The 57333-nt window shown below is 66.6% G+C and carries 54 protein-coding genes and 2 pseudogenes (1 of these 56 only partly in view); 18 read left to right on the top strand and 38 right to left on the bottom strand.

Features of this window, described 5'->3' with window-relative positions; genetic code table 11:
• A protein-coding gene (locus A5779_RS01070; RefSeq protein ID WP_236734609.1) for an adenylate/guanylate cyclase domain-containing protein crosses the window boundary here: on the bottom strand, positions 1–1053 show its 5' portion. 561 nt of this gene lie to the left of the window's left edge; 1053 of the gene's 1614 nt are visible here — the first part of the coding sequence; the start codon lies at positions 1051–1053; its stop codon lies beyond the left edge, outside the window.
• A 153-nt stretch (positions 1054–1206) separates the two neighbouring features.
• Between A5779_RS01070 and A5779_RS01065 the strand changes: the two genes are divergently transcribed.
• Entirely contained in the window at positions 1207–2034 is an 828-nt protein-coding gene (locus A5779_RS01065; protein WP_064878076.1) for a universal stress protein, read from the top strand.
• A gap of 13 nt (positions 2035–2047) precedes the next feature.
• On the opposite strand, the gene A5779_RS01060 is transcribed toward A5779_RS01065, so the two are convergent.
• The 6 genes from A5779_RS01060 to A5779_RS34755 all read right to left on the bottom strand — a co-directional run bounded on the left by A5779_RS01060 (position 2048) and on the right by A5779_RS34755 (position 7890).
• A complete protein-coding gene (locus tag A5779_RS01060) occupies positions 2048–2788 on the bottom strand; it encodes an SDR family NAD(P)-dependent oxidoreductase (RefSeq protein ID WP_064878074.1) in 741 nt (246 codons plus the stop codon).
• Positions 2789–2791: 3 nt separating this feature from the next.
• Complete coding sequence (locus tag A5779_RS01055) at positions 2792–4366, bottom strand: dipeptide ABC transporter ATP-binding protein (RefSeq protein ID WP_064878072.1); 1575 nt, start codon at positions 4364–4366, stop codon at positions 2792–2794.
• Entirely contained in the window at positions 4363–5244 is an 882-nt protein-coding gene (locus tag A5779_RS01050; protein WP_064878070.1) for an ABC transporter permease, read from the bottom strand. The genes A5779_RS01055 and A5779_RS01050 overlap by 4 nt, the downstream gene beginning before the upstream one ends.
• Complete coding sequence (locus A5779_RS01045) at positions 5241–6227, bottom strand: ABC transporter permease (RefSeq protein ID WP_236734608.1); 987 nt, start codon at positions 6225–6227, stop codon at positions 5241–5243. Before A5779_RS01045 ends, A5779_RS01050 begins: the two co-directional genes overlap by 4 nt.
• On the bottom strand, positions 6224–7699 hold the full coding sequence (locus A5779_RS01040) for an ABC transporter substrate-binding protein (RefSeq protein ID WP_064878109.1): 1476 nt from the start codon (positions 7697–7699) through the stop codon (positions 6224–6226). The genes A5779_RS01045 and A5779_RS01040 overlap by 4 nt, the downstream gene beginning before the upstream one ends.
• Positions 7700–7761: 62 nt before the next feature.
• A complete protein-coding gene (locus tag A5779_RS34755; protein WP_264010623.1) occupies positions 7762–7890 on the bottom strand; it encodes a hypothetical protein in 129 nt (42 codons plus the stop codon).
• A gap of 5 nt (positions 7891–7895) precedes the next feature.
• Here A5779_RS34755 and A5779_RS01035 point away from each other — a divergent pair, with 5 nt between their 5' ends.
• Positions 7896–8435, top strand: a complete 540-nt coding sequence (locus tag A5779_RS01035; RefSeq protein WP_082941463.1) for a hypothetical protein — start codon at positions 7896–7898, stop codon at positions 8433–8435.
• Entirely contained in the window at positions 8432–9511 is a 1080-nt protein-coding gene (locus A5779_RS01030; protein ID WP_064878068.1) for a glycoside hydrolase family 183 protein, read from the top strand. Before A5779_RS01035 ends, A5779_RS01030 begins: the two co-directional genes overlap by 4 nt.
• Before the next feature lie 4 nt (positions 9512–9515).
• On the opposite strand, the gene A5779_RS01025 is transcribed toward A5779_RS01030, so the two are convergent.
• Complete coding sequence (locus tag A5779_RS01025; RefSeq protein WP_064878104.1) at positions 9516–10262, bottom strand: SDR family NAD(P)-dependent oxidoreductase; 747 nt, start codon at positions 10260–10262, stop codon at positions 9516–9518.
• A 122-nt stretch (positions 10263–10384) separates the two neighbouring features.
• Between A5779_RS01025 and A5779_RS01020 the strand changes: the two genes are divergently transcribed.
• Entirely contained in the window at positions 10385–10933 is a 549-nt protein-coding gene (locus tag A5779_RS01020) for a TetR/AcrR family transcriptional regulator (RefSeq protein ID WP_064878066.1), read from the top strand.
• Here the strand turns inward: A5779_RS01020 and A5779_RS01015 are convergent.
• Positions 10923–11669, bottom strand: a complete 747-nt coding sequence (locus A5779_RS01015) for an SDR family oxidoreductase (RefSeq protein ID WP_064878064.1) — start codon at positions 11667–11669, stop codon at positions 10923–10925. The two genes, A5779_RS01020 and A5779_RS01015, sit on opposite strands and share 11 nt — an antisense overlap.
• Positions 11670–11830: 161 nt before the next feature.
• Here A5779_RS01015 and A5779_RS01010 point away from each other — a divergent pair, with 161 nt between their 5' ends.
• Both A5779_RS01010 and A5779_RS01005 read left to right on the top strand, forming a co-directional pair.
• Positions 11831–12913 (top strand): NAD(P)H-dependent amine dehydrogenase family protein, encoded by a 1083-nt coding sequence (locus tag A5779_RS01010; RefSeq protein ID WP_269085833.1) that lies wholly within the window; start codon positions 11831–11833, stop codon positions 12911–12913.
• Positions 12914–12976: 63 nt separating this feature from the next.
• Positions 12977–14809: an Hsp70 family protein gene (locus A5779_RS01005; protein WP_064878062.1), complete on the top strand. Its 1833-nt coding sequence runs from the start codon at positions 12977–12979 to the stop codon at positions 14807–14809.
• 43 nt (positions 14810–14852) lie between these two features.
• On the opposite strand, the gene A5779_RS01000 is transcribed toward A5779_RS01005, so the two are convergent.
• The 10 genes from A5779_RS01000 to A5779_RS00960 all read right to left on the bottom strand — a co-directional run bounded on the left by A5779_RS01000 (position 14853) and on the right by A5779_RS00960 (position 25311).
• Positions 14853–15854 (bottom strand): FAD binding domain-containing protein, encoded by a 1002-nt coding sequence (locus tag A5779_RS01000; RefSeq protein ID WP_054602651.1) that lies wholly within the window; start codon positions 15852–15854, stop codon positions 14853–14855.
• The gene (locus A5779_RS00995) at positions 15851–16390 is read right to left on the bottom strand and encodes a (2Fe-2S)-binding protein (protein WP_102133849.1); all 540 of its coding nucleotides are present in this window, start codon (positions 16388–16390) and stop codon (positions 15851–15853) included. Before A5779_RS00995 ends, A5779_RS01000 begins: the two co-directional genes overlap by 4 nt.
• 38 nt (positions 16391–16428) lie before the next feature.
• Entirely contained in the window at positions 16429–18009 is a 1581-nt protein-coding gene (locus A5779_RS00990; protein WP_236734607.1) for a xanthine dehydrogenase family protein molybdopterin-binding subunit, read from the bottom strand.
• A gap of 2 nt (positions 18010–18011) precedes the next feature.
• Positions 18012–18647, bottom strand: coding sequence for a xanthine dehydrogenase family protein molybdopterin-binding subunit (locus A5779_RS34350; protein ID WP_236734606.1), 636 nt, complete (start codon positions 18645–18647; stop codon positions 18012–18014).
• Positions 18648–18709: 62 nt separating this feature from the next.
• Complete coding sequence (locus tag A5779_RS00985) at positions 18710–19798, bottom strand: NADH:flavin oxidoreductase/NADH oxidase (RefSeq protein WP_038564638.1); 1089 nt, start codon at positions 19796–19798, stop codon at positions 18710–18712.
• A complete protein-coding gene (locus A5779_RS00980) occupies positions 19798–20775 on the bottom strand; it encodes an amidohydrolase family protein (protein ID WP_003885787.1) in 978 nt (325 codons plus the stop codon). Before A5779_RS00980 ends, A5779_RS00985 begins: the two co-directional genes overlap by 1 nt.
• Positions 20775–21209: a cupin domain-containing protein gene (locus tag A5779_RS00975; protein WP_003885786.1), complete on the bottom strand. Its 435-nt coding sequence runs from the start codon at positions 21207–21209 to the stop codon at positions 20775–20777. The genes A5779_RS00980 and A5779_RS00975 overlap by 1 nt, the downstream gene beginning before the upstream one ends.
• Before the next feature lie 28 nt (positions 21210–21237).
• Entirely contained in the window at positions 21238–22428 is a 1191-nt protein-coding gene (locus A5779_RS00970) for an FAD binding domain-containing protein (protein WP_064878060.1), read from the bottom strand.
• On the bottom strand, positions 22425–23780 hold the full coding sequence (locus A5779_RS00965) for an MFS transporter (RefSeq protein ID WP_064878058.1): 1356 nt from the start codon (positions 23778–23780) through the stop codon (positions 22425–22427). Before A5779_RS00965 ends, A5779_RS00970 begins: the two co-directional genes overlap by 4 nt.
• Positions 23781–23811: 31 nt before the next feature.
• Positions 23812–25311: an aldehyde dehydrogenase gene (locus tag A5779_RS00960; RefSeq protein ID WP_110776764.1), complete on the bottom strand. Its 1500-nt coding sequence runs from the start codon at positions 25309–25311 to the stop codon at positions 23812–23814.
• A 107-nt stretch (positions 25312–25418) separates the two neighbouring features.
• Between A5779_RS00960 and A5779_RS00955 the strand changes: the two genes are divergently transcribed.
• The gene (locus A5779_RS00955) at positions 25419–27230 is read left to right on the top strand and encodes a helix-turn-helix domain-containing protein (RefSeq protein WP_225592830.1); all 1812 of its coding nucleotides are present in this window, start codon (positions 25419–25421) and stop codon (positions 27228–27230) included.
• A gap of 62 nt (positions 27231–27292) precedes the next feature.
• On the opposite strand, the gene A5779_RS00950 is transcribed toward A5779_RS00955, so the two are convergent.
• Together A5779_RS00950 and A5779_RS00945 are read right to left on the bottom strand one after the other, a co-directional pair.
• Positions 27293–27937: a TetR/AcrR family transcriptional regulator gene (locus A5779_RS00950; RefSeq protein WP_064878056.1), complete on the bottom strand. Its 645-nt coding sequence runs from the start codon at positions 27935–27937 to the stop codon at positions 27293–27295.
• Positions 27934–28761: an SDR family NAD(P)-dependent oxidoreductase gene (locus tag A5779_RS00945; RefSeq protein ID WP_003885780.1), complete on the bottom strand. Its 828-nt coding sequence runs from the start codon at positions 28759–28761 to the stop codon at positions 27934–27936. Before A5779_RS00945 ends, A5779_RS00950 begins: the two co-directional genes overlap by 4 nt.
• Positions 28762–28938: 177 nt before the next feature.
• Here A5779_RS00945 and A5779_RS00940 point away from each other — a divergent pair, with 177 nt between their 5' ends.
• Positions 28939–30495 (top strand): acetolactate synthase large subunit, encoded by a 1557-nt coding sequence (locus A5779_RS00940; protein WP_064878054.1) that lies wholly within the window; start codon positions 28939–28941, stop codon positions 30493–30495.
• On the opposite strand, the gene A5779_RS00935 is transcribed toward A5779_RS00940, so the two are convergent.
• Positions 30496–31494 carry a class I SAM-dependent methyltransferase gene (locus A5779_RS00935; RefSeq protein ID WP_110776770.1) on the bottom strand — a complete coding sequence of 333 codons (999 nt, stop codon included), beginning with the start codon at positions 31492–31494 and terminating at the stop codon, positions 30496–30498.
• Between the two features lie 47 nt (positions 31495–31541).
• On the bottom strand, positions 31542–31784 hold the full coding sequence (locus tag A5779_RS00930) for an LPXTG cell wall anchor domain-containing protein (protein ID WP_064878050.1): 243 nt from the start codon (positions 31782–31784) through the stop codon (positions 31542–31544).
• A gap of 46 nt (positions 31785–31830) precedes the next feature.
• On the opposite strand from A5779_RS00930, the gene A5779_RS00925 reads away from it, so the two are divergent.
• Positions 31831–32562, top strand: a complete 732-nt coding sequence (locus tag A5779_RS00925) for an SHOCT domain-containing protein (protein WP_064878049.1) — start codon at positions 31831–31833, stop codon at positions 32560–32562.
• Positions 32563–32564: 2 nt separating this feature from the next.
• Here A5779_RS00925 and A5779_RS00920 read toward each other — a convergent pair whose 3' ends face one another.
• The 4 genes from A5779_RS00920 to A5779_RS00905 all read right to left on the bottom strand — a co-directional run bounded on the left by A5779_RS00920 (position 32565) and on the right by A5779_RS00905 (position 36903).
• A complete protein-coding gene (locus A5779_RS00920; RefSeq protein WP_064878047.1) occupies positions 32565–33938 on the bottom strand; it encodes a styrene monooxygenase/indole monooxygenase family protein in 1374 nt (457 codons plus the stop codon).
• 65 nt (positions 33939–34003) lie between these two features.
• Positions 34004–35146 carry a hypothetical protein gene (locus tag A5779_RS00915; RefSeq protein WP_082941462.1) on the bottom strand — a complete coding sequence of 381 codons (1143 nt, stop codon included), beginning with the start codon at positions 35144–35146 and terminating at the stop codon, positions 34004–34006.
• 36 nt (positions 35147–35182) lie between these two features.
• Complete coding sequence (locus A5779_RS00910) at positions 35183–35815, bottom strand: MBL fold metallo-hydrolase (protein ID WP_064878045.1); 633 nt, start codon at positions 35813–35815, stop codon at positions 35183–35185.
• The gene (locus A5779_RS00905) at positions 35812–36903 is read right to left on the bottom strand and encodes an S-(hydroxymethyl)mycothiol dehydrogenase (protein ID WP_064878044.1); all 1092 of its coding nucleotides are present in this window, start codon (positions 36901–36903) and stop codon (positions 35812–35814) included. Before A5779_RS00905 ends, A5779_RS00910 begins: the two co-directional genes overlap by 4 nt.
• A 102-nt stretch (positions 36904–37005) precedes the next feature.
• Between A5779_RS00905 and A5779_RS00900 the strand changes: the two genes are divergently transcribed.
• The 3 genes from A5779_RS00900 to A5779_RS00890 all read left to right on the top strand — a co-directional run bounded on the left by A5779_RS00900 (position 37006) and on the right by A5779_RS00890 (position 39361).
• Positions 37006–37890, top strand: coding sequence for a chemotaxis protein CheY (locus A5779_RS00900; protein ID WP_174554326.1), 885 nt, complete (start codon positions 37006–37008; stop codon positions 37888–37890).
• An 11-nt stretch (positions 37891–37901) separates the two neighbouring features.
• Positions 37902–38735 carry a serine hydrolase domain-containing protein gene (locus A5779_RS00895; protein ID WP_064878042.1) on the top strand — a complete coding sequence of 278 codons (834 nt, stop codon included), beginning with the start codon at positions 37902–37904 and terminating at the stop codon, positions 38733–38735.
• A 113-nt stretch (positions 38736–38848) separates the two neighbouring features.
• A complete protein-coding gene (locus A5779_RS00890) occupies positions 38849–39361 on the top strand; it encodes a DUF3145 domain-containing protein (protein WP_064878041.1) in 513 nt (170 codons plus the stop codon).
• A 4-nt stretch (positions 39362–39365) separates the two neighbouring features.
• Here A5779_RS00890 and A5779_RS00885 read toward each other — a convergent pair whose 3' ends face one another.
• From A5779_RS00885 to A5779_RS00865, 5 genes are all read right to left on the bottom strand, one after another.
• Positions 39366–39890, bottom strand: coding sequence for a hypothetical protein (locus A5779_RS00885; protein WP_064878040.1), 525 nt, complete (start codon positions 39888–39890; stop codon positions 39366–39368).
• Positions 39891–39894: 4 nt separating this feature from the next.
• Positions 39895–42162 carry a glycoside hydrolase family 183 protein gene (locus A5779_RS00880; RefSeq protein ID WP_064878037.1) on the bottom strand — a complete coding sequence of 756 codons (2268 nt, stop codon included), beginning with the start codon at positions 42160–42162 and terminating at the stop codon, positions 39895–39897.
• Positions 42163–42287: 125 nt separating this feature from the next.
• A complete protein-coding gene (locus tag A5779_RS00875; RefSeq protein ID WP_064878032.1) occupies positions 42288–43742 on the bottom strand; it encodes a flavin-containing monooxygenase in 1455 nt (484 codons plus the stop codon).
• The gene (locus A5779_RS00870; RefSeq protein ID WP_064878030.1) at positions 43739–44668 is read right to left on the bottom strand and encodes a patatin-like phospholipase family protein; all 930 of its coding nucleotides are present in this window, start codon (positions 44666–44668) and stop codon (positions 43739–43741) included. The genes A5779_RS00875 and A5779_RS00870 overlap by 4 nt, the downstream gene beginning before the upstream one ends.
• A complete protein-coding gene (locus tag A5779_RS00865) occupies positions 44665–45549 on the bottom strand; it encodes an SDR family oxidoreductase (protein WP_110776755.1) in 885 nt (294 codons plus the stop codon). The genes A5779_RS00870 and A5779_RS00865 overlap by 4 nt, the downstream gene beginning before the upstream one ends.
• Positions 45550–45655: 106 nt before the next feature.
• Here A5779_RS00865 and A5779_RS00860 point away from each other — a divergent pair, with 106 nt between their 5' ends.
• On the top strand, positions 45656–46291 hold the full coding sequence (locus A5779_RS00860; protein ID WP_064878028.1) for a TetR/AcrR family transcriptional regulator: 636 nt from the start codon (positions 45656–45658) through the stop codon (positions 46289–46291).
• A gap of 15 nt (positions 46292–46306) precedes the next feature.
• The gene (locus A5779_RS00855; RefSeq protein ID WP_064878026.1) at positions 46307–47341 is read left to right on the top strand and encodes an alpha/beta hydrolase; all 1035 of its coding nucleotides are present in this window, start codon (positions 46307–46309) and stop codon (positions 47339–47341) included.
• Here the strand turns inward: A5779_RS00855 and A5779_RS00850 are convergent.
• Complete coding sequence (locus tag A5779_RS00850) at positions 47266–48165, bottom strand: diacylglycerol kinase (protein WP_064878024.1); 900 nt, start codon at positions 48163–48165, stop codon at positions 47266–47268. The genes A5779_RS00855 and A5779_RS00850 overlap by 76 nt on opposite strands.
• Positions 48162–49742: an FAD-binding oxidoreductase gene (locus tag A5779_RS00845; protein WP_110776767.1), complete on the bottom strand. Its 1581-nt coding sequence runs from the start codon at positions 49740–49742 to the stop codon at positions 48162–48164. The genes A5779_RS00850 and A5779_RS00845 overlap by 4 nt, the downstream gene beginning before the upstream one ends.
• A 50-nt stretch (positions 49743–49792) precedes the next feature.
• On the opposite strand from A5779_RS00845, the gene A5779_RS00840 reads away from it, so the two are divergent.
• Together A5779_RS00840 and A5779_RS00835 are read left to right on the top strand one after the other, a co-directional pair.
• Positions 49793–50377, top strand: coding sequence for a TetR/AcrR family transcriptional regulator (locus A5779_RS00840; RefSeq protein ID WP_064878020.1), 585 nt, complete (start codon positions 49793–49795; stop codon positions 50375–50377).
• Complete coding sequence (locus A5779_RS00835; RefSeq protein WP_064878018.1) at positions 50377–51924, top strand: glycerol-3-phosphate dehydrogenase/oxidase; 1548 nt, start codon at positions 50377–50379, stop codon at positions 51922–51924. The genes A5779_RS00840 and A5779_RS00835 overlap by 1 nt, the downstream gene beginning before the upstream one ends.
• Positions 51925–51948: 24 nt before the next feature.
• Here A5779_RS00835 and A5779_RS00830 read toward each other — a convergent pair whose 3' ends face one another.
• Positions 51949–52827, bottom strand: coding sequence for a LysR family transcriptional regulator (locus A5779_RS00830; RefSeq protein WP_064878095.1), 879 nt, complete (start codon positions 52825–52827; stop codon positions 51949–51951).
• An 87-nt stretch (positions 52828–52914) separates the two neighbouring features.
• Between A5779_RS00830 and A5779_RS00825 the strand changes: the two genes are divergently transcribed.
• Positions 52915–53664 (top strand): SDR family oxidoreductase, encoded by a 750-nt coding sequence (locus A5779_RS00825; protein ID WP_064878016.1) that lies wholly within the window; start codon positions 52915–52917, stop codon positions 53662–53664.
• 75 nt (positions 53665–53739) lie between these two features.
• On the opposite strand, the gene A5779_RS00820 is transcribed toward A5779_RS00825, so the two are convergent.
• The 3 genes and pseudogenes from A5779_RS00820 to kasA all read right to left on the bottom strand — a co-directional run.
• Complete coding sequence (locus A5779_RS00820) at positions 53740–55164, bottom strand: acyl-CoA carboxylase subunit beta (protein ID WP_064878014.1); 1425 nt, start codon at positions 55162–55164, stop codon at positions 53740–53742.
• A 32-nt stretch (positions 55165–55196) separates the two neighbouring features.
• The gene (kasB, locus tag A5779_RS00815) at positions 55197–56450 is read right to left on the bottom strand and encodes a 3-oxoacyl-ACP synthase KasB (protein WP_064878012.1); all 1254 of its coding nucleotides are present in this window, start codon (positions 56448–56450) and stop codon (positions 55197–55199) included.
• Positions 56451–56524: 74 nt separating this feature from the next.
• Positions 56525–57109, bottom strand: a pseudogene (kasA, locus tag A5779_RS00810) (3-oxoacyl-ACP synthase KasA); the annotation flags it as partial.
• Here kasA and A5779_RS00805 point away from each other — a divergent pair.
• Positions 57105–57333: pseudogene (locus A5779_RS00805) on the top strand (beta-ketoacyl synthase N-terminal-like domain-containing protein); the annotation flags it as partial. The pseudogenes kasA and A5779_RS00805 sit on opposite strands and share 5 nt — an antisense overlap.

The following is a 57333-nucleotide window of genomic DNA, read 5'->3' as shown; positions in this document are numbered from 1 at the left end:
GACGAACATCAGCGTGACGTCCACCTCCTGGGCTTCCACCGATCCGGCAGCACACAGAATGTGTTCGGCCACATCGCGATCCACGTAGGTGCCGAAGGTATGACGGATGCGCTCGCGTTCGGCCAGGCCCGCCGTCATCGTGTTGAAACCGGCCTGCAGGCGCCCGATCTCGCTGGCGTCGTCGACCTCGACCCGCGCACCGAAATCGCCGGCCTGCACCCGGGCCAGAGCCCGGCGCAGCGCGGTGACCCGTTCGGTGACCGAGCGGATGGCGATCAGGATCGCGAACAGGCCGACCACGATCGCCACCGCCACCAGGATCAGGATCGCCGCGAAAGTGCGTTGGGCGCGGAAACCGACGTCGGCCAGATAGCCCACCGCCAAGACCGCCACACCGAACAACGGAACGCCGGTCGCCAACAGCCAGGCCATCATCAGCCTGCGCCCGATCGTCGGTCCGAACCGTCGGTCCGGGGTGGCGCCGTCGAGGGCACGAGCCGACACCGGCCGCATGACCCGCTCGACGATCAGATACCAAACCGCGCTCGTCGAGATACCGCCCAGCGCCACCACACTGAAGATGTACACCGCGGTGGACACCTGCTGACTGAGCGCCAGCGACCCGAAGATCACCGCGCCCACACCCCACACCGCAGCCGACAGTCGCACCGCCTCCCCGGAGGCGCCCAGCGTCATCCGCTGCTCCTTCGGGGTGGGCGCACGGCCCTCGCTGAGCCAGGCGGTGCCTGCGGCGAACCGGTGGCGCCGGACCCGCATCATCACCGGGACCGCGACGGCCAGGAACACGATCAGTACGGTGCCGCCGCGCATCAGCAGGCGTTGGGTGTCGGCCGGGCTCAACACGATGGGAGCAGCGAAGGCCAGGAAGGCGCCGACTATCCCGCCGCCACCGGCGCCGACCACGGCCGCACTGCGCACCCAGCGCTTGAAGGTCTGATCCCGAAGTTCGGCCCCGGCGTCGCGGTGGATGACGTCGGAGGCGACAGCGACGGGTGCCCTGAGGTGGGCCAGGCCGTTCACGGTGACGTCCATGAGCTGAGCTTGCGCGCGTAACCAGAACGGCCGATAGCGTAGTCGGCTACCTGCTTCCCGGTCGGCGTGCAAACCCGATGGGTACTCCCACAGCCCTCTAGTCTGGGATCGGAGGCACGAACCGGACCGCACGAACGGAGCAAGGGGACCCACATGAAGGTAGTGCTCGGGTATGACGGGTCGCTGGCGGCCAACGCGGCGATCAACAGCGGCGCTGCGCTGTTCCCGGCAGCCGATGCGGTGGTCGTCTATCTGTGCACGCCACCGTTCGGCAGCAAGGGACTGCGGGCCCGGCTGCGGCACTCGGCACGCAATGTCGACGAGCTGATCGATCTTGTCGACAGTGAAAGCGAAGGTGAGGCCGCGCGACTGGTCGACACCGGCGTGATCCTCGCCCGGGCCGCCGGCTGGAATCCGGAGGCGTTGGTCAAGCGGACCTGGGCGGGAGAGGGCCTCGGGCTGGCGCAGGTGGCCGAACAACTCGAACCCGACGTGCTGATCGTCGGCGCCCGCGGCGCAGGCGCGAGCGACTCGAAGCTGGGCAGCGTCTCGGATCTGGTGGTACACCACGCCCCCCGCGCGGTGCTCGTCGTGTCACAGAACATGATCTCGGCCGAATACGAGGCAGTGGCCGACGGGCCGGTCGTGGTCGGAGTCGACGGCTCAAAGGGATCCGACCGGGCGCTTGCCGTCGCCGGCGCGCTGTTCCCCGACCGCGAGGTGGTCTCGGTCGGGGTGGACGACGGTGGCGCGGTCGACGTGGCTGCCGCCCAACCTGGTCACCGCGTGCCCAGGTTCCGCGGATCAGGCGCCGGCGCCACGGCCGACGCGCTCGTGGCGTTTGCCGAGGACCAACGGGCCGGTGTCGTGGTCGTCGGCTCGCGCGGGCGATCGGCGCTGAAGAAGGTGCTGTTGGGCAGCGTGGCTGCGGCGACGCTGCAGCGCACGTACCGGCCGGTCCTCGTGGTGCCGGGCGGTTAGGAGTCTTACCTGCTCATCCGGCTGTCTTGCCCGCGTCGACGATGTAGACCGCACCGTGCACGGCGGCCGCGTCGTCACTGGCCAGGAACGCGATGGTCTTGGCGACATCGGCCACGTCCATCATTCCGCGGGGCGCAGCGATTCTCATGATGAGATTCCAGTCCGCGTCCTCCGGGGCGGCGAACTCGGTGGTCTGGGGAGTGAGCATGCCGCCCGGGCACACCGCGTTGACGCGGAGGCGCTCCGAGGTGAACTCAATGGCCAGGGCGCGGGTGAGTCCGACGAGTCCGTGCTTGGCGGCGCAATACCCCGCCGAGTAGACCTCACCTTCGATGCCCGCGATGGATGCGACATTGACGATGTTGCCGCCGGCCTCCAGCAGATGTGGCAGCGCCGCCCGGCACAGGAAGAACGGGCCGTTCAGGTTCACCGCGAGATCCTTGTCCCAGTCCTCGTCGGTCACCGACATCGTGTGGCGCATCTGGTGGAATCCCGCGACGTTGATCAGTGCGTCGAGACGGCCGAACTTCTCGACGCACTGAGCCACCGCGTCCCGGCAGGCTTCCGACGAGGAGATGTCCACCGATGCGTACGCCCCTCCGGGCACATCCTCGAACACCGTGGCCATCCGTTCGGCGTCGCGGGCGACCCCGAACACCTTCGCGCCACGCGCGGCGAACAATTGGGCCACCGCCGCGCCGAGTCCCGATGAGGCACCGGTGACGAGCGCGACTTTTCCATCCAGAGCTGTCATGGCTCACACCTTCTCACGCGGCCTGGCCGGCGGAACCGCGGCCAGCAGGGTCCGGGTGTAGGAGTGCTGTGGTGCCCTGAACAACTCGGCGGCCGGGCCGTACTCGACCACCTCGCCGGCCCGCATCACGAGCACGTCGTGGCACATCCGGTGCACCACCGCCAGGTCGTGCGCGATGAACAGATAGGTCAGACCCAACTCACGCTGCAGCTCGGACAACAGGTCGAGCACCCGTGACTGCACCGACACATCCAGCGATGCGGTGGACTCGTCGAGGATGAGCACCTCGGGCTCGGTGGCCAGCGCTCGGGCGATGCTGACCCGCTGGCGCTGTCCACCGGACAGCTCGTGCGGATATCGGGACGCGAAATCTGTTGGTAGTCCGACGAGTTCGAGGAGTTCTTCCACCCGTGCGGCGCGGGCCCGCCGCCCTGCCGCCAACCGGTGCACCCGCAGCGGCTCACCGATCGCCGAGCTCACCCGGGCCCGCGGATCGAGTGAGGCGAACGGGTCCTGGAACACCAGGCTGACCCGTCGGCGCAACTCGCGCCCGCCGGCCAGAATGTCGTCGCCGGCCAGCGTCGCCGTGCCTGCCGACGGTGCGGCCAGCCCGGTCAGTGCAGCGGCCACTGTCGATTTGCCCGAGCCCGATTCGCCCACGATCCCCAGCGTCGTCGCCCGGCGGATCTCGAACGATACGTCCTTGACCGCCTGCACCGCGCCGTAGTGCACCTCAAGTCCCTTGGTCTGCAACAGAACCGGTGTGTCGTCGGCGGCAGGTTCGGGTCCGGGGCCGTCCACCAGGGGGCGGGCGGCCAACAACTCACGGGTGTAGGCGTGCTGTGGATGATCGAATACATCGAGGATCGGCGCCTGCTCGACAGCCTCGCCGTCACGCAGCACCGTCACCTCATCGGCCACCTGACCGATCACCCCGAGATCGTGGCTGATCCACACCACCGCGGTCCCGAAATCCCGCTGCAGATCCGCCACCAGTTCGATGATCTGGGCCTGCGTGGTCACATCGAGGGCGGTCGTGGGTTCGTCAGCGATGAGCAGTTCCGGATCACAGGCCAGGGCGATCGCGATCATCACCCGCTGACGTTGCCCGCCGGACAGCTGATGCGGGTAGGCATCGAGCCGGTCCTGGGGGAGCCCGACGGCATCGAGCAGCTCGCCTGCGCGGACACGGGATTGACGGCGGGTCATCTTACGATGTGTCTCAAGGGTTTCGGTGATCTGACGTTCCAGAGTCAGCAGGGGGTTCAGCGACGTTCCGGGATCCTGGAAGACGAATCCGATCCGGCTTCCGTGCACGGCCCGCAGGGCCCGCGCCGAGGCTCCGACCAATTGCGTGTCACCGGCCAGCGTGCTGCTCCCGGCGACGACTGCCCCCGGTGCGTCCAACAGGCCGGTGGCGGCCAGCACCGTCATCGACTTGCCGGACCCGGATTCGCCGACGATGCCGACCGTCTGCTCACGATGCACGTCGAACGACACACCCCGCACGATCTCGCGGCGGCCGATCGCGACCCGTAGATCGTCGACTTTCAGCACTGGTGAGGTCGGTGAAGTCACTGTCGCCCCGCCCTTCTCGCCTCGATGGACGTTCGTTGCTTGGGGTCGAGGACATCTCTGAGACCGTCGCCGAACAGGTTGAACGCCAGTACCATCACGAAGATCGCCGTACCTGGGAACACTGCCATCCACCAGGCGAGGGTGACGAATCCCTGGGCGTCGAAGATCATCCGGCCCAGCGACGGCTGCGGTGGCTGGATGCCCAATCCCAGGAACGACAGTGCGGCCTCGGCCAGGATCGCGAACGCGAGCGACAGCGAGAGCTGAACGATCAACGGCCCGGCGATATTCGGCAGGATGTGCCGAATCAGGATGTAGCCGTCTCCGGTCCCCATACTCCGCGACACGGCGACGAAGGGTTCCACCCGCACACCCAGCGCCGACGCCCGGGCCACGCGGGCGAAGATGGGGATGTAGACGATCCCGATGGCCAGCATGGTGGTGGTGATACCGGGTCCGAGAACCGCCACGATCGCCAGGGCGAGCAGCAACACCGGAAACGCGAACATCACATCGACGACGCGCATGAACACGGTGTCGATCCAGCCGCCACGGTAACCGGCGAGGACGCCGATCAGCACGCCGATCACCGCGGCCAGCATCACCGAAACGACCGCGACCCGGAGCGACGCCGCGATCGCGACCAGTACCCGCGAGAACACGTCGCGGCCGAGCTCGTCGGTGCCGAACCAGTGGGCGGTGCCGGGGCCCTGCAGTGCGCTGGGCACGTCGATGTCGTTGATCCCGTACGGCGCGATCCAGGAGGCGGCGACGGCGACGATCAGCACAGCGAGTAGTACCGCGGCGCTGATCGCCGTGACCGGATTGGACAGCAACAGTCGCCACGATGCGACGCGGGAATCCTGGTTTTGGGTCATGACAGCCGGATCCTCGGGTCGACGATCGCATACAGCACATCCACCAGCAGATTGATCAGGAGGAACAGGACCGCGATCAACAGCACCGCTCCCTGGATCACCGGATAATCTCGGGCGGCAACCGAATTGAAGACCAGCCGACCCAGGCCCGGCCAGGCGAACACGACTTCGACCACGATCACCCCACCCAGGATCGTGGCCAACTGGATTCCGGTGATGGTCAACACCGGCAGCAGTGCGTTGCGCACGATGTGGCGGAAGGTTACGACCGGTGGGGGCAGCCCCTTCGACCGCGCGGTCCGCACGTACCCCATGGCGGCGACCTCCAGCACCGCCGAGCGCACATACCGGGTCATGATCGCGCCGGCCACCAGGCCCACGGTCAGTCCGGGCAGGATGATGTGGCGCACCCAGCCGCCCGGATCTGCAAGCAGTGGGCGGTATCCCGAGGTGGGCAACCATCCCAGCGTCGAGGCGAAGAGCCCGATCAGCAGGATGCCCAACCAGAAATCCGGGACCGACACGCCGAATTGGCTGGCGACCCGCACGATTCCGTCGCTGAACCGACCTTCCCTCAGCGCAGAGAAGATCCCGGCGGGCAGCGCGATCACCAGGGCGATGAGGATCCCGACCACGCCGAGGGACAACGTGGCCGGCAGTCGGTCGAGCAGGGTCAGGGTGACGGGGTCACCGTTGCGGAAACTGACACCGAGATCGCCGGTCAGCGCGGAGCCGAGATAGGAGAAGAACTGCTCGACGATGGGCCGGTCCATGCCGCTGGCCTCGCGCAGCGCGTCGTAGGCCTGCGGGGTGTAGCGGGTGCCGAGCGCGATCCGGACCGGATCGCCGGGCACCAGATGGACCAAGGCGAATACCACGATCAGCACGCCGATGAGCACCACCGCCGAGTACAGCAGCCGTCGGGCGAGGAACTCCGCGATCGGGTGGTTGGCACGGACCTTGTTGAAAGCTGTCAGATTCACCGGGTTTCACCTCCATCCAGGTCGGCAGTGCGGAACCGGACGGCGCCGTCGCGGCGCACCTGATACCCCGACAGGTTGTTGGCCCAGGCCTGGATCACCGACGGGTTGTACAGGTAGATGTAGCTGGCCTCATCGGCGATCCGGGTTGCGGCCTTGGTGTAGAGGTCTTTTCGCTTGGAGACATCGGTTTCGGTGCGGCCGGCGTCCAGTAGCCGGTCGACCTCGGGGTCGGAGAACTTCTGGGCGTTGCTGGTGCCGTTCGTGTGGTGCTGGGCGTAATAGAAGTCGTCCGGGTCGATGTTTCCCAGCCAGCCCATCATCAACATGTCGAAGTGTCCGGTGTTCTGTTCATCGAGCCACGTGGCGAAGTCCACGGTGCGAATGTTCACCGTGATGCCAAGGGGCGCAAGGTTGTCGGCGATGATCTGGGCTGCCGTCACCGTCTCGGGGTACTCGCTGGTCACCAGCATGTCCAGGTCGTGCGGCGCGGCACCGGCTTCGGCGAGGAGTTTTCGCGCTTCTTCGACGGAGTAGCGGTAGCGGTGGTAATCGGTGAACCACGGGCTGCCCTGCGGGATCGCCAGTTGATTGGTCGCGGCGGTGCGATAACTGGTGGCCGTGGCGATCGCGTCGCGGTCGATGCCGTATGCGATGGCCTGCCGCACCCGCGGGTCGTTCCACGGCGCGCGGGCCTCGTTGAGTGCGAGGTACCAGTAGTCGTTGCCCGGTGTGACGGCCAGTGTCAGCGAATCGTCATCACGCAGCTGGGCGACGCGCTGTGGCGGTACCGAATCCGTCCAGTCGACCTCGCCGGCCTGCAACGCCGACAAGGCCGTCGTCGGCTCGGAGATGAACCGGAACGTCACCCCCGAAATCGGGGGAGGGCCGCCCCAGTAGTGCGGGTTGGCCTTCAGGGTGATGGAGTCACCGCTGCGGCGTCCGGCGAACGAGAACGGACCGGTGCCGACGGGATGGGTTGCGATCTGGCCGCTCTCGACATTGGCCCGCTGCACGATCGCCATGCCCTTGAATCCGCCGAGATTGGTCAGCAGATTCGGCGTGGGCCGGCGGACCGTGATCCGGACGGTCGCGGGATCGAGCGCGGTGACGCCGCTGACGGCGCTGAACTTGTCGACGTTGGTCAGCTGCTCGTCGATGATGCGCCGGTACGAATACACCACGTCGTCGGCGGTCAGCGGGGTGCCGTCGTGCCAGCGGACGCCATCGCGCAGGTGAAAGATCCAGACCAGTTGGTCGTCGCTGACATCCCAGGACCGGGCGAGCGCGGGACGCATCTGCAGGTTCTCGTCCGGTTCGACCAGCGTGTCGAACACGTTCTCCAGCACCTCGAACGAGAAGTAGGCACTGGTGCGGTGCGGGTCGAGTTGATCGGGTTCCCCCGCGATGGCCGCGATGAGATTGCCCGCCGATTCGTCGCCGAGGTCCACCCGGCTGCCGGTGGAACAGGCCATCGAACAGGCGGCCAGCACGAATGCCAGGACTGCTGCCAACGTTCTCACCGCTGGTCGTGTGGTCACGATTTCTCCAGGATCACCGCGGGCGATCCGCCAGTGCGCTCACCCGCTGGGGCCGTCAGGCAGGTCCAGATTGACGCGTATGGGCCCATACCGGTGACGACGCTGATGAAGACTGCGATACTCACCCATTGTGACCTTCAAGCGCACGGCGGCCGCGACCGCCCTGATGTCGACCCTGGGAATCGGACTCAGCCTGGGGGTTGCAGCTCCTGCACAGGCCGAGCCGCTCATGCAGGGCATCTACAACTACACGCAGGAGGGCATCGCGCACGAGTCCTGGTCGGTCTGGCCGTCCTGTGTCCCGACCGTCGGTGATCTGCGCGAGCCGCTGGAGTTGGCGGTGGCGTGCCGACTGCACGTGGAAACCACCCGCGGCACCAAGGGCGGCGATGCCCGGCTGACGGGCGGACAGTGGGTCTATTCAACTGCGGTGCTCGAGGGCATCAAGTGCTCGGATGGCAGTTGGGCGCCGACCAACGAGACCTACAAATTCGACGACATCGCACTCACCGGCACCCGCAGCGTCGCGAACAACGAAGCCTGTGGCGGCACGTTGGCGCCGGCGATCCACACCTTTCCGTTCAGCTTGAAGTACGACCGGCCGCTGCAGATTCCGGTCGACACCTATCCGCTGAATTGTCAGACCTGGGGCCTGCGCTTGTGCATGTGAGCGGTGCCGTCCCGTTGATCGACGGCAAGGTCGTCGACATCACCGGGCCGGGACGCACCGACCGGTTCGGGGTCACCGCCACCGATCTCGGCGCGTCGATCATCGCCCCCAACGGCAAGTTGGTGTCGGTGTTCGGTGACACGTTCTCCGGCAGCCGCGTCGGGCAGGGCGACTGGCGTTCACCGGTGGTACTGATCGGCACCGGCGACGCCAACCACGAGATCGTCTACGAAACCGCCGGTGGACCTGACCCCGCCTATGCGCGGCAACTGTGGGATTACCTCCATGACGACGAGGCATCCGGATGGCGGCGCGGCGGCATCAGCACCGTGATCCCGTCGGATCTGCTGCGCGTCGGCGACTCGTTGTATCTGCACGCGATCGTCAACCATGGCTTCGGCACGGTCATCTGGACCGAGATCTGGCGCTCTGACGACAGCGGGGTGTCCTGGACCCATATGGGCGAGCAGGCGAAGTTCCCGGCAGATCTGCACGACGGTCACGCGCAATGCTGGTCCTGGGACTTCGACCCCCACGACGGTTGGGTATACGTGGTGGCGACCGGATTTCAGCGCGACAAGGGCATCATCCTGATGCGGGTGCGGCCCGACCAGATCGGCCGGCGGTCGCAGTACTCCAGCTGGGGGTTCGTCAACGGGCGCTGGCAGTGGGGAACCCAGGCCACCCCGATCACCCCACCCGACGAGCACTGGGGTGAGCTGACCTTTCGCCGCACCGCCCCCGGTCGATGGGTCCTCGGCGGATTCCTGGCGTCCTCATATGCGTTGGGCTACCGGGTGGTGTCCTCGCCAGTGGCCAACATGTACACCACCCCGGTTCAGACACCGATCACCGGATCGTCGTGGGACGCCGAGGACCAGGCGGACAGCAAGGTTGCCCAGCTGTACGGCGGCTACCTGCTGCCGGGCTCGCGCTTCGGCGTCACCGGCGGTGTCGGGCTGGTGGTCTCGCAGTGGCGCACCGACACCGGATGGCCATACCGCGCAATGCAATTCAAGTCTACGCTGAAGGACACATCCAGGAAACCGCAACGGCCCGACCCGATCAACCTGTGAGCGATCAGGCGGTGTAGCCGCCGTCGACGTTCCAGTTCGCGCCGGTGACGTAGCCCGACTCCGGGCCGGCCAGGAAGCTCACGATGGCCGCGACGTCGCTGGTGGTCCCGTAGCGCCCGAGGACGCCGACCCGCTTTCTCTCCTCTGCGGATTCGCCTTCGGCCGGGTTCATGTCGGTGTCGATCGGGCCGGGCTGCACGTTGTTGACCGTGATTCCGCGCGGTCCGAGTTCACGCGCCAGTCCGCGAGTCAGCGACGCCACCGCGCCCTTGGTCATCGCATAGATCGACAGGCCGGGTTCCGGAACCCGATCGGCGTTGATGCTGCCGATGTTGATGATTCGAGATCCTTCGCCGAGGTGGCCGACCGCGCTGCGGATGGCGGAGTACACGCCGCCGATGTTGACGGCGACGACCCGGTCGAACTGTTCCTGCGGGAAGTCGCCGATCGGTGCGAGGTAGGCGGTGCCGGCATTGTTGACGAGGATGTCGAGGCCGCCGAGTGTCTCGACGGTCTGTTGGACCGCGGAGGCTACCTGTGTCGGGACGGCAGCGTCGGCCTGGATGGCGACGACCTTCGCGCCGGTCGCGCTCACCTCGGCGACCAGTTTGTCGGCCTCGTTGGCAGAGGCCCCGTAGGTGAAGGCCACTGCGGCGCCGTCGGCGGCGAGCCGCCGCACGATGTCTGCGCCGATGCCGCGGGACCCGCCGGTTACCAGGGCCCGCCGTCCGGCCAGGGGTGCTGCGCTCATTTCCGTCATCTCGGTGTCCTCCCGGGCTTGTTACGAACCAATCGGTTACAAAGTATGCTGAGTTCAAGCCAATTGTCGAGAGGATGTTTTCCCGGTGTGACCGGGAACACGAAAGGTGAGTGATGGCGGTAGGGCGGCCCCGGGAGTTCGACTCCGATCAGGTCGAGGACATCGCGATGAAGCTGTTCTGGGACCGTGGCTTCGAGGGAGTGTCGATCAGCGATCTGACCGCCGCGACGGGCGTGAACCGGCGGGGCATCTACGCCGAGTTCGGCTCCAAGGAAGAGCTCTTCGAACGGGCCAAGCGGCGCTACATCGCGGGCCCGGGTGGCTATGTGGCCGAGGCGCTCACCCGGCACACCGCGCATGAAGTCGCCGAGGCCATGGTGCACGGTGCCGCAGACGCCACCTCTGGTGATCCCCATGGCTGCCTGCTGGTGGGAAATGCCGCCGGGCTGGCCGAGTTTCGTGACGCCGCCGTTCACGAGCTCGCGCGTCGATTCGATGACGCCGTGGCAGCGGGCGAGCTGTCCGATGTGGACACACTGTCACTCGCTCGTTGGATTGCCGCAGTCTGCCAAGGGATTTCAGTACAGGCCAGGAGCGGGGCAACCCGGGCCGAGCTACATGCGGTGGCCGACCTGGCGTTGGCCGGCTGGCCTAGGCGGTGAAGCCGCCGTCGACGTTCCAGTTCGCCCCGGTGACGTAGCCCGACTCCGGGCCGGCCAGGAAGCTCACCACGGCGGCGATGTCGCTGGTGTGCCCGTAGCGGCCCAGCGCGGTGGTTTGCCTTACGACATCGGCGAATTCACCTTCGTCGGGATTCAGATCGGTCGCGATCGGACCGGGTTGCACATTGTTCACGGTGATACCCCGGGGTCCGAGATCGCGGGCCAGTGCGCGGGTCAGCGAGGACACCGCACCCTTGGTCATCGCATACACCGCGGTGCCGCCGGTGGGGACCCGGTCGGCGTTGATGCTGCCGATGTTGATGATCCGCGATCCCTCACCGAGGTGGCTGACCGCACTGCGGATGGCCGAGTACACCCCACCGATATTGATGGCGACCAGCCGGTCGAACTGCTCCTGCGGAAACTCCTCGATCGGTGCCATGTACGCGGTTCCGGCGTTGTTGACCAATACGTCCAATCCGCCGAGCGCACCCACCGCCTCCTCGACGGCACTGGACACCTGCGCCGGATCGGCGCTGTCGGCCTGGATCGCGACGACCTTCGCGCCGTCCGCACTCAACTCGCCGACCAGTTTGTCGGCCTCGGCGGCTGAGGCCCCGTAGGTGAAGGCCACCGCGGCACCGTCGGCGGCGAGCCGTCGCACGATTCCCGCGCCGATTCCACGGGATCCGCCGGTCACCAGTGCGCGTCGTCCGGCCAGTGTGTTTGTGCTCATCGGAGTCCCTCTCGTCGTGAGTTCGAAGCTGTTCGAACCGATCGATTACTAAGGACATGCGGCCGGGCGACATCGATGCCCGGTGTGACTGGTATCACGGCGCGCACATCTGTCGACGGGCTGGCCGGAACCGCCACGGGGAGGTAGGTAGTACACCTAAGGTGAACGCCGTGACGAAACGAGTTGTGGTCTGGGGCACCGGTTTTGTGGGCAGCATGGTGATTGCCGAGATCATGCGGCATCCGCTGTTCGAGCTGGTTGGCGTCGGTGTCAGCAATCCGGAGAAGGTGGGCCGCGATGTCGGCGAGATCTGTGGTCTGGGCGCTCCGGTCGGCGTCAGCGCCACCGACGACATCGACGCGCTGATCGCGCTGAAGCCAGATGCGCTGGTGCACTACGGTCCCACCGCGGCCCACGCCGACGTCAACATCGACGTCATCACCCGGTTCCTGCGGGCCGGTATCGATGTCTGCTCCACCGCGATGACGCCGTGGGTGTGGCCCAAGATGCATCTCAACCCGCCCAACTGGATCGAGCCCATCACCGAGGCGTGCGAGGCAGGCGGGGCGTCGTGCTTCACCACCGGAATCGATCCCGGCTTCGCCAACGACCTGTTCCCGATGACCCTGATGGGCCTGTGTTCGGAGGTACGCCAGGTGCGGGCCTCGGAACTGCTCGACTACACCAACTACACCGGCGACTACGAATTCGAGATGGGCATCGGCAGACCGCCGGAGAAGCGGGCGCTGCTCGAAACTCCGGACATCCTCATCTTCGCGTGGGGCGCAACGGTTCCGATGATCGCGCACGCCGCGGGGATCGAACTCGACGAGATCACCACCACGTGGGACAAGTGGATCACCCCCGACGAACGCAAGTCCGCCAAGGGCATCATCCCGGCCGGCAACGTCGCCGCAGTGCGGTTCACGATCAACGGCGTGTACCGCGGCGAGACCCGGATCCAGCTCGAACATGTCAACCGGATCGGCCTGGACGCCGCGCCGGACTGGCCATCCGGAAACGACAACGACGTCTACCGCGTCGACATCGAGGGCACCCCGAGCATCTCCCAGGAGACGGCGTTCCGGTTTACCGACGGCTCCGGTCGCGATGCCGCTGCCGCGGGCTGCCTGGCCACCGGGCTGCGCGCGCTCAATGCCGTGCCTGCGGTAAATGAACATTTGCCCGGATGGGTGACGCCACTGGATCTACCTCTGATTCCAGGGTTCGGCACCATTCGCTAGGTAACGCCCGCCGCGTCAAACGAGATGGAATACCGGATAGGGTCCTTCTCGAAACGGGGTGACATGGCTGACGGGATCGGGTTGTCGATCGGATCGACGAACCTCACAGCGGTAGTGGTGGGCCGCGCCGCGGTGACGCGGTCGCCGGTGCTGACGCTCTTCCCTCACCGGGCTCCCGAAGTGGGGGTACCCAGCGAGAACCCCAACCTGAACGAACGCGGTCTGATTCTCACCGACTTCGTCGAGCGGGTGGGCGACCCGGTCGGGATGCTGGCCCCTGACGGCTCGTCACACCGGGGCGAGGCCGCGCTGGCAGACGCCCTGGCGGCGCTGCTGCGCACGCTGACCGGAGGACGCCCGCCGGCCGATCCGATCGCGGTCACCCACCCCGCGCATTGGCGGGCCAACCAGGTCGAGGCGCTGCGTGCCGAACTGGCCGCCATCGGCGGCTTCGGAGATCCGGTCCTGGTGCCCGACGCGAAGGCGGCGCTGGTCGCACTGCAGGACAACCCCGGGGTGCCCACGCGCGGTGTGATCGCGGTGTGCGACTTCGGGGGCAGCGGCACCAGCATCACCCTCGCCGACGCCGACCGCGGCTTTCAGCCGATCGCACCGACGATCCGGCACCCCGACCTGTCCGGCGACCTGATCGACCAGGGACTGCTCACCCACGTGGTGAACGACCTGTCTGCGGCCGGAACGATCGACCTGGCCAGCACATCGGCCATCGGATCCCTGGGCCGCCTGCGCGCCGAATGCCGAAGGGCCAAGGAGCGCCTGTCCACCGAATCCGTCACGGCACTGGTCGCCGAACTCCCGGGCCATCGCAGCGACGTGCGGCTGAACCGCAACGAACTCGATGACGTGATCGCCCAACCCCTGCGTGAGTTCATGTCGGTCCTGCAGGGTGCGATTGAACGCACCGGGCTGCGCCCGGGCGAACTCGTCGCGGTGGCGTCCACGGGCGGCGGCGCCCGGATCCCGGCGATCACGACGACGCTGTCCGAACATCTCCGCATACCGGTCATCACGGCGGCCCAGCCGGAGCTGACCCCGGCCATCGGCGGTGGTCTCATCGCGGTGCGCGGCACCGTGGAGGACGGGAAGACTGCCATGGCCCCGGCCTCCATGGCAGCGGCCCCGCCGACGCAGGCAGCGGCCCTGGTGGCGCCCGAACCCCCCGCCGCGCCACAGGCGTTGGCCTGGTCCGACGCCGAGAACGTGCCCGACGTCGCGCCGGTCGATGACTACCGGGTCGAAGAGTACGGCGACGACTACGGGGCCGACTTCGATACCGGTTTGGACGCTGCGGGTGGCGGACGGACCACGGCGCGACCGCAACTCGAGTTCGGTGAGCGGGAGCTGACCGAACGCGACGAGATCGCAGCCCGGCCCTGGTATCGGCGGCCGCCCGTGATCCTGGGTGCCGGCGCTGCCGCGGTGTTGGTCGGCGTTGTCGCGGTGTTGGTGAGCATCATGGGGAGTGACGAGCCCACCCGTCCGGCGTCCACCTCCAAGGCGGTGACGTCGAGCACCGCAGCCCCCGATGAGCAGGCGCCCGCAACGCCGGTCGACCAACCGGACAATGACCAGGCGCCGCAGACCGTCATCCGCGAGGCGCCGGCCCCGCACACCGTGACGCAGACGGTGGAGCAGCCGGCCCCCGAGGCGCCGCCGGTGACGGAAAACCCGCCGCCCGCCGAGACACCGCCCCCGCCGACGACCACGGAAGCGCCGCCGACGACCACCGAAGCGCCCGTCACCACCACGCAACCGCCGACCACCACGCAGGCGCCCACCACCACGCACGCACCGTGGAGTCCGACCGCCCCGTATCCGACGATCCCTGGCCTGCCATGGGTGCCGGCACCCGGTGGCGGCCACACCGGCGGCTGAGGCTCAGCGCGGAACCGACTCCAGTCCGTTTGACGGAGTCTCGTCAGACGCTGCTATCGGTTCCTCGATCGACCGCGGCCAAGGTCAGGGCTCGAACGATGCTGTGGCGGCCCAGGTCGACCTTGAAGGCGTTTTGCGTGAGCGGTCGGGCATCAGCCATCGCGATGGCCGCGGCGGTGTGAAAGGAATGTGCGTCGGGCCGTTGCCCGATGAGACTTGATTCGGCCTCATACAGCCGCCAGGGCTTGGCCGCTACGCCGCCCAAGGCGAGGGCGGCGCCGATGATTTCACCGTCCTCGACGTGTAGGCCGGCGGCGACGGAGACGAGCGCGAATGCATAGCTGTGCCGGTCACGCACCTTCAGGTACCAACAGTGATCGTTGAAACGAGACGGCGGTAGTTCGATCCCGAGGATCAGGTCGTGTGCCTGCAGCGTGTTGTCGATCTCGGGCGTCTGGCCCGGAAGCGCGAAGAACTGGTCGATCGGGATGTGGCGTCGTCCCGTCGAGTTCTGCACGTGCACGACCGCGTCGAGCATGGCCAGGGCCACTGCCAGGTCAGACGGGTGGATCGCCACGCAGTGCTCGCTGGCGCCGAAAATGGCGTGCTCCCGGTGAAATCCGTTGATTGCGGCGCAACCGCTCCCTGGTTTGCGCTTGTTGCACTCGGAGAACGCGGGCTGCATGAAGTAGGGGCATCGGGTGCGCTGCAACAGATTTCCACCGGCGGTGGCCATGTTTCGCAACTGTGTGGTGGCTCCGCTGAGGATGGCGTGCGACACGACCGGGTAGTAGGTGCGGATGAGGGGGTGGTTGGCCAGCGCGCTGTTGGTGACGCCGGCTTCGATGAACACCCCGCCGGTGTCGGTGGCGGTGATCGATGTCATCGCGAGTCGGCGAAGATCGATCAACGCGGAGGGTTGCTCGACGCCGGTCTTCATCAGGTCGAAGAGGTTCGTTCCGCCGGCGAAGTACGTGGCGCCGAGCGTGGCCGCGTCGATGGCGTCGTCAACGGATTCAGCGTGTCGAAAGTCGAAGGTCTTCATGCCGGCCCGCCCTGGGCGGCGCGTTCGATGGCCTCGACGATGTTGGCGTACGCACCGCAACGGCAGATGTTGCCTGCCATGCGTTCCCGAATTTCGGCCTTGGTCAACCGCGAGCAGCCGGTCAGAACGTCGTTCCTGGTGCCATCGAAGGTCGCCATACTGAGATCGCCGCGTCGGTGCTCGGCCAGCATTGCGTGGGCCGACGAAATCTGTCCGGGAGTGCAGTAGCCGCACTGGAATCCATCGCAGTCGAGGAACGCTTGTTGCAGTGGGTGCAGGTCGTCGCCGTCGGCAATTCCTTCGATGGTGAGGACGTCGGATCCGTCGACCGATGCGGCCAGTGTCAGGCAGCTGACCACGCGCTCGCCGTCGACCGAGACCGTGCAGGCTCCGCACAGGCCGTGGTCGCACCCCTTTTTGGTACCGGTCAGATGTAGATGCTCCCGCAGAAGGTCGAGCAGGCTGGAGCGCACGTCGACCGTGACGCTGTGGGTCGTACCGTTGATGCGCAGCCGCAGATCGCACCGGTTGGTCACACTGGGTTCCGTTTCGGCGGAACAGATCTCGCTGTTGTTCACGACCCGGCTTTCGGGAACTGGTAGGGCGCCATGAGATCCTCCAGAGTGATGGGCAGGTCACGCAGTCGTTTGCCGGTGGCGTGGTGAATGGCATTGGCAATGGCAGCCGGCACGCCGCAGGTGCCGATCTCACCGATGCCGCGCACACCGATCGGGTCCAGTGCGTAGTCGGGATGCTCGAGGAATGTGATGTCGAATTCTGGGCGATCGGCATGCGTGGGCAGGTAGTACTCACCGAGCGGCAGTGCGGACGCCTCGTCGTAGGGAACGTGTTCCATCAGTGCCATGCCGAGGCCAAAAGTGATGCCGCCCATCACCTGGCTGCGGGCCAGCTTCGGATTGAGCACCCGACCGCAATCCATCACGGCCACCCACCGGACGACACTGGCCCTTCCGATGTCTTCGTCAACCTCGACTTCGCAGAAATGCGCGCCGAACGACTGAACTGCGTGTGTCTCCTGACCACCGTCATCACTGCTGGTCGAGAAGCTCAACTGGTCGCGGTAAGCCGCCGCGGCGGCGGGGCTCAGGGCGGTGATGTCCACGGTCGCCGGATCGGTGCCGAAGTACAGCGAACCACGGTCGGCCGTCAGAGCTGCGATGAATCGACGCTTCCATTCGGCTCCGGCCACGAACACGGCGGAGCCCACCGTGGCAGTCGTCTGTGATGCGCCGCTGTAGGGCGCTGAAGGGAACGACGAATCACCCGACATGAAGCTCACCCGGTCCATGGTTAGGCCGGTCGCGTCGGCGGCCACCTGCGTCATCACGGTGCGTACACCAGTGCCGATCTCATGGGTAGCCGAGGAGAAGTGCACGAATCCGTCTGCGTCGGTGTCCACTCGACATCCGGCCGGCATTCGGCGCCCGGGATAGGTGGCCGTGGCCATTCCCCAACCGATTTGGACTCCAGGGCGCCGTATCGCCCGCGGTGCGGCCGGGCGATCGTGCCACCCGAATCTTTGTGCACCGGCCCGGTAACACTGCAGCAGATGCTTACCCGACCAGGGCTTCCCGCTGGCCTGGTCGATGTCGGCGTGATTGCGGATACGAAGTTCCAGAGGATCGACTCCGCTACGTTCGGCAAGTTCGTCAATGGCAACTTCGAGGGCGAACAAACCCGGCGCCTCACCGGGGCCACGCATGAAACACGGAGTGGGTGCATTGATCCGGGCTGCGCGGTGAGACACCACGAGATGCGGTGAGGTGTAGAGGAATCTGGTGGAAATGCCTGCGGGCTCGCAGAAGTGGGCCACCGTGGACGTCTCGGTCACGGTGTGATGTTCGGTGCTGAGAATCTGTGCGTTCTGATCGGCGATGAGGGTGACGTCTTGTTCGGTGCGCGGGCGATGTCCGGTGGAGGTGAACATCTGGTCGCGGGTGAGCACCAGCTTGACGGGCCTGCCGACGGCCCGGCTGGCGACAGCACACAGGACGACGTGCATCCACAGGAAGCTCTTGGACCCGAATGCGCCACCCACCAATGGCGAAAGGATGCGGATCCGGTCCTCGGGCATACCCAGATAGGCTGCCAGCGTGGCCTGTTCGCCCGCGATCCACCGGGTGCTGTCGTGCACGGTCAGCGGTCACCGTCCCACTGGGCGATGGTCGACGACAACTCGATTGGGTAATGGGCATTCATCGGTGTCGTGTAGCAAGCATCGACACGGTTGCCTGGGGTGTCGTGGCGAGGTCTCTCGCCACGGCGGTCCTGCAGTTTCTCTTCTTCGAGTTTCACGAAGTGGTCCGGGAGGTAGCTCCCGTGGCGGATCTGTCCGCCTTTCTCATCCGGGGCGGTTGGCTGCTCGAGCACCGTGCGGGCCCTCATCTGTGCCGGCAACATCTCATAGTCCACGACGAACTGAGATGCCGCCTCCGTGGCGTTCTCCAGTGAGTCGGCGACGACTACCGCCAGGTGCTGACCGACGTACTGCACGGTCAGATCGGACAGCGGCGGCCGCCGCTCCAACGGCAGGTCAAAGGTGAGCTCGCGCGGCAATTGCTGTAGCGCAGGGCAATTCATCGGCGTGAGGACGTGCAGAACACCAGGTGCCCGGCTGACTCGATCCGCGGTGTGGCGCAGCGACTGCTCGATGACATGCCCGTGCGGGATCTGCGTCTGCACCAACACCGCATGCAACAAGCCGGGGATGACAACATCGGCGGTGTAGCGAGCCCGTCCGGTCACCTTGTCGACTCCTTCGACACGGCTCACCGGCTCTCCCATGGTGCCTCCATCATGTCTCATAGCTCGATGTCGCGCATGCCACGCAGAGCTCATGTGAAGGCACGGCTGTATTGGGGCGGGTAGGGCAGGGCCACGCCGGTACGCCGGCCAGCGTCACGGACCCAGTTCGGATTGCGCAGCAGTGCCCGCGCCACGAAGACGGCATCGGCTTCGCCTCCGGAGATGATCGCTTCGGCCTGTTCGGCTTCGGTGATCAACCCGACGGATGCCGTCGGGATGTCAGCCTCGGCCCGCACCCGCTTGGCGAACGGCACCTGGTAGCCCGGAAACACCGGAATCCTGGCGTCGGGAACGACTCCTCCGGAGGAGACATCGACCAGGTCGACACCTGCCGTCTTCAACCCGGTGGCCAGCGCGACGGTGTCTTCGACGGTCCATCCGGGACGCGGGTCGTCGGTGTCACCGGCAAGCCAGTCGGTCGCCGACACTCGGAAGAACAGCGGCAGGTGGTCGGGCCAGGCCTCCCGCACCGCGGTGGCCACCTCCAGGGCGAATCGCGTCCGATTCTCGAGCGTCCCGCCGTACTCGTCGGTGCGCACGTTCGCTTGCGGTGACAGAAACTGGTGAATGAGATAGCCATGGGCTCCGTGGATTTCGAGGACCCGGAACCCCGCGGCGGCCGCCCGGCGGGCCGCGTCGGCGAAGGCCGTCACGATGCGTCCGATCTCAGCGCGGCTCAGTTCGTCGGGAACAGGGTGGCGGCCGAAGGCTATCGGACTGGGACTCACTGTCCTCCAGGGCTCGGGTTGGCGGGTCGGGTCGGGCCATGGGCGGCCGGTGGATCCCTTCCGGCCGGCGTGCACGATCTGGATTCCGGGGACGGCGCCCTGCCCAGAGACGAAACCGGTCAATCGCCGAAATCCGGGTAGCTGTGCGTCGTTCCACAATCCGAGGTCGTAGATGCTACTGCGGCCCACGGGCTCGACGGCGGTGGCCTCGACCATCGCCAGTGCGACTCCACCGATCGCACGTGCACCGAAATGTTGCAGGTGCCAATCGGTGGGGGTGCCGGCCTCGGGTCCGTCGACGACCGCTGCGAACTGCATCATCGGCGACATCCACGCCCGGTGGGCGAACGTGACATCGCGCAGGGTCAGGGGGCTGAAGAGGCCGGGCATCAGTTCATCCCAAGAAAAGCTCGCGCCGCCCGCGCCAATGCGTTCTCGTCGGGGCCGTGTTTGACCGCGAACCGTACGGGGTCGGCTTCTGCCATGTCGAACGGGTAGTCACTCCCGCACACGACCTTCTCTTCGCCTGCAATCTCGCAGAGCAGCTCGAGCTGGGGTACATCATGGGTGACGGTGTCGAAGTAGAGGTCGCGGATCACCTCTGAGGGCACCCGGGCGCATTCTGCTCGCACGTCGGCGCGGGCACGCCAACCGTGATCCCAGCGGCCGAGCAATCCCGGGGCGCAGCCACCGCCGTGCAGGAAGCAGATGCGCAGCGCCGGCAGCTCATCCTTGAGTCCGCTGAGGATCAGATTCGCGACTGCGGTGGCGGTTTCGACCGGGTTCCCGATGAGGTTGGCCAGGTAGTAGTCCGCCCATTCCGGTCGCCCGATCTGCATGGGATGAACCAGTACGGAAAGGTCGAGGCGGGCAGCCTCGGAAACGATGTGCCGCAGAATTCCGCGGTGCAGTGACCCACCGTCGACCACCGGGGGGATGGCGACCCCGGCAATGCCGTCGGTGTCACGCAGGGCGGTGAGCTGGGTGGTCACCAGTTCCGGTGTGCCCAGGCTGACGATCCCCAGGCCCAGCAGCTTTCCGTCCGCCCGGCGCACGAGATCGGCCAGTGCGGTGTTGAAGGCCTGGGCGTAGTCGGCAGCGGCCGCTTCGTCGGTGAGCGGAAAAGCGAATGGTGGCGCTGAGAGCACCCGCACCGCGACCCCGGCACGTGCCATGTCCTCGATAATGGCGGCCTCGTCGCTCATCGCCTCGGTGGCGATCGACAACGGCAGGTCGCCGAGATACAGCTGGCCTTCCCGGTCGTTCATCGTTCCGTACGGTGTGCCGGCCGGCAACCCGAACAGGTCGCGCGGGAGCCAGTGTGCGTGGACGTCGATGACGCCCTGCGAGTGTGTGTCGGTGCTCATCATGCGATGTCCAACGCGGTGTTGTCGCTGTCCAGGTGCTCGACCGTGGTGAAGACCAGCTCGGTGTCTCCGATGTTCTCGATGTCGTGCAACAGGAATTCGCCTGGACCGAAATGGAAGTGGCGGGTCTCGCCGGCGTGGTAGAAGACCTCACGGACGGAGCCGTCGTGGGTGTGCTGGCGGCTGCGGCCGGCATTGATCGCGGTCCAGAAGTAATCGAGAACGTGGCGGTGTGCGTGCCAGCGCTCACCGGGTGCCAACCGGATTTCCCAGACCCGCACGCGCGAATCCTCGCTGAGAAGGCGGGATCCGACGTGTCCATCGAATGCATGGTCGGCGAATTCCGTCTTGAGCCAATCGGGCCAACTTTCGAAGTCGGTGGCCACCAATTCACCGGCCAGCGGCAGGTCGGTCAGGTAGTTGTCGTCGTTCATCGTCGAGTTCCTCTCGTAGTGAAGGGTTTCAGTGCCCGGGCCCGTACAGGCCGAACCGCAGATCCGGGTCGCCGGGTGTCCAGGTGTTGCGGAACTGGGAGCGTTCGCCCATGTCGACGACTCGCCGTAGCAGCGTGTCGCTGAGCTGCAGCTGAGCCGGCTCCCACTTCGACAGAGCTGAGGTGATGTCGCCCGATGAGGTGGACAAGGCGTCGGCCAGGGCCCAGCCGTCCGCGGCGGCCTTGGCGGTTCCCGCCGCCGCGTGTGGCCGCGATGCACACGCGGCATCTCCGATCAGTGCAGCCCGGCCGAGCGCCATCCGCGAGGACCGCACGTCCGACAACACCTGAAGATAGGGCTGGGCGGTGGCGGCGACCACCTCGGCCACCGCGGGGGCCAGCTGCCGGCCGGCGGCCGCGCGCAGTTCGGTGACGAAGCGGTCCTGTACCTGTCCGGGGTGCACGGACACCGATCCGGTGAACCCCCGCTTGTCAGTGAGCAGCTCAGTGAGCTGAGGGCCGGCCGAAACGTTGCGGTACCAGACGTAGTTCATCAGGCGGTCGGCTTCGTTGAGGCTGTCCTCTCCGGGTATCGGGTACATGGTGATGTGGGAATTCGGGATAACGGTGTAGGTGATGGCGTCGCTAAGAGTTTCGCGGGTCTGCGCGCTGAGTTCTGACAGCGAGACAGTGCCCCGCCAGCCGACATATCCCGAATAGGCGAGTTTGGCGTCACGGTCGAAGGATTCGCGTGCCGGGGAGCTGATGCCGTCGGCGAACACCACGAGGGCGGCGCGGGCAGTTCTTCCGCTGACAAACCGCACGGTTACCGTGTCGGCATCCTGGTCGAAGCCGCAGGCGAACTCGCCGTAGTGGTAGTGCTCGGTGCCGAAGTCGGCAAGCAGAGCCCGGTAGAACGTGCCCCACGAGGTGTAGGTCCACACCGCGCGTTCGCGGTGGATGACCGCTCCGCTGGGGTCGAGGTACTGCACGAAGTCGGTGGCGGTGTGCAGGCCGGCAAGTTTCTGGTGGCTGCGTTCGGCGAACCAGCGCACGGTATCGGGTTGCAGGACGATGCCGCTGCCGCGGCCGTCCAGGGGGACCGGGGTGCGTTCGTAGACATCGACGTGGAATCCCAGGTCGCGCAACAGCAGGGCCGTCGTCAGCCCTCCGATGGATCCTCCGACGACGATCGCCGACGCATTGGCGTATTCGGTCATGACGCGCTCTTTTCGCTCAGTGGAAGGTCTTGGACGGCGTTGTGGTCGACCGGCATTGGCTCGCCGCGGGTTTCGCGCGCGAAAGCAAGACCGACGACGGCGATCAGGCCGATCGCAGACACCGATGCCGTGGCGATGCCGAGGTTTCCGCCGAACCACGAGGCGGCGACCACACCTGCGGTGAAAGGTCCCAGTGCGGTGATGTAGCGGCCCACGCTGTTGCAGATCGCCAGCGCGGTGGCGCGCACACTGGGCGGGAACAGTTCTGGACCGTAGATGAAGGTGCCCGACAGCGCGCCGAACAAGCCGAAGCCGAGGAGGGGCATGGCCACGAGCATCTCGGTGTAGCTGCGGTCGATCGGGAACGCCCAAGCGATCGCGGCGGCCGAGACCACGAAGCTGATCAGGAAGGCTTTCTTCCGCCCGATGGCGTCAGCGATGAAACCCCATGCGGCATAACCGATGATACCGCCGGCATTGAAGAGCATGGCTGCCACCGCGACCCGGTGGTCGGCTACGGCTCGGCCCAGGCCGTCAGCGGTGGTCATCTGCCGGATGATTTGCGGGTACCAGGTGGATACACTCCAGAACGAGATGAGTGCTCCGGTAGCCAGTGCGGTGCACACCAGCATCGGGTGCAGCATCGGGGGAGTGAAGAGACGCCGCAGCACGAATCGATCGTGATCGTGGTTTCGGCCGAGCGCTTTCCGTTCCTTTCGGGCCTGCAGATGGGCGCCGATCTCGGGCGGCTCGGGTACGTAGCGGCGGATGAACCAGACCACTAGGGCCGGGATGCCTGCGAGCAGCATCATGGCGCGCCAGCCGTGATCGCCGAGCAGCGCGTACGCCGCGGCTGCCATGAAGAACCCGGCCGCGTATCCGGCCATCATGACCCCGCCTGCACGGGCCCGGAAGCGGTTGCGCCAGGATTCTGCGATGAGTGCCGCGCCCACCGGGGCCTCGACCCCGGAGCCGAGGCCCGCGATGAAGCGCAGAATGCCGAGTTGCCACCAGGTTTCGGCGAACACCGCCAGAGCGCTGAAAACGGCGTAGGTAAGGATGCCGACCGACAACACCCGGGTGCGGCCGAAGTAGTCGGCGAGCATCCCGAAGAGGATGCCTCCGGTGGCCCAGCCGGTGAGGAACAGCGCGACGGTCAGCCCGCCGTAGAAGCCGATTGCCGCTCCGTCAGTGCCGATCCCGCTGTTGGGAAGGAGTTCGTTCATGGCCGGACCCAGAACGAGCACGTAGAGACTACCTGCGAAGCCGTCGAGTCCCCACCCCAAGGTGGTGCCCGCCAGAACGAGCCATTGTGTTCGGGTGATGTCCTGATGCCAACGTCCGGTGGACATGGATGTTCCTTTCGAGGTTTTCGGGGAAGGGTCAGTTGAGGCGGCGCTGCGGCTGGTCGCCATACCAGTCGACGTGGTCGGCCGCGGTGCGCACCACGATCGTCTTCACCCAGGAGAAATCCTCGAATGATTCTGTGCCGGCGTCTTTTCCGGATCCGGACTCCTTGATGCCGCCCCAGGGCAGTGACGGTTCGAGGCGGTGGTGGTCGTTGACCCACACCATGCCCGCGTTGATCTGGGCTGCGACCCGGTGTGCCCGGCTTACGTCGGTGGTCCACAGGCCGGCACCAAGCCCGTAGGGGTTGTCGTTGGCCATGTGGACGGCGTGGCGCTCGTCATCGAAGGGAATGACCACCGCCACCGGACCGAAGATCTCTTCACGCGCGACGGTCATGGTCATGGTGGCGTCCGAGAGCACGGTGGGCGACAGGAAGAATCCGTGGTCGAATGGGCTTGGTAGAGAAGGGGTCCGGCCGCCGGCCTTGAGAGTGGCGCCCTCATCGAGGCCGCTCTCGATCAGGGCCACCACCTTGTCGCGCTGGCGGGCGCTGATGAGTGGCCCCATCTGCGTGGCGGGCAATGCCGGATCACCGAGTCGAATCGCCTGTGCGCGGGCGGCGAGGGCATCGACGAATTCGTCGTAGATGCCGCGCTGCACCAGGAATCGCGAACCGGCCACGCACGACTGACCGGCCGCGACGAAAGCCGCGAATGCCGCGCCCTCCGCGGCGATGGCGGGGTCGACGTCGTCGAACAGCAGCACCGGCGTCTTGCCGCCGAGTTCGGCCGTGATGCGGGCGAACCGCGACGCCGTCGCGACCGCCGCCGAGCGGCCGGCCTCGGTGCCACCGGTGAGCGTGATCTTGGCGATATCAGGATGGTGGGTCAGACGCTCGCCGGCCGCGCGGGCACCTGTGACGACGTTCAGTACACCGTCGGGCAACCCCGCCTCGGCGAGGATGTCGGCGAGGGCCAGGGTAGTGAGCGGAGTCAGCTCGGATGGCTTGACCACCACGGTGTTTCCGTTGGCCAGCGCCGCTGACAGGCTGCGCGCCAAGATGAGCATCGGATGGTTGAACGGGGTGATGATGCCACACACGCCGAGCGGCAGCCGTTGCTGATAAGAGAGGTAGGGGCCATCCCCAGGAAGTACGGCCTGGCGCTGAGCAGCCAACAGTCCGGCGTTGTACCGGAACCATTCCGGTACTCGGGACAGCTGCGCCCGGGTCTCGGTGATCGGCCGGCCATTGTTGCGGGTTTCGAGGCTGTAGAGCGTCTCACTGGAGTTCTCGATGGCATCGGCGATGTGCAGCAGGAGTTTGGCGCGGTCGCTGCGGACCATACTCGGCCACGGCCCGACCTCGAATGCCCTGCGCGCGGCGGAAACTGCGGCGTCCACTTCGCGCTCGCCGTGTTCTGGAAGCGTGGCGATGACCTCGCCGGTGGCGGGGTTGAGAATGTCGCGAAACTGGCCGGGCTGAACGGCCGAAGTCGGCGCGGGGGATGTGCTCTCCAGTGAGACGTGGGTCATGGAACATGAGTGTCGTCACACCGACGCAGCCGTTCAATGTTTCGCGAGACATAATTCTTCTCAATTTATGTCTCGCGCGACACCTCGGGCTACGGCACACTGATCGCGTGGCTTCCTCGACGGACAATCAACGGCCCGGTGCGGAACTGGTGACGTGGCTGGCAGCGCTAAGGACTCTTAGCGCTCAGGCCTGTGCCGATACCGATTTGCGGGAGGTGCTCTGTCTGGTTGCCGACACAGCGCGGACACTGCTGGGTTTCGACTTCTGCGGTGTCCTCATCCCCGATTCGAATCGTGATCGGCTGGTGGTTCAGGGATGGAGCGGTTTGTCGGAGGAGTACGTCCAACGAGTCAATTCCGACAGGCCGATCCGGCTCGACAGCGGATCACCCTCGAGCCGGGCATTCCATCGGGGCGAACCCGTGTCCATTCGGGACGTGCGCGGCGAGCCTGAGTTCGCGCTCTGGGCCGGCGTCGCACAAGAACAGGGATACCGTGCCATCGTGGCGGTACCGCTGGTGGCCGGCGCTGACATACTGGGGACCCTTAACGGCTACTACGCCTCAGTGCACACATTCACTCGGTATGAGATCGAGCGGCTGATCCTGTTGGCCAACCATGCAGCTATCGCAGTCACTTCCGCTCGCCGTCTCGACGAGTTGCGCACGCTCACGGGCTCATTGCGTGAACAACGCGACGCGTTGGCGCGATCAGAACAGATCCACGAGCGGCTGTTGGCGGTCACATTGCGTTCCGGTGGGATCACTGGGATCGCTGCCGCGCTGAGCGATCTCATCGGCCGACCGGTGCTGATCGATGACGGGCGCCAAGCTGAGCTGGCCCGCACTGGGGACGTTATCGAATTTCCCACTCCCGCAGCACGTTCGGCAGCGGCCGAATGCATGTCTACCGAGGCCACGGCGACGGTCGAGGCTGTCGCCGATGTCGACGGCGACCTCGGTGGGTGGCTCGTTGCCCGCGTGCGGTTGGGAACAGAAGTGGCCGCACGAATCTGGTTCCCGGGCGACGCCGAAACGCTTGACCCACTCCAGGTTCGGGCCGTCGAACACGCGTCCATCGTGATATCGGTCGAGCTGCTGCGAGAACAGACGGCGGCCGAGGTGGAAAGGCGGCTCAGCGGGGAGTTGCTGACCGATGTGTTGTCCAGCAGTGGATCCCTGTCCAACCCCTTGTTGACCCGTGCCCGCCGGCTTGGTCATGACCTCAGCATCCCTCACGTCGCAATCGTGGCAACGCTGACCGGGTCCACCGACGTGGCCGCCCGCCTGGCGTGGCAGCGTGCACTGGCGGCGGTGACGGAGTTGAGCTCGGCCTACCGGCCGAAGCCGTTGGCGGCGATGCACGGCGGCATGCTCGTCACGCTGTGGCCGGAGGCGTCTGACACCAGCGACCCGCCCGGCGTCATAGTCCAGCGAGCGATTGCCCAAGTTTCACAGGAGATCACGGCCACTGCCGCCGTCGCTGCGTCCTGCGCCGACAGCGTGGGCGAGGCCTACCACATTGCCAAGGGAGCGTTGGATATCGCGCTGCAGGGCGGCAGATCCGGCACTACCGTCACCCTCGAGGATCTCGGTCTCGTCGGATTGCTGCTCCAACTGAACGAGCCGGCCAAACTCGCGGCGTTCGCCGCTCGAACTCTCAAGCCGGTGATCGACTATGACGCGAACCATCGCACCGAGTTGATGACGACGTTGCGGAGCTACTTCGCAAACAGGCATGACCGCAACGCGACCGCCAAGGCGCTGGTGATCCATTCCAACACCGTCGCGCAACGACTTCGACGCATCGAGCAGTTGTGCGAGGTGAACCTTGCCGATCCGGCGACCGCCATGGAGTTTTCATCTGCATTGATGGTGCACGACGTCGCCACCCGTCATCTACCCGACGCCGGGCGGTAGTGGGGTCTGGGCCGCTGGCCATCCCGCTCCGCTTCGGTGTATGAGCTGGGCCGTTGCCCCGCTCAGCCTCGCGTGATCGCGTCGATGGCGGCCGTCGCCTCGGAGGTGTAGATGATGGAATCGTCGAGTGCGGCTGCGGTACGCAACGTAACGGCCAACGCGGCAGCGGCGAGGTCGACGAGGACATCGATGTCCACATCGTGGTGGGTGATGCGGTCGATCATCATCTCGTCGAGGAAACCGATCCAACCGTGCATGGCGGTGCGCAGGGTTGACGTGATGGGCTCGGTGATGCCCAGGGCCGACAGAATTCTCTGGGCGCCCAACCATCGGAGGTGTTCGACGGCCGACTGATGTTCGGGATCGGCGCCCAGCGCGCCCCGCAGCAGCGCGACGAAACTGCCCGAGTACGAATCGATGTGGGCGATATGGCTGCGCAGGGCATGGCGTAACTGATCTGCCAGGCTCGCACCCGGCGGTGCGGCGGCGGTCTGAACCGCGGCGATCTCCTCGGCAATCTCGTTCATCACCGCCAGATACAGGCCACGTTTGTGGGTGAAATGGTGGGCGATCAAGCCGTAGGCCACCCCGGCATCCTTGGCGACTTGTGCTGTGGTGACCTGATCGTAGGGCCGCGTCGCGAAAAGTCTCCGGGCCGCATCGATGATGAGCTGACGCCGATCGGTCGACTTGGCTTGCGCGGTCACCGAATTGGCCCAGCCAGTGCGCCGCGGGTATCGACCCGCCGGCCGCCCGCTGTGGCGAGCATTCGGCCCAAGGCTGGAACCTCCAGGGGGAGAAGCGAATAGCGTGGATGGACGACCCGCCGGGCGCCGCGCTCCAGCCCGCGGACGATGGCCGCGGCGGTGGACGCAGGCGCCACCGGCGGCAACGTCGGTGGCGGGGTGGTCTTCCACGGCAGCTCATCGATGTCGCGCAGCGCTGTGTCGGTCGCACCGGGTACGACCTCCAACACCCGGATGCCGGTCCCGGCCAGCTCCAGCCGCAGCGACTTCGTCGCCTGGGCCAGAGCAGCTTTGGATGCGGAGTAATAGCCGAGCAGGGGGAGTGGCACGGCCTGAACGGTAGAGGTGACGTTGACGATCACACCGGAATCGGCGGCCCGCATGGCCGGCAGCAGTGCGGAGGTGAGCGCCAGCGGGGACCAGACATTGACCTCGAAGACGGCGCGCGCAGCGGCCGAGTCGGCCACGAGCGATTGTGCTCCGGTCAGGTTGGTCCCGGCATTGTTGATCGCGATGTCCACCGTGCCGAGTGCATCCTGGGCCCGGCGGCCGAGTTCGTCTGCGGAACCGGGGATGGCCAGATCGACGGGGAGCACGGCGGGGCGGGGCACTCCCGTGCCCGAAATCTCCTCGGCGAGGTCGTCGAGCAGATCCTTGCGGCGGGCCGCGAGCGCGAGCGTCGCTCCCCGCTGCGCCAGGGCCAGGGCCAACTCGCGTCCGATCCCGCTCGATGCGCCGGTGATCACAGCCTTCTTGCCGGAAAGGTGGATTCCGCGGTGTCGCATGTCTGGCTCCGCTCAGCCCGTGGGGATGTCGACCCGATGTAGACGATGTAGACCCACGGTGCCAGACTGACTGATAATCAGTCAAGGTTGGGTGGTGGCATCCCGAGCGCCTGCCGACCAATATGGACGGGTGCACAACGGCTGGCAGAAAACTGAAAACGGCGCGGGGAGCGTCTCGTGAGCACCGGTGCCGAAGTGGTGGTGAACCGACTGCTCGCCGAAGGCGTCGACGTGTGCTTCGCCAACCCGGGCACCTCGGAGATGCATTTCGTGGCCGCGCTGGATGCCGCTCCGGCCATGCGTCCGGTGCTGTGTCTGTTCGAAGGCGTCGCCACCGGAGCCGCCGACGGATACGCCCGCATCGCCGGCACTCCCGCGGCGACCCTGCTACACCTCGGCCCAGGGATGGCCAACGGTCTGGCCAACCTGCACAACGCCCGGCGCGCGTTCACTCCGGTGGTCAACGTCGTCGGCGATCATGCGACCTACCATCAACCGCTCGACGCGCCGCTGGAGTCCGACATCGATGCGCTCGGGTACTGGACGGGCGGTTCGGTGCACCGGCCCGAATCAGCCGCCGACCTCGATGCCGCCGTGCACGGTGCGGTGCAGAGCGCGACTGGCACGCCCGGACGTGTCGCCACCCTGGTCCTGCCCGCCGACTATTCCTGGGGTAGCGCGCCGCAGAACACCTTGCCCGACACAGGTATCGGACATCCAGTCGGCGACGGACCGGCCGGCCTCCTGGATGTCGCCCGTGCGGCCGAGTTGCTGCGCACCCAGGGGGAGCGCGCGGTGGTGTTGCTGGGCGGTGCCGCGACCCACACGGAGGGTCTACGGGCCGCGGCGCGGATCGGTGCGGCAACCGGGGTGCGCGTGCTGGTCGAGACTTTTCCGGCCCGGCTGGCCCGCGGACGGGGCGTACCGCCCATCGAGCGGCTCGGCTACCTGGCCGAGCAGGCCACCCAACAACTCTCCGGGGCAACGCATCTGGTGTTGGTCGGCGCGAAATCGCCGGTGTCGTTCTTCGCCTATCCGGGCAAGCCGAGTGTGCTGGTGCCCGAAGGTGCCGAGGTCTGTGCTCTGTCGGTGCATGAATTGGCCGCACTGGCAGACGAATTGGGCGGTGAACTACCCGCCCCGCCGCCGCTCGTCCCGACCGAGTTGCCCACCGGCCCGCTCAATCCACAGAACCTGGCGCAGGTGATCGCGGCGCTACTGCCGGAGAACGCGATCATCTCCGACGAGGCCAACACCAGCGGCGTGTTTCTGCCGGCGGCCACTGCAACCGCTCCGCGCCACGATGTCCTGACCCTGACCGGCGGCGCCATCGGACAGGGCCTGCCGGTCGCGGTGGGAGCCGCAATCGCCGCGCCGGACCGACCGGTCATCGCCCTGCAGTCCGATGGCAGTGCCGCATACACCATTTCGGCCCTGTGGACGATGGCCCGCGAACAGCTCGACGTCACCGTGGTGATCCTGAACAACCACGCGTATGCCATCCTGCAGCTCGAGTTGTTGCGGGTGGGGACTCAGGCCAACGGGGAACGGTCGCGTTCACTGCTTGATCTGAGTCGTCCGGACATCGACTTCGCCTCGATAGCACAGGGATTCGGAGTTCCGGCCGCCCGGGCCACCACGGCCGACGAGCTTGCCGACCAGTTCCGCGCGGCGCTGGCGGAGCCGGGACCGCATCTGATCGACGCGGCCCTGCCGGCCTGGTCGCCGGTTTGATCACTGGCTCGGCCGGCGCTTCTCCAACACCACCGCGGCGATCGGGATGCGCATCTCCTCGGGCTCGGCGGACAGCCGCGCCGCGATGCCCGCATGCAGCCGGTCGTAGAACACCGGCAACCGGTCGAGGCCACCCTCGAGCGTCGCCCCCAGATCGGCGAATGCCGTGAACTTGAGGAAGTCGGCCCAGCGAGTGCCGAAAGCGCCTGCGTCCCTGTCGCTGCGGTAAGCATTGAAGATTCGGTCCTCCGCGTCGATCAGTTCGACGTGCTGGATCTCAAGCCGCTCGAACCGCCCCGACGGGGCGAACGGTGCGGTGAAATCCACGGCACGCCGTCCCGCGATCGGCAACGACATCCGCGTCGCCTCCTCGGCGCTCACCACACCGGTGGCAATCAGCTCGGTCAGCGCACCGACGACGGCGCGGAACAGCGGGCGGTAGCCCAAATCACCGTCGTCGTCCACTGCCGTCGTCAACACCACCAGGCGACCACCCGGACACAGTTCGCGGCCGCGGAAGGCGATGAACTCGTGCCAATCGTGAGCTGCCTGCCTGACATAGGCGGCGCGCACCCGCTCGTCGTTGCTGTAGGCCGCGATGACGTGGTCGGCGACCGGCATCGGCACCTTGCTCAGTCGTGCTACCGCCCAGGCCGACCAGCCCAGGTGCACGCTGTTCGACGGCAGGATCTGGCTGTAGAACGACCGGCCGATCGCCGAACTGAAGGTGGCCGAATCCCTGTACCGATAGGACTCCGGATCCTCCTCCAGAATCCGGAACATCGTGGAGAAGTCGTTGTCGGCGACATCGGTGTGCGTCACCAGAATCGAGTGCTCGGGTCGGGTGCGGCTGCGCACCGCCGCGATGGCGGCGTTGATCGGTTGCATCGAATTGTGCGCGGTGCCGGCTCCGTAGTCGGCGATGACGACGGGTTGAGGCGCTGCCGGGATCGGTACCGTGTGCGCCGCGAGCTCGAGAAGCTTGATCGCCGAACTCATTCCGGCGGTGTGCGGGCGGGGTGTGGCTCGGCGCGGCCTGGCCATGATCAGGTTCGCCGTCGCCGACGCAGCAGCAGTCCGATGAGTACGCCCATGACGAAAATGATGACCAAGATGAACCACATCGGCGACTCGACGGTCACCCAGAGCACGTGTACACCCACCCGATCACGGTTCTGCGCGACGAAGATCGCGGCCAGGGCGACCAAGATCAACGCCACCCAATAGCGCAGCGCCAACCGGCGTGCCGGTCGGGCGGTCTCGGTGCTCTGCGTGTCGTCGCGAGGCATACCCCGACGGTAACCCGCTACCGACCGGCTATGACACACTTCGGCGATGAGTAACGGAGGGGGCGCCCAGCGGACGGCGATCATCGTGTCCGTCGTCGCCTTGGTGATCGGTGTTCTCGGCATCATCGCCTCGGTGATGGTGAACGCGTTCGTCATCGCAGATGACGATGCCTACGGCGAGGTGCCGATCCCGGGCTCGGCGAGTTTGGAGTTGCCCGCCGGCGACGTGGACATCGCCTACCGCGCCACGACCCTCACCGTGGGCGGCAAGGGGGTGATGGTGCCTCCGATCCAACTGGCCATCACCCCGCCGGCCGGAGTGGCCACACCGCTCATCACCGACTCGATGAGCAGTTCATCGAAGACCAACCGGGAAATCACGGTGCGGGTCTTCACCGCCCACATCAAGGAGGCAGGGACCTACCGTATCGACGCCAAGGCCTCGGTCTTCGAGTCTCAGAATCCCAGGCTGACATTCGGGCACAGCAGTCCCTACTACTGGGTGATGTGGCCTTTCATCGGGATGACGGTGCTGGCCGCTGTCGCGCTCGGCCTGTCGATCATGTGGAGCCTCCGTTCGGGGAAGCGGCCGACTCCGCTACCCGGCTACCCGCCGACGGGCACCCCGACGTACACCCCGACATATTCCGGATCCCAGGTTCCCGACGATCAGGCCGTCCGGCTCGAACAGCTCAAAACCATTGCTGCCCTGCGTGATACCGGCGCACTGACCGAGGTCGAGTTCGAAGCGGAGAAGCGCCGGATCCTGGGGAGCTGAGGCTAGGCGGCCCGCGTCACCAGGCCGGAGCGCTGGAAGGATCCGACCGGCACGAACCGCTCCAGTAACGCGTCGGCCGGTTCGCCGGAGAACTCGGTGATCAGCTGCTTGGCGGCGGCCACCGAGTCGAGACGTCCGACCGGCCTCGGATCATTCAGCAGCCCATAAAGTTTCGAGGCGAACCCTGGGCTGCCCTGCGCCGCCGCGAAGAACAGGTTGCCGTACTCGGCCAGCTCGGGATCGGACAGGAACAACCGGGTGACCAGTTGCGCGGCCCGTGCCCGGTCCGCATAGAAATCCTCGAATGCGTTGCGCAGCCACGCCTCGTCGAACGGTCCGTCATGTTGGGCCGCCTTGCGCACCAGTGCTGCGGCCTGAATCAGGCCGCCTTGTGCGCCCTGACCGGCGATCGGATCGTAAGACACCGCGGTATCGCCCAGCGCGGCCACTGGATGGCCACTGGCGGTGCGACCCACCCCGCCACGCACCACCTGGGTGACGGCGCCTTTGAGCCACGAGTGCGGATCGGCCTCGATGGTCCTGAGCTCACCGACCTCGGGCAGATCCCAGTCGACGAAGTCGCGGTGCAGCGCGGTGACGATGTCGAGCGCGGATTGCGCGTCGTGGGCGCCGGCGAACCGGTGCTCCCACTCGCTACCGGGGCGGGCCCAGCCCAGGAACGCCCACGTCGGTCCGGCATCCTTGTGCAGGTACCCACCCCACCAAGCCTCGCCCTGATCGGAGACCACCGTCAAGGCGCTGTGTCGGCCCCCCGCACCGCTGCGGTGGGCGAAAACCTCAGGCCCGTAGGGTAAACCGGTCAATGTCACCGTCAACAGGCTGCGCTGCGGCCGATCGTAGGCGGAGCGCTCGGCGTCGACAGGAAACAGGGACGACAAACCACCGCGGCCGGTCGCAACCAGCGTGAGGTCGACACTCGCGGCGATCTCGTCCAGGCGCACCGGGTCTACAGCCTCGACCACGAACCTTCCGCCGCGCTGCTGGAACAAGGTGAGCCGATCATCGGCCTTGAGCCGGGTGTCCACCGCGAGCCCGACGAAGCCGTCGAAGTCGACGTCAAAGGCGATCTCCTCCGACCGGTCCGGACCGGAACCGTCCACCACGCGCACACTTTCCCCGGTCAAGGTCGGGGCGGTGGCCAGATAGGTGTTCAGACCCAGCGACTCCTCGGCCCGCTGGGCCTCCCCGAAGATCAGCGCGGTGCCGGTGGCCGGAACGTCGTCACGCAAACTGCGTTGATCACGGTCGCTGTAGAGGGTGACCGCAAATCCGTTGTCCAGCAGCCCGAGAGCGGCCGTCACCCCGGTTTGTCCCGCGCCGATCACCGCTGCGGTCCGCCCATCTGAACTCGTCATGGGTGCCACTATGGGCGCGTTGCCGCCTGCCGGTAAGGAACTGGCTCAGCGTGATCGCAACCTCTCTACCCGGGGGTGTTGCCGATCATAGACAGCAAGGGGTCGGCGGGACCGATGTCGAGGGTGCATTCGCTGGGCCGTGGATCCGGCACGAAAGCCCAGAACATCGCTCCTGCGGCCCCGAATGCGTGCATCTTTTCGATGGCCTCGCCGAGGACCTGTTTCCGCTCCCGCAGCGATGCACAGGAACCTGCCTCCATGCCGATCTCGGCGGCAAACAACGGCTTACCTACGGCACGAGTTTGCGCGACGCGGCGTTGTAGCCCGTCGTACGGGTCTCCGGGCAGATAGTCCATCTGCTCGTAGTAGTGGTACTCGAGTACGTCGACGCCGGGGGAGGCGGCCACCATCTCGAACTCGTCTCCCGCCGACCCGCACTGCCCACCGCCGGCGTGACCGCTGAAGATGATGGCGCCAGGGTCCAATTCGCGAATCCGGGCCCCGGAGATGTCCAGGAACGCGCGCAGTGTTTCCGGGGCGGTGGCATGGCAACTGCGCTTGGTCCAATGGCAGGTGTGATCCAGGCAGTAGGACGGTTCGGGTTCACCCACTGCCGTCCACCCGGCAACCGATGGCGAGCCGCCCCAGCGCTTGACGGCGGTGTCCAGCCACGCAGTGAACGTCATCGGCAGACCGTGCGAGACCTCGGTGCGCCAGCCGCCCGCGTACCAGTCGTAATCCTTGAAATAGTCGTTCTCGCAACCGCCGTCGTCACTGGTGAGCACAGCGATCAGGAGTTGGCCGTGACGCTCGGCTGCCCGGAACACTGCGTCCAGCGCGGTGAAATCGAGCTGTCCGGTGTATTTGTTCACCGCGAAGCTGGAGTAGGCGTTGAACCGCGTCACCGAATGCGCCGGCAGGCTGCCGAAGTACGCGTCGAGATCAACCTGTGCGCCGCATCCAGCATTGACAGACCAGTTGGTGGCCAGCTGGTAGGCGTTGATGCCGATCGGCCACACCGGTTTGCCATCGAGGGTGAGCGACGTTCCCGAGACCCCAAGCCGCGGAATGGCTGCCTGGCCGGTGGTGGGCTGGGCGGTCGTGCCGGGCAGTGGCGGCATCGGCTCGGGCGGCGAAGGCGAACAGGCCATCGAGACCAGCAGTGCCACGCAAAGCAACACCGCGGTGCGAACTGGCCTGTCGACCATTGAGTCAGGGTATCGACTCGCTTCCCGCCGCAAGGGCTAATGCCCGCGTGCAACCCATTCGTCGTAATGGATGATCTCGTCGCCGATGGTGGTGGTGTCACCGTGACCGGTGTAGACGACGGTTTCTCCGGGCAGCATTCCCAGTCGCTTGGAGATGGAGTCCAGGATCGTCGGGAAGTCCGAGAACGACCGACCGGTGGCACCCGGGCCGCCCTGGAACAGGGTGTCGCCGGAGACCACCGCGCCCAGTTCGGGGATCGACCAGCACACCGAGCCGGGGGAGTGTCCGGGGGTGTGCAGGGCGTGCAGTTCGAGGCCGCCGGCCTTCAGCACGAGATCATCCTCGACCGTGCGGAAGTCGTTGTCGGGGTGCACGACTCGCCACAGCATCTCGTCGGCGGGGTGCAGCAGCACCGGTGCGTCCAGTGCCTTGCCCAGTTCGGGCGCAACGGTGATGTGGTCGTTGTGGCCATGGGTGCAGACCACTGCGACGACGTTGCGGCCGCCCACGGCTTCGATGATCGGGGCGGCGGTGTGGGCGGCGTCGAACACGATGACGTCACTGTCATCCCCGACGAGCCAGATGTTGTTGTCGACGTCCCAACTGCCGCCGTCGAGTTCGAACTTGCCGCTGGTGACTACCCGCTGGATTTGCGAAGGCCCGCTCATTTCTTCAACACCACCACCGAGCGCAGCACCTCACCGGCGTGCATCTTGTGGAACGCATCCTCGATCGCATCCAGCCCGATGCGCTCGGAGACGAACTTCTCCAACGGCAGCCGGCCCTGCAGGTACAGCGAGATCAGGGTGGGGAAGTCACGTTCGGGCAGGCAGTCGCCGTACCAGGAGGACTTCAAAGATCCGCCGCGGGAGAAGAAGTCGACCAGCGGCATCTCCAGGGTCATGTCCGGGGTGGGGACACCGACCAGCACCACGGTGCCGGCCAGATCGCGCGCGTAGAACGCCTGCTTCCAGGTTTCGGGGCGGCCGACCGCGTCGATCACGACGTCGGCACCGAACCCGTCGGTCAGGTCCTGGATGGTCTTCACCGCGTCGAGCTCACGGGCATTGATGGTGTGAGTGGCCCCGAAATCGCGGGCCCAGTTCAGCTTCTTGTTGTCGGTGTCGACGGCGATGATCTTCTTCGCGCCGACCAGAGCGGCACCGGCGATCGCCGCGTCTCCCACACCGCCGCAGCCGATGACGGCGACGGTGTCGTCTCGGGTGACCGCACCGGTGTTGATCGCCGCGCCGATGCCGGCCATCACACCGCAGCCCAGCAGGCCGGCCACGGCCGGGTCGGCCTCGGAATCGACCTTGGTGCACTGGCCTTCGTGGACGAGGGTCTTGTCGGCGAACGCGCCGATACCCAGCGCCGGGGTGAGTTCGGTGCCGTCGGTCAACGTCATCTTCTGCGCAGCGTTGTGGGTGTCGAAGCACAGGTGCGGGCGGCCACGTTTACAGGCGCGGCATTCCCCGCACACCGCGCGCCAGTTCAGGATCACGAAGTCGCCGGGTTCGACGTGGGTCACACCTTCACCGACGGATTCGACGGTGCCGGCGGCTTCGTGGCCGAGCAGGAACGGGTATTCGTCGTTGATGCCGCCCTCGCGGTAGGTCAGGTCGGTATGACACACGCCGCAGGCGATGATGTCGACCACCACCTCACCGGGACCCGGATCGGGGATGACGATGTCGACCAGTTCGACCGGCTGACCTTTGGACCGAGAAATCACACCACGCACCGTCTGGCTCATGCCTATAACCTAATGCAAACCGGACAGGTGTCCAATTAGTGGCCGGATCTCGTCGTCCACTGAATCTCGGCCCGGTGGAGCGTCCGCGCGTTACCGTGGGTTGTGGTCGACGATCGAACCCAACTGCTCGTGGTCGCACGCTCTGCGTATCAGCGAAATGACTGGCGTACCAGCTACGAATCCTTCAGCCGGGTCGACGGCGTGCTGTCCCTCGACACCGACGATCTTGCCGTGTACGCCGCGGCGGCCTGGCGGCAGGGTCATGGCCGCGAATCGGTGCGGATCAACGAACAGGTACACACCCGGCTGCTGCGCACCGACCCGGTGCAGGCCGCGATGAAGGCGGCCGAACTCGGCCTGGCCTGGTTGGCTCGCGGTCACGTGTCGCTGGCCGGCAGTTGGGGGCAGCGGGCGCAGATGCTGCTGGACGGCGTCCCGGAGACCACCGCGCACGGTTACCTGGCATACCTACTCGCGGCGACGGCGGTCGATACCGGCGACAACGACCGATTCGGCGCTGAGACGCGGCGGTTGTCCGTCCTTGCAGAGAACTTGGACGACGCCGCCTTGGCCACACTGGCGCGGGCGCTCGGCGGGGTGGCGGCCGCCGCTGCAGGCGATCCGGCCGGTTACCAGGCGCTCGATCAGGTGCTGCTGCCGGTGCTCGATGAGCCGGTGCCGGTGGAATGGGCGGCAGATGTGTACCGCCGGGCGTTGAGCCTGGCGCACCGCCAGGGCGCAGGTGATCGGTTGACGTCGTGGACGCAGTCGATGCAGCAGTGGTGTGAGGCCACCGAACCGGACTCATCGGAGTCGGCTTACCGCGCGGTCCTCGACGTGCACCGGCTCTCGGCGGTTGCGAACCCCGATCCGGGGGAGTTGGTCCGGCGGGTGGTCGGACTGCGTCGCCTGGTCGCCGACGTGGATGCGGTGGCGGCGAGCATGGTCGAGGAGTTGCTGTCCCGGAGTCTGGGGCGTGCCCGATAGATTTGGTCTCGATGAGCGCCGCCGAAGTCCTCCGCGTTATCGATACCTGGCCCGTCGAGACAGCGGCTGCTGCAGTGGTCGGCCCCTCGGGTGTGGTGGCCGGCCATGGCGATCTGGACAAACCCTTCACGCTGGCCTCGGTGACCAAACCGCTCGTGGCCCGTGCCGCGCAGATCGCGATCGAAGAGGGCGCGGTCGAACTCGACACTCCGGCGGGCCCGCCCGGTTCGACGATCCGGCACCTGTTGGCTCACGCCTCGGGCGTGTCGATGCGCTCGGCCGAGGTGCTCGCCCGGCCGGGGCAGCGTCGGATCTATTCGAACTATGGATTCGAACTGCTGGCGCGTGCTGTCGAGGATGCCGCCGACATCGAGTTCGCCAGCTATCTGACCGAGGCGGTCTTCGAGCCGCTGCAGATGACCAAGTCCACTCTGTTGGGCGGGACGCAGGCCGCCGGGTTCGGCGGTGTCTCGACCGTCGGGGATCTGGCGGCATTCGCCCGGGAGTTGCTCCGCCCGGCATTGGTGTCGCAGCAGCTGCACGACGACGCCGTGACAGTGCAGTTTCCCGGGATCGACGGGGTGTTGCCGGGCTTCGGGGTGCAACGGCCGAACGACTGGGGGCTGGGCTTCGAGCTCCGGAACGGAAAATCGCCGCACTGGACGGGGTCGGCAAACTCTGCGCGCACGTTCGGGCATTTCGGCCAGTCGGGGACGTTCCTATGGGTCGATCCGGCCGCTGACCTGGCCTTGGTGGTGCTCACCGACCGCGACTTCGGGGACTGGACCTACCCGCTGTGGCCTGCGATATCTGATGGAGTGCTGAGAGAAAACGGGACACACTAGCGCAACACTGGCCACACAGGGCACAATAGACACGCGCGGCACACACAACTGCATGCTCGATCGGAATACCAGGCCGTTGGGGAAGACGTCCCTCGTATCCGAAGGAGTAGCAGATGCGTGCGTCGAACCAGTTCGCCGACGCGGCGACGGGCGTGGTGTATGTCCATGCCTCACCCGCGGCGGTATGCCCGCATGTTGAGTGGGCGTTGTCGTCGACCCTGTCGGCGCGGGCGAACCTCAAGTGGACGCCGCAACCGGCCATGCCCGGCCAGTTGCGCGCGGTGACCAACTGGGTTGGGCCCGTCGGCACCGGGGCGCAGTTGGCCAATGCCCTGCGCTCCTGGTCAGTGCTGCGCTTCGAGGTGACCGAGGACCCCAGTGCCGGGGTGGACGGGCACCGCTGGTGCCACACCCCCCACCTCGGTCTGTGGAGCGGTGCGATGAGTGCCAACGGTGATGTGATGGTCGGTGAGATGCGGCTGCGTTCCCTGATGGCCGGCGGCGCCGACATGCTTGCAGCCGAACTCGACACCGTGCTGGGTACGGCATGGGACGAGTCGCTCGAGCCCTACCGCAACGGCGGCGACGGCGCCGAGGCGTCCTGGCTGAACAGGGGCGTGGGGTAGCTCGTCAGCTACGCGCCCAAAGGCAGTAGCCGCTGAGCTTCGTCGTGAACATGTGGTCGCTGACCTCGATCGTCAGCGACTGGCCCGGGTCTGCGCCGAACGTCTGCGGCTCCGACGTCCTGCCTGCGCCCAGGACATCCACAACTTCGGCGCCACAATGGGCCTCGGCAGTCTGCGGGGTCCCTGTCCAGGTGCCCGCCCGGGCTTCCGGGTTTCGCCTGCCCTGCCCGTGCAGGATCACCTGGGGCCCGGCGGTCAGCCAGCGATCCGACGAGGGATAGGGGCCGCCGAACGTCTGCCAGCTCCCGGCCGTGCACTGCAACAGACGCCGGTTGTTGCCGGTCTGTGCGGGATCGGCAGGGGTCAGTGCCCCGTCCAGGTTCTCGGCGCACGACGAGTCTGGTTGAGGCGCCGTGGTTTCGGACGGTCCCTGCGGCACCGGCCCGGGGTCGGCGTGCGCACAGGCACTCGTGCTGAGTGCGGCAACCACGGTGAGGGTCGCCGCACTCAACGCGAACGTTCGAGACATCCGGCTACACCGAGACCGTCTTCATCGTGGACAGGTCGGTCTGCATCAACCGGACGTTGTAGTCACCCCAGTAGGAAAGGTTGTAGTACAGGTACTGCGAGTTGTCCTCCACGACATTGCCGTTGGCGTCGACCTTGTTGAAGTAATCGGTGCCCGACATCGGGTGGACCATGGGCGCATACATGCCGGTGTTGGACGTCAGGTTGTTGTTCACCAGCGTGGTCGTATCCGACCATTCACCCTGCGGTGAATCCGACACCCGCATCACGACGTTGTTGCCGCCATCGGTGTAGAGCACGACGTACTTGCCCAGATACTCGTTGTACTGCACCGACATCTCGCTGACGTTGCCGCCCGTGGGCAGTCCGCCGACCCAGATGCCGTTGGCGATCTTGGTGAACAATCCGAGGGTGAAGAAGTCCGCCACCTTGTAGAGCGTCGGCAGGAAATCGGTGCTGCTGGAGCCGAACACCGGAGCCGCCGCCGACGGATCACCCGTCACCCACTGCCCGGCGCCGCTGGAATCCTCACCCGAGAAGTACTCGTAGGCATCCAGGTTGCCGATCTGATCCTTGTGCACCCGGGCCACGTACGCCGAACCCTGCCTGCCCGAAGGAGTCCCGTACACGTAGACGTACGGGTCGGTCGGGTCGTCCGACATCACCAGCGCATTCTGCTGGAAATGCTCGTCGCCCGGGACGTAGGCCGGTCCGGCTCGGAACCAGCCCGACGAGCGCACGGTGTCGCGGTCGACGGTCCAGGTCTTGCCGCCGTCGTCGGAGAACGCGATCGCGGAGTAGTTCGTGGTCCAGCTGCCCGGGTTGTCCCAGGTGCGGACCGACATGACCGTGGCGTACTGCCGGTAACCGCCCTCGGCGCCGGCGTTTTCGATCGCGATGGCCGACGTCGGGATCATCGTGTAGGTCTGGCCGAACAGTCCGTTGAGGCCGCCCGGGTCGTAGATGATCTGCGTGGCGCCGGCCGGGGCGCCCCCGGTGCCGTACCACTGATGAGTCCCGCCGGGGTCGCCTGGATACTGCGCCCCGGCATTGATCACCGCACCGTTGAATTGCAGACCATCGGACAGATCGGTGTCGATCGTGCGGAACAGTACGTTGTTGCGCCAGTCGCCGGCCATGCCGGGCTCGCTGTAGGTATCGCCGAACAGCGTGTAGATGACCGGTTTCCCGGTCACCGGGTCGGTGTAGCCGCTGTTCCACATGATGCCCAGGTCGGTCCCCGCGACGTACCAGTGGTCGGTGACGCCGGGGCCGGTGACCCACCCGAGCTTGGAGGTGTAATTCGCCAATGACGACGGGACCTGGGGTTTGGGCGTCAGGTCATCGGTCTGCACCGCGGCATTGGGGGCGGCGGCCGCCATCGGCTGGATCTCGCCCTCGGCGACCACCGATGCGGCGTCGTTGGCCGACACCACGCGCGAAGCGACCGGATTGATCGACCGCTCGAATTCCCTTCGTGTCCAAGCCATCATGGCCCACAAAGCGGGGGACTGACCGGGTGCGACGGGGCTGCTACCCGCACCGAACGGCGACAGCCCCGCGACGCTCAGCAGGGCCGAGACAACCGGAGGTGTGCTGACCTTGGATGCGGTGGCCGGCGCAGCCGGGACGACGGTCTTCTCCGGCACGATGGCGGGGATGGCGGGGATGTCGAACTTCGCGACCTCGGTGCCCAGGGCGGAGACGACGTCGTGATTGCGCTGGTTGATGTTCTCGGCAACCTCGTTCAGACGTACCACCACCGTGTTGGTGTTGGGGCGTTGCGCGCGCTTCAGCGTCGGTGCAGACGTCGCCGCGTCCGCGGCGGTCCGCGTGCTGTCTGTCTTCGTGCTGATGTCGGCCTTGTTGCCGGTCTCGGGCACGTTGGTGAGTGTGCCCTGAATCTTGCTCCGGGCCTTGGCGGTCCGGTTTTTCAGCGGGCTGCGAGCGGTGTCCAGGCGGCTCTGCGTTTGCTTGATCGTGTCGCTGACATCATTCAGTCCCGACTCGACGTCCTTGCGGATCCGCTCGCCGATCTTCGACAGTGCGCCGGACGGAGTCGTGGCCGGCTTCTTGATCGTCGATGGTTTGCTCGGGTTCTTCTTTGTCCCCGAGCTTGGGGTGGAACCGTCGGAGCTGCCCGTCGTCGATTTGCCGGGATCACCGGACCCGCCGTCGGCCCAGGCGATTCCGGCCCCGGAAGTCAATGCTGTGCCGATGCCGAGAGCAACGGCCAGCGCGCCGACGCGGCCGATGTATTTGGTCGATTCCATGACGCTCCGTACCAGTCCACTCCACTCAGAACCCCGACCCAGACGAAACGTACCGTGTGCCGTTCACGGTGTCGGGCAAACACGCCGATTCGCCGAGAGTGGGGCGGCACTGCGAAGTCCCGCCGTCACCTGATCCGGTAGTGGGCGGGGTCCGGCGCGGACAACATGCGCGTGAGGGTAGCCCGGTCGAACGGCCACAGGTCGATGGTTCCGGCGTCGGTGAAGTACCACGAATTGCATCCGGTGTTCCAGACCGTCGGACCGAGCGCATCGGCGACGGCGGCGTTGAACTCGTCGGTGGCCTCTTCGGTGACCTCGACCTCGCAGAGTTCGCCGTTCTCAAACCGCTTGAGCCAGGCCACGATGTAGCCGGCCGTGCACTCGGCCGAGTACTGCAGCGGGATCGATCCCGTCGGTGAGTTCGGGCCCAGCACGGTGAACAGGTTCGGAAACCCGGGAATCGCCGTCATGCGGTACGCCCGTGGGCCCTTGACCCATGCCTCGTCGATGGTGATCCCGTCGCGGCCCACGACGGTCATCGGTCGCATGTAGTTGTGTGCCTGGAAACCTGTGGCCAGCACCGCGACATCGACGTTGTGGTGCGTGCCGTCGGCGGTGCGGATACCCGTCGGGGTGAATTCCTGGATGGGATCGTCGACCAGGCTGGCGTTGGGGCGCTTGATGGCGCGGTAGTACGTGCCCGAGACCACTTGCCGTTTACACAGCGGTTCATAGTCCGGAGTGAGTTTGGCCCGGAGCGTACGGTCACGGACCTGGGCGGCCAGGCTCCACCGGGCGTAGGACTGCACCAGCTTGCGCCGCCACGAGGGCGTGGTGACGACGTCGGCGAGGATGTTGGATCCCCACTGCAGACGTCGGAAGAGAAAGTCGTGCCATCCCGGCCGCCGATGCAGGACCTTGGCGAGCACCGACGACTGCCGTAGCGACATCGGTGCCCACAGGATCCACTGCGGGGATCGGGCGAAGTGCAACAGTGTGCGGGCCTTGGGTTGCAGCGCCGAAACCACCTGCACGCCGGTCGATCCCGTACCGATGACGGCGATGCGTCGACCGTCGGTCTCCACTTCCGGATCCCACCGGGCGGTGTGCACGATCTGCCCGCCGAAGGTGTCCATGCCGGGAATGTCGGGTATCGACGGATGATGCAGCACCCCGGTGGCGCAGATGACGAAGTCGGCCGTCAGGGTGTCGCCGTCGGCCGTCGTGAGTGTCCATGCCGTGGCGGTGCTGTCGTAACGCGCCTCGGTGACTTCGGTGTCGCACCGCAGATGGGCGTCGAGTCCGAACCGTTCCATGACATCGCGGTGATAGCGCTGAATGTCCTCACCGGTGGCCCAGATGTGGCTCCAATCCGGTTTCGGTGCGAACGAGAACTGGTAGATCTGCGACGGTACGTCACAGGTGAGTCCCGGATAGCGGTTCCAGTGCCAGACGCCGCCGACGTCCGAACCTTTTTCCAGGATGGTGAAATTCGTGAATCCGGCTTGCTGAAGTGTGTAGGCGGTGGCGATTCCGGCCATCCCCGCGCCGATGATGACGATGCGGACTTCGCGGCTCATCGAGGCTCCTCGCTGACGGCGAGCGCCCGCCGTACGGTGGTGGGTGCGGTGAGCATCGATGCCTCGAACGCCGACTGCCGCCGGTCACGGCGCATGAAGTGGGCACCCAGGCCTGCGAGATCTGCCGCATCGGGCCGGACGAGGACGACCTGCGTGCCACGCGCCCGCACTGCCGCCACTTCGCGGTCCAGGCCCACCGACATCGGCCGGCGCAGCAGACCGTGCTCCAGCCTTCCGCCGAGTCCCGGTGCGCGCGTTCTCGGTTCGGAGGCCATGGGGGTGATCACGTAGATGATCTCGGCTTCCTCGGGGCCGATCAGATCGACCGATGCCGTCGAGGCGGCGCCACCGTCGACGAAGTTCCTGCCGTCGATCGAGACCGGTGGCATCCAGCCGGGGACCGCCCAGGATGCGCGTAGGGCTTCCCCTGCGGTGGCCTGCGGCGCACCTGGCGCTCCGAAGACGACCCGCTCGCCGCGCTGGTAGTCGAACGCGACCATCCGGGCACCGGGGTGTCGCATCCAACCTGTGCCCTCGGAGAATCCGTCGGCAAGGCGCTGCAACCAGTCGGTGTTGCCTCGACCGACAGGGGCGATACCGGTGGCGGCGGCGAGACCCTTTTGGCTGACGAGCAGCCGGGGGTTGAGCAGGCGGGGCACCGGAATCGGCGGCAGGCTGGGTGGTGTGTCCGCGATGTGGCGACGCAGGCGCTCATCGGTAGAGGTGCCGCGCTGCATCGAGATCAGATCGTCCACCGTGGCACACCCGCCGAGCATCGTGACGAGCTCGGCTCCTGCCGAGGTGCCCTGCAGCACGGCAGCGTCGCGCGGATCCCATCCGGTTGCTTCGGCCAGTGCATGCAGCGTCGCGACTGTCCACGCCCCTCCGATGGTCCCACCGCACCCGATCGCCAGTGCCTTGGTCATGGTGTCACCTCGGAATCGGACTGTGCGGCATGTGCTTTCGACTGCCGGTCGAGACGCTGCTGGTAGCTGGATCGGCCGCGCGCGTCGAGGGCGGTCAGGGCGCGACGGTCGTCGATCCTGGCACGCACCGCGCTCTGGAGCGCCTCGGGTACCAACGCGTCCACCAGGGCCCATCCGGGAGCGACCCAACCCGGCACCGAGGTGCGGGCGGCGTGAGTGCGGACAGACTTGAGGATCGTGCGCGCGACGTCGTCGGGATCCACTGTGGGAAGGCCGTTGCCGAGCTGTACGCCCGAGGTGAGTTCGGTTCGAACCGCCGACGGCAGCACTGCCGACACGGTGACCCCGGTGCCCGCGTACTCGCGACGTGCGGCCAATGACGCGCCGAGTGCGGCGAACTTGCTGGCGTTGTAGGTCACCATGCCGGGGATCGGGATCATGCCCGCCATCGACGCGACATTGACGACGTGACCGCGACCGCGGGCCACCATCGACGGGACCACGGCGCGCATGCCGTTGAGGACGCCACGAACGTTGACGTCGAGGATCAGGTCAGTGGTGGCCTCCGGTTCGGCATCGAAGGCTCCGAGGGGCATGACCCCGGCGTTGTTGACCAGGATGTCGACGCGGCCCGATTCCCTGATGACGTCGGAGACGAAACCCTCCCACGACGACCGCTGCGTGACGTCGAGGTAGGCCGCCCGGCAGCCGGGGATACCGGCCGCGGTCGTCGCGGCCACATCGCCATCGACATCTCCGATCCATACCGTGGCGCCACGGGTCGAGAACAGCTCTGCTGTCTTGGCGCCGATGCCCCGCGCCCCGCCGGTGATGATCACCACCGCGCCGTCCACCGACGCTCGCCGCTGTGAAAACCGCACGTCATGCCTCCCCTGAAGTCGCTTCACGACCGTTCGGATACTGACGGTATCTGAATACTTTGAGTTAAATCAATACCCGAAGTCTCCTGCGCTCTATCATCAGCGCATGCCGCGGCTGACCAGGGCTCAACGCCAGGAACAGACGCGGGCCGAGCTGTTGCAGGCCGCCAAAAAGCGCTTCCTGAGCCACGGGTATGCCGCCACGAGCCTCGAAGACATCGCCGACGACGCGGGCTTCTCCAAGGGCGCCGTGTACTCCAACTTCGGCAGTAAACCCAACCTCTGCCGCGACGTCCTCGAGCTGATCCATCGCGAGAAGTTCGCCGAGATGGCCGAGCTCGCGATATCAGATGCCGAGTTGGACACCCGCGTGGAGGCGTTGAGCGCCTGGCTGGAGCGCACCGCAGGCGACGTCGGCTGGACCATGCTGGAACTCGAATTCGCGGTCCTGTCGCGGAACAATGCCGAGCTGGCCCAGATGATCACGGCGTTGCGCAACGAGGCCGCGCAGATGGTCATCGACGTAGTCAGGTCGATGTCTGCCGAGTTGGGCCTCACCGAAACGCAATTGGTGAACAGCGACGTGGCAGCGAGCCTCGAGGATCTCGGCAGTCTGCTGCTCAGCGCCGGGATCGGCCTCGGTATCCAGCGGGCCATCGATCCCTCGGTGCCGGCACGGCCGTTCACCGACGCATTCGGACACCTGGTGAAACTGCTTGCCGCCCTGGGATCGCCGAAGTAACCCGAAGGAGTTTGGATGGTATTACCGGCCGCCGCACTGTCGACCCGACGCCCGAGTCGCAGATCCCGGGCGTGCTACGGCATCGCCCGCCGAACCCTCCTCGTCCAGGTGCGTCGATCCGTCGCCTATCAAGGGAGTCGATCCGCCGAGGATCGTCTCGCGGCAATCGGTCGTCGCATCAATGCGTTCGCGCGGCTCCAGCGACTGCGCCCGAAGCGAGGGCTGCGGGTCAGCCGGATCACGTTGGGGCGCGTCACCGTGGAGACCATCCGCACCGCCGAAGCTGCTCACCGCCCCCTGTCTGACGGCGTCATCCTCTACCTGCACGGCGGAGGATTCTTTCTCGGCGGCTTCGACACCCACCAGCACGTCGTGGTCGCACTTGCCCGGCGAACCCAACTTCCCGTGGTGCACGTCGAGTATCGGCAGCACCCTGATGTGACCGTCGACGAGTCCGTCGCGGACTGCCTGCGCGTCTACCGCTGGATGTTGGACCAGGGCGTGGAGCCGGCCAACACCATCGTGGCAGGTGACTCGGCAGGTGGATTCCTCGCATTCGCAACCGTTCTCGCTGCCCAGGCGCACAACGTCGGTACGCCCGCGGGCGTCATCGGGGTCAGCCCGCTGCTCGAACTCGACGGAGAACGCCGCTCCGGCCATCCCAACTTCGCCGAGGACAGGATGGGAATCGGACTTGCCCTGCCGATGATCGTCGAATGCGTCGGCCCCAAGGACTCGGACGGTCATGCCCTGTCACCGGTCAACGGAGTGCTCACCGATTTTCCGCCGAGCCTGATCATCGCGGCGGAATCGGAGGCACTGCGTTGCGATGCCGAACGCATGCATGAAGTGCTGACCGATGCGGGGCGGTCGTGCGCGCTCAAGGTCTGGCCCGGTCAGCTCCACGCTTTCCCGGCGTTCCTGCCGTTTCTGCCGGAGAGCCGGGAGGCCAGCGACTGCATGGTCGAGTTCATTCAGGATTGCTTGGGCGCCAGTAAGCGCAGTGCGGCCGGCACCGCGGACACCGTGACCGGCAACGGGGCTGCGTAATCCCCGTCGGCGTAAGTGTTTATCCCTGGGCATTCCACGTGGATCATCTTAGCCCGCTTGGTGGTCACCTCGTCGAGATCGACGTGGGTGCCCTTGAAAACCGTGGGGAACAAGCGGATCAATCTGGTGCGGGATGCCGACGTGATCATCGTGACGTCGAGCAGTCCGTCCGAATGGTCGGCCCCCGGGCAGATCAACATGCCGCCGCCGTAACTGCGGGTGTTGCCGAACGCCGCCAGGGTGAGGTCGGTGCGGATCTCCGGGCCGTCGTCGAACGTGAGCCGGAACGGCAGCAACCGTAGCTTCGAGATCTCCGCGACCATCGCCACGTTGTAGCGCATCCGGCCGTGCGGCCACCGCATCCGGTTGGTTCGGTCGCTGACCAGCGAATCGAACCCGGCGGCCATCACGGTGCCGAACCACTTGACCGTGCCGGCGGAATCCTCGATGTGACCGAGATCGACCGTCTCGGTGTGGCCGTCGGCGATGACGTCGGCCGCGGCCTCGGGATCGCCTGTCGGCAAACGATATTCGCGTGCGTGGTCATTACCCGTCCCGGCCGGGACGATGCCCAGTGGGATATCGCCGGTGGCCAGCGCCTGCAGGGCCAGCGAGATCACCCCGTCGCCTCCGACGACCACGAGGGCGTCGGTGCCGCGGTCGAGTGCCTCGTCGACCAGGCGGCGGGCGTGCGCGGCGTCGGTCCCGACGATGGCGCACACGTCGATGCCGCGCCGCTGGAGCTGCGCTACCGCCCGCTCGGCCGCATGCGGCGCATTGCCATGTCCCGACAGGGGATTGGTCAGAACCGTGACCCGATTCACGGAATCAGCTTGCCCGGGTTGAGGATTCCTGCCGGATCCAATGTGGCCTTGACAGCGCGCAATACCTGGGCGCCGAGGTCTCCGATCTCGTCCCGCATCCACGGGCGGTGGTCCGCGCCGACGGCATGGTGGTGGGTGATGGTGCCGCCGTTGCGCACCATCGCTTCGGAGGCCGCGGTCTTCGCGGCCTGCCACTGCTCGATCGGGTTGCCGCGCTGGGCGGCGACGACCGTGAAGTAGAGCGAGGCGCCAGTGGGGTACACATGCGAAATGTGGCACATCACCAGTGCCGGCGTGCCGGATTTGGCGAGCGCGGTGGTGAGGGCCTCGGTGACCGCGGCCTTCAGCGTGCCCAGGTTGGACCACGTGGTGGCGGTCTCCAGTGTTTCGCACAATGCACCGGCGGCGAGCAGTGAATCACGCAGATACGGTGCGTTGAACCGGCCGTGCTCCCAGCCTCGCGCCGGGGCCTCGCCCAGCGACGTGCCGCCCTGGGCTTCCAGGACTGCGCGGGTCTCCTCGTGGCGGCTCTCGGTGTGCGCCGCGGTGCCCTCGAACAGCGTGATGGCCAAGCAGCCCCCGGTGATGCTCTGCTCGCCGATGCTGTCGGTGGTGGCCAGGTTCACCCCGGTCTCGGCTTCATCGGACAGCCGGATCACTGTCGGTCCGGTGCCGGTCTGGATGACCGCTCGCAGCGCCTCGGCGCCGGTCGCGAAATCTGGGAAGGACCAGGCTTCGTAGCGCGTGGTCTCGGGTACCGGGTGCACGCGAACCCGGACCCGGGTGATGACACCGAACACCCCTTCCGAACCGAGGATCAGCTGGCGCAGATCCGGGCCGGCCGCCGAGGCCGGGGCGCGGCCGAGCTCGAGCGTCCCTGCCGGGGTCACCGCGCGGAGGCCGCGGACCATGTCGTCGAAACGTCCGTAGCCGGCCGAATCCTGGCCCGAGGACCGGGTGGCGGCGAACCCGCCGATGGTGGCGAACTGAAAGCTCTGCGGAAAGTGGCCCAGCGAGAAGCCGTGTGCGCCGAGCAGGGCCTCGGCCTGCGGTCCGGTGACGCCTGCACCCAGTTCGGCCTCGCCGCTCACCTCGTCGAGGCTGTGCAGCGCGTCGAACCGGCGCAGATCGAGCGCCACGACCGCGGCGAAGTCGCCGCGCACCGGATCGAGGCCGCCCACCACGCTGGTCCCCCCGCCGAACGGGACGACCGCGATGCTGTGTTCGGAACAGTAGGTCAGGATCGCGGCGACCTCGTCGTCAGTACCCGGCAGCAGGACCGCGTCGGGCGCATCCTGGACACCGGAACCATTGCGGCGCAACAGGTCCAACGTCGACTTGCCTCCGGCGTGCAGTAGCCGTGACATGGTATCGGTGCCGCAGTGCGGTGCGCCGACGATGGCGGCGAGGGCCTCACGATCACCATCGGACAGGGCCGACGGCTGCAACTGCGCCTGCTCGGGTGTCGGCTCTGCCGCCGGAGCTGCGTCGACGCCCAGCGCCTGTTGCAGCAGGGAGCGGATCCCGTCGGACAGCGGCTTGGCCGCGTCCGGATCGCCCCAGGCATTCCATTTCATCGGAGGCAGAAACTGTTCGGCCGGCTGAGTCATGCGTTACAGTATTACACATGATGTCAATCAGTAACGAGGGATCGCTGAGCGACCAGATCTTGGATGCCGCCGCGAGCTGCGTGCTGGCCTTCGGCGTGGACCGGGTGACCCTGGCCGAGATCGCCCGCCGGGCCGGGGTCTCCCGCCCGACCGTGTACCGGCGTTTCCCTGACACCCAGTCAATCCTGGCTGCGCTGCTCACCGCGCGGGTCGTCGGAGTCCTCGATACGACCGAGGTGGGCGGTCCCGGCCGGGCGGCGTTGGTCGACCGCATCGTGACGGTGGCCACGCGGCTGCGTCACGACGAGGTGATCATGGCGGTGCTGCACTCGGCGCCGGAGGTGGCCATGGTCTACATCGCCGAGCGGCTGGGCACCAGCCAGCAGATCCTGATCGATGCACTGGCCGGGGAACTCAAGCTCGCCCAGGAGGTGAGCTCGGTACCCAACCGGGTCCGGGCAGGTGATCCCCGTCAGCTGGCGACCATGTGCCTGCTGATCACCCAGTCGGCGATCCAGTCCGCACAGATGGTCGAGCCCATCCTCGACGCCGACGCACTGGCGGTGGAGCTCACCCACGCACTGAACGGATACCTGGCATGATGACCGGCCCGACGGCGCTCAACCACGCAAGGCGCACAACCGAATTGGCAGCACTCGCCGACGGCGAGCAGGTCGACGTCATCGTCATCGGTGGTGGGATCACCGGTGCGGGCATCGCCCTGGACGCCGCCACGCGGGGTCTGAGCGTGGTATTGGTCGAAAAGCACGATCTGGCCTTCGGGACCAGCCGGTGGAGCTCGAAACTCGTGCACGGCGGACTGCGCTACCTGGCCACCGGCAACATCGGGATCGCCCGCCGCAGTGCCATCGAACGCGGAATCCTGATGACCCGCAACGCACCTCATCTCGTCAAGGCCATGCCGCAACTGGTGCCGCTGCTGCCGTCGATGGGTCGCGGGTCACGTGCGTTGGTGCGCACCGGATTCGTGGCCGGAGATGGCCTGCGCAGGCTCGCCGGTACCAGCGCGTCGACACTGCCACGCTCACGCCGGGTGGACGCACGGCGCACTGTCGAACTGGCACCGACCGTGCGTACCGAGGGCCTCGACGGCGGCTACCTGGCGTATGACGGTCAGCTCATCGACGACGCCCGCCTGGTGGCCGCGGTCGCCCGCACCGCCGCGCAGCACGGGGCCCGCATCCTGACGAGGGTGTCGGCCGGCGCCGCCGGCGCGACCTCGGTACACCTGACCGACGAACTGACCGGCGATTCCTTCGATGCGACCGCGCGGATGGTGATCAACGCCGCCGGTGTATGGGCCGGCGATCTCGACCCGGCGCTCACGCTGCGGCCCAGTCGCGGAACACATCTGGTGTTCGATGCCGCCGCGTTCGGCAATCCCACCGCGGCCCTGACCATTCCGATACCGGGGGAGTTGAACCGGTTCGTCTTCGCCATGCCCGAACAGCTCGGCCGGGTCTACCTGGGGCTCACGGACGAAGATGCCCCGGGGCCCATTCCCGATGTGCCGCAACCCACTCCGGCTGAGATTCGTTTCCTGTTGGACACCGTCAACACCGCGCTGGCCACCGACCTGACCACGGAGGACGTGCGGGGCGCGTATGCCGGGCTGCGGCCGCTGATCGATACCGGGCAGGGCAATACGGCCGACGTGTCCCGCGAGCACGCGGTGGTGGAGTCGGCGAGCGGGGTGATCAGCGTCATCGGCGGGAAGCTCACCGAATACCGCTACATGGCCCAGGATGTGCTCGACCGAGGCTTGGCGCTGCGCGGGCTCACCGCCTCGAGTTGCCGCACCGCCAACCTGCCGCTCGTCGGCGCACCGGCCAATCCGGTGTCCACCCTGCGATCCGAACACGCATTGCCGTCCTCGCTGGTCGCCCGGTACGGGGCCGAGGCGCCCAACGTGATCGCACGGGCGCGGTGCGCCCGACCCACCGAACCGGTGGCCGAGGGAATCGACGTCATCCGTGCCGAATTCGAGTACGCCGTCACCCACGAGGGCGCGCTGAGTGCCGACGACATCCTGGACCGGCGCACGCGTATCGGGCTGGTCAGCGCCGACGGGGACCGTGCCGCCGGCGTGGCCGCCGAGATGATCGCTGAATTCGGGGAAGTCGAGTAGTCGGCGCTGAGGACTCTGGTCTGGCTACGACTGGGCCAGCAGCGCATCGCGCACCGCTGAACTCGTGTGGCGTTGCCACATCGCCTGGGCACCCACCAGGAGCTCCGGTTCCAGATCGATCACCGCCACGCGGCCGCCCATCACGGAACCGGCAGGGGCGGTGACGAATGCGATCGCGCCCGTGGTCAGGGGAGCGGTAACCGTGGCCGAGCCCTGCACCCGGCTGACCACGTAGTCCGGTTCGAACCCGGCGCGGCGGCAGGCGCTCAACAGGAAGTCGCTGTAGTAGGAGCTGCCGGGCGGTGCCCACAGCGCCAGCCGTTCGTGAGCGAGATCCCGGATGTCGACCACGTCGCGCGTGGCCAGCCGGTGGGTGGCCGGCACAGCCAGCCGTACCCGGTGATACCCGACCACCGCGGTCGACAGCACGTTGGTGGGCACCACGCCGCGGCGCAGCCCGAGTTGAACGGTGCCGTCGAGCACGCCGTCGGTCAACTGGTCGGGGTAGAGCTGACGGAACGTGAACGATGTCTCGGCGAACTCTTCGATGGTGGATTCCATGATTTCGTACACCTCGCTTCCGCTCAGAGCGGGCGTGTGGCCGACGACGTAGTTCTCCTCGGCGCCGGTGGCCGTCCGCTCGACGTGCTGGGCCAGGGTGCGTGCCGCGGCCAGCAACGTACGTCCCTCCTCGAGCAACAGATCGCCCGCCCTGGTCAGGGCGACACGGCGGCCGACACGCACGAAAAGTGCTGCTGCCAACTCCTTTTCCAGCTGCTGTACCGAGCTGCTCAAAGCTTGCTGGCTCAGGTGCAGTGTCGCTGCCGCGGAGGTGAAGCTGCCTGCCTCGGCGACCGCGACGAAGTGGCGAAGCCGGCGCAGATCGGGGAGATGTGCTGACACCACCTCACTCTATCGACAACCAATGCTTGTGAAAACGTCGGAATTTTGCGTTTTTCATTTGTTGATGGTCTGACTAGCGTCGAGGCCATGAGCAAACTAGAGGGAAAGTCTGCAATTGTTGCCGCGGGTGCGAAAAACCTGGGTGGTCTGATCAGTGCGACGTTGGCTTCGAGGGGTGTCAACGTCGCGGTTCACTACAACAGTGCCTCCAGCGAGGCCGACGCCGACAAGACGGTGGCGGCAGTACAGGCCGCCGGGGTGCAGGCGGTCAAGGTGCAGGGCGATCTGACGGTGCCGGCCAACGTCGAGAAACTCTTCGACACGGCCATCGACGCCTTCGGCAGTGTGGACATCGCGATCAACACCGTCGGCAAGGTACTGCGGAAGCCGTTCGTGGAAACCACTGAGGCCGAATACGATTCGATGTTCGACATCAACGCCAAGGCGGCCTACTTCTTCCTGCAACAGGCAGGCAAGCGGCTCAACGACAACGGTTCGGTGGTCACCATCGTCACCGCGTTGCTGGCGGCCTACACCGACGGATACTCGACCTACGCGGGCTCCAAGAGTCCCGTCGAACACTTCACCCGGGCCGCCTCCAAGGAATTCGGCGTCCGCGGCATCAACGTCAACAACGTCGCCCCCGGCCCGATGGACACGCCGTTCTTCTACCCGCAGGAGACCCCGGAGCGGGTCGAATTCCACAAGTCGCAGGCGATGGGCAACCGGCTGACCGAGATCACCGACATCGCCCCGCTGGTCGTGTTCCTGGCCGGCGAGGGCCACTGGATCAACGGGCAGACTATCTTCGCCAACGGCGGCTACACCACCCGCTGAAACGCCGAATGGCCAGTTATTGCACGGCTTTCGCCTGAAATGTGCAATAACTGGCCATTCGCGCCAGCTGAAGAGTTACAGCGGGATGTTCTTGTGGCGGCCGCGCCGGTGCGGGGCCTCGGCCAGCGCCTGCGTCAGCTTGCTGCGGGTGTGGGCCGGGTCGATCTTCTCGTCGACCACGCCGATCTCGATCGCCGAATCCACACCGCCGGCGATGCGCTCGTGCTCGATGGCGAGCTCTTCGTGCAGGGCATCCCGCTCCGCGGCATCCTCGACTGCCGCCAGCTTGCGCTTGTGCAGGATGCCGACGGCGGCCTTGGCGCCCATCACGGCGACCTCGGCGTCCGGCCAGGCGAACACCTTGGTGGCGTTGAGCGACCGCGAGTTCATCGCGATGTAGGCGCCGCCGTAGATCTTGCGGGTCACCAGGGTGACGCGGGGGACCGAGGACTCGCCGAAGGCGTGCAGCAACTTGGCGCCGCGACGGACCACGCCGCCCCATTCCTGATCCACGCCGGGCAGGTAGCCCGGAACGTCGACGACGACCACCAGCGGGATGCCGAAGGCGTCGCACAACCGCACGAAACGGGCCGACTTCTCGGCGCTTTCGGAGTTCAGGCAGCCGCCGAGACGCAGCGGGTTGTTGGCGATGACGCCGACAGACCGGCCGGCCAGGCGACCGAGGCCGACCACGATCGACGGGGCCCACTTGGCCTGGAACTCCTCGAACGGCACACCCTCGTCGAGCAGAGCCTCGATGATCGGGTGCACGTCGTAGGCGCGGCGAGCCGACTCGGGCATCAGCGCGGCCAGGTCGGTGTCGCCGGCCTCGGCCTTGTTGCGATCGAAATGACCCTGCTGGCTGAACAATCCGACCAGACGGCGGCCGCGCTCGTAGGCATCGAGCTCGTCGTCGGCGACGATGTGGCACACACCGGACTTCTTGTGGTGGGCGTCGGGGCCGCCGAGCGACACCATGTCGACGTCCTCGCCGGTGACACTGCGCACCACGTCCGGACCGGTGACGAACACCTTGCTGTCCGGGGCCATGATGATCACGTCGGTCAGGGCGGGGCCGTAAGCCGCACCGCCCGCGGCGAATCCGACGACCACAGAGATCTGCGGGATGTAGCCCGACGCCCGGATCATCGCCTCGAAGACCAGGCCGACCGCGTGCAGCGCCTTGACGCCCTCGGCCAGCCGCGCACCACCCGAGTGCCAGATGCCGACGATCGGGCTCTGCTCCTCGATCGCGGTGTCGTAGGCGTTGACGATGTGGGCACAGCCCTCGATGCCCATGGCGCCGCCCATCACGGTGCCATCGGTGCAGAACGCCACCGTGCGAACACCGTTGACCGTGCCGGCCGCCGCCAGCACGCCCGAGCGGTCCCGCTCGTGCAGCAGCTCGACGCTGCCGTCATCGAAGAAGGTCTGCAGGCGCAGCAGCGGGTCGCGGGGGTCGAGCGACTCGGCGGCGGTTTCGGGGGCCATGATCGTCATGTAGGTCTCCTTTAGTGGAAAGCTCTGGGTTCTCAGTACTTTCCGAAGGCGAGCGCGACGTTGTGCCCACCGAATCCGAACGAATTGTTGATGGCGTACTTGAAGTCGCCTTGCCGCGGCTCACCGGCCACCACGTCCAGATCGATCTCCGGATCGAGGTTGCGCAAGTTGAGCGTCGGAGGAATGACGCCGTCTCGCAGCGCCAAAACCGTCAGGATGGACTCCACCGCACCGACCGCACCGACCGAATGGCCGAGCGCGGACTTGGGCGCGTAGACCGCGGGCACGTGGCCGCCCATCGCATTGTTGATTGCTTTCCCCTCGGCCACATCGCCGACGCTGGTGCCGGTGGCATGCGCGTTGATGTGGTCGATGTCTGAGGGCTGCAGACCCGCCAACTGGATGGCCCGGGTCATGGCATAACCGGCCTGCTCACCGTTGGGGTCCGGCGCCACGATGTGGTAGCCGTCGGAGGTCACGCTCGCCCCCATGAGGCGGCCGAGGATGTTGGCGCCACGCGCTTTGGCGTGCTCCTCGGTCTCGATGACCAGGAGGGCGCCGCCCTCGCCGAACACAAAGCCGTTGCGGTCCTTGTCGAACGGCCGACAGGCACCTGCCGGATCATCGTTGGTATTGGACAGCACGATGCGCATCTGCGCGAAGCCGGCGATCGGCACTGCTTCGATCTTGGTCTCGACACCACCGCAGATCGCAATATCGGCTTCGCCGAGCACGATCTGGCGCCAGGCGTTGGCGATCGCCTCGGACCCCGAAGCGCAGGCCGAGATCGAGGTGGACACCCCGGCCTTGGCCTTGCGATCCAGCCCGACGGCCGCCGCCGCACCATTGGGCATGTACATCTGCACCACCAACGGCGACACAGCGCGCAATCCCTTGGTCCGCATGCCGTCGTAGGCGAACACCAGCTCCTCGGAGGAGCCCATGCCCGTGCCGATCGACACCATGAGCCGTCGGGTATCGACCTCCGGGGAGCCAGCGTTGGCCCAGACCCGGCGGCCGATCACCGTCGACATCTTCTGCAAATATGACAGTCGGCGCAGTTCTACCCGCGTCAGCTCGTGATCGAAGTCCTCCAGGAGATGACCACCGATGCGAACCGGTAGGTCGTACTCCTCGACGAACGAATCGGTGAGAGTGCGGATGCCACTCTGCCCGTCGAGCAGCTTCTTCCAAGTGCTTTCAGCATCGGTTGCCAGCGCCGTTGACATGGCTACGCCGGTGACAACCACATTGGGAAAACCATTCCCGGTGGACAATCCCGCCATATTTACGGAGTTCTTCCTTCCGTGCATTCCCTCGGTTTTACCCTCGGGGTTACCTACCGGACGTCTGCCCGTCCTCAGTACTTCCCAAAGGCCAGAGCCACATTGTGGCCACCGAACCCGAACGAGTTGTTGATGGCGTACTTGTAGTCGCCATAACGAGGCTCGCCCGCAACCACATCGAGATCGATCTCGGGATCCGGTGTCTCGTAGTTCAGCGTCGGGGGGATCACCCCGTCCCGCAAGGCGAGCACCGTCAACACCGACTCGAGGGCACCGACGGCACCGATCGAGTGACCGAGGGCCGACTTCGGCGCGTACACCGCAGCGTTCTGACATCCGGCAACCCGGATGGCATTGGCTTCGGCAGTATCACCGATCGGGGTGGCCGTGCCGTGGGCATTGACATGGTCGATGTCCTTGGCATCCAGCCCGGCCGTTTCCAGAGCCCGCTTCATCGCGGCACCGGCGCGAACGCCGTTGTCCGCCGGAGCGACCATGTGGAAGGCGTCCGAGGTGATGCCGGCACCCATCAGGCGGGCCAGCGGCTTGGCGCCACGAGCCAGGGCATGCTCCTCGGTCTCGATGATCATCATCGCGCCGGCCTCGCCGAACACGAAGCCATCGCGATCCTTGTCGAACGGCCTGGACGCACCCGCGGGATCGTCGGGCTCTGAGGCCATCGCCCACGGCTGGCGTCAGATCGTGATGGGTGACGCGGACTTCGCCGTGGTCGGCGGCGTGGAAGGCGGTATCGAGGCCCTGCCGATCGCAGCGTTCTCGATGATGCGCGCCATGTCGACCCGCAACGACGATCCCGCGGGTGCGTCCAGGCCGTTCGACAAGGATCGCGATGGCTTCGTGTTCGGCGAGGCCGGCGCGATGA

It is taken from the genome of Mycolicibacterium peregrinum (assembly GCF_001665625.1).
Taxonomy (GTDB): domain Bacteria; phylum Actinomycetota; class Actinomycetes; order Mycobacteriales; family Mycobacteriaceae; genus Mycobacterium; species Mycobacterium peregrinum_B.
Note: the sequence above shows the minus strand (reverse complement) of the source record. Positions and strands in the feature narration are given on the sequence as shown.

Bases quoted from the DNA above. Each gene is read 5' to 3' on its own strand.
- A5779_RS01065 (WP_064878076.1), top strand. From the start codon at position 1,207: ATGAAGGTAGTGCTCGGGTATGACGGGTCGCTGGCGGCCAACGCGGCG.
- A5779_RS00935 (WP_110776770.1), bottom strand. From the start codon at position 31,494: ATGAGTTCGGCGATCAAGCTTCTCGAGCTCGCGGCGCACACGGTACCG.
- kasB (WP_064878012.1), bottom strand. From the start codon at position 56,450: ATGGCGGGATTGTCCACCGGGAATGGTTTTCCCAATGTGGTTGTCACC.
- A5779_RS01025 (WP_064878104.1), bottom strand. From the start codon at position 10,262: ATGAGCGCAGCACCCCTGGCCGGACGGCGGGCCCTGGTAACCGGCGGG.
- A5779_RS00980 (WP_003885787.1), bottom strand. From the start codon at position 20,775: ATGAGCACCGACACACACTCGCAGGGCGTCATCGACGTCCACGCACAC.
- A5779_RS00890 (WP_064878041.1), top strand. From the start codon at position 38,849: ATGCGTGCGTCGAACCAGTTCGCCGACGCGGCGACGGGCGTGGTGTAT.
- A5779_RS00930 (WP_064878050.1), bottom strand. From the start codon at position 31,784: ATGCCTCGCGACGACACGCAGAGCACCGAGACCGCCCGACCGGCACGC.
- A5779_RS00835 (WP_064878018.1), top strand. From the start codon at position 50,377: ATGACCGGCCCGACGGCGCTCAACCACGCAAGGCGCACAACCGAATTG.
- A5779_RS01005 (WP_064878062.1), top strand. From the start codon at position 12,977: ATGGCTGACGGGATCGGGTTGTCGATCGGATCGACGAACCTCACAGCG.
- A5779_RS00895 (WP_064878042.1), top strand. From the start codon at position 37,902: ATGAGCGCCGCCGAAGTCCTCCGCGTTATCGATACCTGGCCCGTCGAG.
- A5779_RS00820 (WP_064878014.1), bottom strand. From the start codon at position 55,164: ATGACGATCATGGCCCCCGAAACCGCCGCCGAGTCGCTCGACCCCCGC.
- A5779_RS00970 (WP_064878060.1), bottom strand. From the start codon at position 22,428: ATGACCGAATACGCCAATGCGTCGGCGATCGTCGTCGGAGGATCCATC.
- A5779_RS01040 (WP_064878109.1), bottom strand. From the start codon at position 7,699: ATGGCCTGTTCCACCGGCAGCCGGGTGGACCTCGGCGACGAATCGGCG.
- A5779_RS00885 (WP_064878040.1), bottom strand. From the start codon at position 39,890: ATGTCTCGAACGTTCGCGTTGAGTGCGGCGACCCTCACCGTGGTTGCC.
- A5779_RS00985 (WP_038564638.1), bottom strand. From the start codon at position 19,798: ATGCCCGGCCTCTTCAGCCCCCTGACCCTGCGCGATGTCACGTTCGCC.
- A5779_RS01000 (WP_054602651.1), bottom strand. From the start codon at position 15,854: ATGAAGACCTTCGACTTTCGACACGCTGAATCCGTTGACGACGCCATC.
- A5779_RS00855 (WP_064878026.1), top strand. From the start codon at position 46,307: ATGGTATTACCGGCCGCCGCACTGTCGACCCGACGCCCGAGTCGCAGA.
- A5779_RS00945 (WP_003885780.1), bottom strand. From the start codon at position 28,761: ATGCGACACCGCGGAATCCACCTTTCCGGCAAGAAGGCTGTGATCACC.
- A5779_RS00965 (WP_064878058.1), bottom strand. From the start codon at position 23,780: ATGTCCACCGGACGTTGGCATCAGGACATCACCCGAACACAATGGCTC.
- A5779_RS00910 (WP_064878045.1), bottom strand. From the start codon at position 35,815: ATGAGCGGGCCTTCGCAAATCCAGCGGGTAGTCACCAGCGGCAAGTTC.
- A5779_RS00860 (WP_064878028.1), top strand. From the start codon at position 45,656: ATGCCGCGGCTGACCAGGGCTCAACGCCAGGAACAGACGCGGGCCGAG.
- A5779_RS01020 (WP_064878066.1), top strand. From the start codon at position 10,385: ATGGCGGTAGGGCGGCCCCGGGAGTTCGACTCCGATCAGGTCGAGGAC.
- A5779_RS00905 (WP_064878044.1), bottom strand. From the start codon at position 36,903: ATGAGCCAGACGGTGCGTGGTGTGATTTCTCGGTCCAAAGGTCAGCCG.
- A5779_RS00915 (WP_082941462.1), bottom strand. From the start codon at position 35,146: ATGGTCGACAGGCCAGTTCGCACCGCGGTGTTGCTTTGCGTGGCACTG.
- A5779_RS00960 (WP_110776764.1), bottom strand. From the start codon at position 25,311: ATGACCCACGTCTCACTGGAGAGCACATCCCCCGCGCCGACTTCGGCC.
- A5779_RS01050 (WP_064878070.1), bottom strand. From the start codon at position 5,244: ATGACCCAAAACCAGGATTCCCGCGTCGCATCGTGGCGACTGTTGCTG.
- A5779_RS00975 (WP_003885786.1), bottom strand. From the start codon at position 21,209: ATGAACGACGACAACTACCTGACCGACCTGCCGCTGGCCGGTGAATTG.
- A5779_RS01060 (WP_064878074.1), bottom strand. From the start codon at position 2,788: ATGACAGCTCTGGATGGAAAAGTCGCGCTCGTCACCGGTGCCTCATCG.
- A5779_RS00875 (WP_064878032.1), bottom strand. From the start codon at position 43,742: ATGAGCCGCGAAGTCCGCATCGTCATCATCGGCGCGGGGATGGCCGGA.
- A5779_RS00825 (WP_064878016.1), top strand. From the start codon at position 52,915: ATGAGCAAACTAGAGGGAAAGTCTGCAATTGTTGCCGCGGGTGCGAAA.
- A5779_RS00845 (WP_110776767.1), bottom strand. From the start codon at position 49,742: ATGAAATGGAATGCCTGGGGCGATCCGGACGCGGCCAAGCCGCTGTCC.
- A5779_RS01015 (WP_064878064.1), bottom strand. From the start codon at position 11,669: ATGAGCACAAACACACTGGCCGGACGACGCGCACTGGTGACCGGCGGA.
- A5779_RS00870 (WP_064878030.1), bottom strand. From the start codon at position 44,668: ATGACCAAGGCACTGGCGATCGGGTGCGGTGGGACCATCGGAGGGGCG.
- A5779_RS00920 (WP_064878047.1), bottom strand. From the start codon at position 33,938: ATGACGAGTTCAGATGGGCGGACCGCAGCGGTGATCGGCGCGGGACAA.
- A5779_RS00840 (WP_064878020.1), top strand. From the start codon at position 49,793: ATGATGTCAATCAGTAACGAGGGATCGCTGAGCGACCAGATCTTGGAT.
- A5779_RS00880 (WP_064878037.1), bottom strand. From the start codon at position 42,162: ATGGAATCGACCAAATACATCGGCCGCGTCGGCGCGCTGGCCGTTGCT.
- A5779_RS00925 (WP_064878049.1), top strand. From the start codon at position 31,831: ATGAGTAACGGAGGGGGCGCCCAGCGGACGGCGATCATCGTGTCCGTC.